The organism is Corynebacterium sp. ACRPZ (assembly GCF_022346205.1).
Taxonomy (GTDB): domain Bacteria; phylum Actinomycetota; class Actinomycetes; order Mycobacteriales; family Mycobacteriaceae; genus Corynebacterium; species Corynebacterium lehmanniae.
The window spans coordinates 57672-111291 of the sequence record NZ_JAKRMR010000011.1 but is presented as its reverse complement, the minus strand read 5'-3'; the positions used below and the strand labels follow the sequence as shown (position 1 = coordinate 111291).

The window sequence follows — 53620 nt, the reverse complement described above, 5'->3', positions numbered from 1 at the left end:
GCCGCAGGCCAGGACGGCAAAGACGGCCGCGACGGCATCGACGGTAAAGACGGTCAGCCGGGTAAGGACGGTGCCGACGGTAAGCCGGGCAAGGACGGCGAGCAGGGCCCGAAGGGCGACAAGGGCGACACCGGCGCCGCAGGCCAGGACGGCAAAGACGGCAAGGACGGCCGCGGTGTGAAGTCCTTCGAGATCAACGACGAAGGTCACCTGATCGTTACCTATTCCGACGGTGAGACCGTGGACCTGGGCAAGGTCACCGGTGACAAGGGCTCTGACGGCAAGGATGGCGTCGACGGCAAGCCTGGCAAGGACGGCGAGCGGGGTCCGAAGGGCGACACCGGCGCACCTGGCAAGGATGGCGCTGATGGTACGGACGGCCGCGACGGCGTCGACGGCAAGCCTGGCAAGGACGGCGAGCGGGGTCCGAAGGGCGACACCGGCGCACCTGGCAAGGATGGCGCTGATGGTACGGACGGCCGCGACGGCATCGACGGCAAGGACGGTCAGCCGGGTAAGAACGGCGCCGACGGCGAGCAGGGCCCGAAGGGCGACAAGGGCGATACCGGCGCCGCAGGCCAAGATGGCAAGGACGGTGCTAAGGGCAAGAAGGGCGCCGACGGAAAGGACGGCCGCGACGGCATCGACGGCAAGGACGGTCAGCCGGGTAAGAACGGCGCCGACGGCGAGCAGGGCCCGAAGGGCGACAAGGGCGATACCGGCGCCGCAGGCCAGGACGGCAAGGACGGCGAGCCGGGCACCGACGGCCGCGGCATCGCAGAGGCCACCGTCAACGAAAACGGCGAGCTCGTCCTCACCTACACCGACGGCGAGACTCAGAACCTGGGCCGCGTCGTGGGTGCTGATGGCGAGAAGGGCGAAGACGGTCGCGACGGCCAGGACGGCAAGCCGGGCAAGGACGGCGAGAAGGGCGCAGACGGCGCTGATGGCCGCGACGGCATCGACGGCAAGGATGGCCAGGACGGCGCTAATGGCACCAACGCTCCGGCTGGCGAGGGTTCCAGCGTGAGCGACCGCTGCCTGCCGTCCGTGGGCATCATGGCGCTGCCGCTGCTGGCGCTGATCCCGCTGGGTCTGGCCGCCACCGCGGATGTTCCGGCGCTGGCTCCGGTGAAGGAGCAGCTCAACAAGATTGGCGAGCAGCTGCCGGTCCCGATGGACAAGGCTGCCCCGATCGCTGGCGCGGCGCTCGCAATCGCGGCGATTGCCACGCTGGCCACGCTGTGCTCCACCGAGGGCGGTTCCTCTAAGTAGCCCCCAGGCAAGGCCGCACAGCCTTCAGCGATAGCCCCGTCCCGGAAACATTTCCGGGGCGGGGCTTACTGCATTGAAAACAGTTTCCAATAATGGTTGGATATCCCCTATGCGAAATCGTTTTCTCCCCTCTCCCCTGGCCGCGATTGCGGCAACTGCTCTTGCGGGTTCAGTGCTGGCCGGATGCTCGTCGGAAAGCAATGATGCAAGCGGCAGCGACATGATCGCCACCACCAACGTCTGGGCGGACGTGGCCTCGGCGGTCACGGGCGAGGACGTGGACGCGATCATCACCGGTGATGCGGTGGATCCGCACCACTACGAGCCGTCCGCGAAGGACCTCTCGCGAATCAAGGAAGCGGACACCGTCGTGGCCAACGGCGGCGCGTACGACGCCGCCCTCTACACCGCCGCTGAGCAGGACCGCATCATCTACGCAATCCCGCTTCTCGACGAGCACGAGGCTCACGACCACGAGCACGCGCACATGCCCGAATCCCTGGACGAGCTCGAGCACGCCTGGTTCGCGCCGGAGAAGGTACTGCAGGTCGCAGAGGACATTGCGGATCGCACCGGCGGGGACGCGTCAGACGTCAAGCAGCGCATCGGCGACATCCAATCCAAGCTCAACGCGGTGCCGCACGTGCACATCGGCATGACTGAGACGATCGCGGCCGGCCTGGTGTGGGGCACGGAGCTGCACGACATCACGCCCGAGGAATACATCAAGGCCAGCCTGAACCACCAGGAGCCTTCCGCGGCGGCGGTGGCGGCCTTCCTGGAGCAGATCGAGCGCGGCGAGCTGGACATGCTGTTTGTGAACCCGCAGAGCACCAACAGCGCCACCCAGCGGTTGGCGGATGCGGCGAAGGCGCATAATGTTCCCGTTGTTGAAATTCGGGAGACGCCCCCGGCCGGCCAGAATTTCCTGGACTACTTCGAGGAGATCGTGGGTCAGATCACCGACATCGCAGCCCACGCTGAGCCGACCGGCCACCACCACTAGGAATTGCCAATTTGATCGCTGAGCTTCGCAGCGCCGCCGTCGAACCACTCTGGCGCGACCTCACCCTCACCGTCGAGCCCGGCGAATTCATCGCGGTGCTCGGCCCAAACGGCGTGGGCAAATCCACCCTGCTGGGCACGCTGATGGGCACGCGCAAGCTCAGTTCCGGAGCTGCGAACGTCCACGGGCAGATCGGCTTCATCCCGCAGCAGCACATGTTTCCGAAGGACTTGCCGGTGCGCGGGCGCGACCTTGTTGCGTTGGCGATGGGAAGGCGGGCGAGGCCGGAGGACGTCGATAAGCAATTGGCTTCCGTGGGGGCGCAATCCTTTTCCGAGCGGCGCGTAGGTGTGCTCTCCGGCGGCCAGCAACAGCTGATCCGCCAGGCGCAGGCATTCTCGCAATCGCCGGAGCTCCTGCTTTGCGACGAGCCCCTGCTCTCCCTTGACCCCGCCCGCGCACGCGACACAGTGCAGCGCCTCGCCGAGCACCCGGCTGCCGTGGTGTGCGTGACGCACTCCATCAACCCTGTGCTGGGCGTGGTGGATAGGGTGCTGTACCTGGGCCCGGAGGGCCACGTGGTGGGAAGCGTGTCCGAGGTGATGCGCTCCGAGGTGCTCAGCGAGCTCTACGGCACCCGCGTGGATGTAGTGGAGGTTGACGGACGGATGGTGGTCCTGTGAGTGCGTTTTTAGCAGACACTTCGTACCTGCTCAGCCAAGACTTCGTGCAGACGACGCTGGTGGCGTGCGCACTGCTAGGCGTGTTGTCCGGCGTGATGGCGCCGCTGATCGTGCTGCGCCAGATGTCATTTTCGGTGCACGCGACCTCGGAGCTCGCGCTCATGGGCGCCTCCGCGGCGCTGCTGTTCGGTCTCAACGTCGGTTTCGGCGCCGTGGCGGGCGCAGTGGTCGCTGCCCTGGTGCTGGCGGCGCTGGGACTGAAGGGCCAACAGGATTCCGCGGTAGGTGTGGCCATGAGCTTCGGCATGGCCTTGTCCGTGCTGTTCATCCACCTGTATCCAGGAAACTCGAACCGGGCGCTGGCGCTGCTGACCGGCCAGATTGTTGGCGTGTCGGCGCAGAACGTGATGCTGCTGGCAGGCACGACAGTGCTGGTTGCAGGCGTCGTGCTGGTCCTGTGGCGGCCGCTGCTGTTCGCCTCCGCAGACCCCGTGATGGCCGCCGCGTGCGGCGTTCCCGTGCGCACGATGGCGCTGGTGTTCGCGGTACTCGTGGGCATCGCGTCAGCCCAGTCAGTGCAGATCGTCGGCGCGTTGCTTGTGATGTCGCTGCTGATCACCCCGGGGGCGTCCGCCGCTCAGGTGACGGCGAACCCGAAGCTTGCGGTGGTGCTGTCCATCGTGTTCGCGGAAGTCGCGGCCGTAGGCGGGATGGTGCTTTCGCTCGCCCCAGGTATGCCGGTGAGCGTGTTCGTGGCCTTTATCTCGTTCGGGATCTACCTGGTGTGCCGACTGATTGGCCGGGTACGCGGCTAGCGGTACTCCCTGTAGTCCGCCGGCGTAGCGCCCTTTTCCACCGCGGCGGCGGCTGCGGCAAGGAAGTCGCGGCGCACCTTCTTCTGCCCCAGCTCGCGACCAGAGACGGACAAGCGGATCGTGTTGCCCTTCTCCGCGCCGCGCTCGGCGGCCTTGATCACGTTGCGACGCCACCACTTCGCCGCACCGTAGCCCTCACCCACCGACAGGTTGCGCGCCTGGGAAAACTCGCCCCGCTTGATGCGGTAGATGCCCTTCGTGGAGGCAGCGACGGTAAAACCGAACTCGTCGAGCACCTTTAACGTGCCGTCCGACATGCGCCAGCGCGGCGGCGCGAACATATCCAAGTCGAAACCGAGCGCCGACATCTGACGCGTGGCGCCTTTGAGACAGAGCCTCGCCTCGTGCTCGCCCAAACTGGCAAACTCGCTGCGCCTTCCCTGCACCGGCTGGTCAAAGCCGTTGAGCATGAGCGCGCGGTTGCCGAGCTGCTCGGCGAGCCAGGCGCGGGTGCCGTCATCCTTGGCCAGGTGCCACTTCTTGTCGATGTGCGGCGCCACCAGCAGAGACACCGGCATCCCCTCGCGGTCCAGGTCGCGAACCATGCTGGTGACGTCCTCCAACGTCGCGTCGAAGATGGAGGAAATGGAGACAAGCACGCGCCCAGGCATAGGGGAAATTATCGCACACGCAGACAGTCTGCGCCGGGTGAACTTTTCTCGCGCTGTTCGCACACGTGTTCTACGTTGTCGGGGCCGTGTCGGACGGGGTTCTACTATGCGTAGCCAAGTGCAAAGAAAGGAGGTGCTCCAGATGAGTGCAGTGCTAGACCAAGCGGTCAACCAAATCGTCGCCGGGCTAAGGTCGCTTGCCGACGTCATGCGGGAACCGGACTCCCTCCACCTCGCCTCCACCCACGTGGCCATGGAGCGCCTCCACGCCTGCCTGCCGTTGCTGTCCAACGCGGACGTCGCGTTCGCCTTCCTCTGCGACCGGGACGGCGCCGGCGCCCTCGTCGGCGCGAACCACGCCGTGGAGTATCTGACACGGAGCTTGGGCTTGTCCCGTCGAGAAGCATTCGCGCTCCTGGAGCAGGGCAAGAAGCTCTACGGCGAACCCGAGGTGCCTGAGCCGGAGCCGAGCGAAAACAAAGAAGACCGCGAACGCAAGGAGCAGGAGGCGGAAGCGCGCCGCAAGAAGGCGCGCGAGGCGCAGGAGCGGGCGCGACGAGCTGCCGAGAAGGCCAACGCGGAGAAGAAGCGCATCATCACCGACGCACTGAAAGACCTCAACGAGCACGCCAACCCCGGCTACCAGGAGATCCTGGCCGAAGCGATGGAGGCGGCCGAGTCCCTCACCGCCGAAGAACTCCGGAAGTTCGTCCGCGACCAGGTCAAGCGCGCCAACAAGCGCGGACGCGACTACGACGGCGAGAAAGACCCCCTCGCCGCGTGGAAGAAGCGCGGCATCTGGCTCGGGGAACCGGACGCGGACGGCGGCTCCCCTTTCAGTGGCTACCTCGACGCCGCGTCACGGGCGAAGCTGGAGGCCTGCCTCGCCGCCGGCGACCACATGGGGTCCAACATGGAGGGCGAGGACGCGGCGAAACGGGACAGCCGACGGAAGCACCAGCGCCGCCTGGACCAGCTCTTGAACGTGCTGGACCGCTACGGCGACGTTGCCACGAAGTCCCGGGGCGGCGTGGGCACGGTGGTGATCACGCTGACCCTCGACGACCTTTTGGAGGCGGACGCCTTCACCGAGTTCCCCACCAACACCTCGGTGTCGCTGACCCCGCTCGACATTGTGCGTTTGGGGCTTGCCGGGGACAGCTTCATCCTCCAACTCGACTCCGCTACCGGCGTCCCGCTTTCCCTCGGACGCACCCGCCTAGCCTCCGTGGAACAGAGGCTCGTGCTGCTGGCCATGCAGGGCGTGTGCGCGTGGAACGGCTGCACCAAGCCGGGTGTCGAGCTCGAGGCCCACCACTTGGATTCCTACCTCAGTGGCGGGCTCACCAGCATCGAAAACCTGGTGCTGCTGTGCCGCGAGCACCACATGTGCAACAACGACAACAAAGACGGTGCCGGAAACAAAGGCCATTTCGGCCGGGACCCCGACACCGGCGACGTGCACTACCACCCCGCCAACGGGGACCCACCCAGGCACACAACCACCTACCAGTACCGCAATTCACCTGGTCAGAGGCTTGCCAAAAAGGCGAGGTCCCGGCACGGCGGCAACCACAACCGCCCGCCGGACCCTGCCCTATTCGACCCGGACGGTTAAACCGCCTCGGCCTTCACCAGCGTCCACGCGTACTCGAACGCGGTCTGCTTCCACTTGGCGTAGCGGCCGGACACGCCGCCGTGCCCTGCGGACATCTCCGTCTTCAGCAGGATCTCGCCTGCGGTGCCCACCTCGCGCAGCTTGGCCACCCACTTCGCGGGCTCGACGTAGAGCACGCGGGTGTCGTTCAAGCTCGTCACCGCGAGAATGTCCGGGTAGTCCTGCGCGGCGACGTTCTCGTACGGGGCGTAGGTCGCCATATAGTCGTACACCTCGGGGTCGTGGTACGGGTCGCCCCACTCTTCCCACTCCCCCACCGTCAGCGGAAGCTCGGGCTTGAGGATGGAGGTCAGCGGGTCCACGAACGGCACGATCGCGAGGATGCCGGCGAACTTCTCCGGCGCCATGTTCGCCACAGCGCCCATGAGCAGCCCACCGGCGGAGCCGCCCTCGGCCACCAACTGCTTGGGGGTGGTCAGGCCCAGCTCCACGACGCGGTCGGCGCACGCGATGAAGTCCGTGAACGTGTTTGCCTTGTGCAGCATCTTGCCGTTGTCGTACCACGCGCGGCCCATCTCGCCGCCGCCGCGCACGTGGGCGCACACCCACACCATGCCGCGGTCGAGCAGACTCAACCGCGCCACCGAAAACCCGGGGTCCGTCGATGCCTCATACGAGCCGTAGCCGTACAGCAGCGCGGGCGCGGGGCCTTCGACGCCCTTGCGGCGCACCACCGAAATCGGCACCTGCTCGCCGTCCGGGGCGGTTGCCCACTCGCGGTAAGCCTCGTACTCGTCCGGGTTGTAGCCGCCCTCGACCTCTTTTTCCTTCAGCAGGGTCAGCTCGCCGGTCGCCACCGTGTAGTCCAGCACCTGCGAGGGCTGGGTGTAGGAGGAGTACCCGATGCGCACCACCGGGGCGTCCCACTCCGGGTTGCCGCCGAGGCCGACGGTGTAGAGCTCCTCAGAAAATTCCAGCTCCTTGAACTCGCCGAAGCCGCCGTCGAGCGTTGCCACGGCCAGCCGCGGGATCCCGCCACGCCGGTACGCCATGAACATGAAGTCGCGGTAGGTGTCGATCGCTTCGATGCGCACGGTCTCGGAGTGCTCCACCAGCACGGGCAGCTCCCGCAGGGGCGGCAAATCACCGACAGGTGTCGCAGCAACGCAGAAGTTCGCCCCGTGCGCGTTGTGGGTGACCACCCACTGCTCTTCGCCGTCGACGACGCAGAAGTCCGGGTGGTACTCGATGCCCGCTTCGCGCTCCCACAGCACCTCAAACTCGCCGGTGGGGTCAGCCAAGTCGAGCACGCGGTACTCGGAGGTCAGCGACGACGATGCGATGATCATGAGGAAGCGTTCCGCGCGGTCCGCGCCCACACCGACGCCGAACTTCTCGTCGGTTTCCTCGTACACCAGCACGTCTTCGGCGGCGGGCGTGCCCAGCTTGTGGCGCCAGATCTGGTGGGGGCGCCAGGCGTCGTCGCAGCGGACGTAGAACAGGTAGTCCTCGCCCGCCCAGGTAGCGCCGTAGAACACGCCCTCGATTTCGTCGTCGAGCAGCTCGCCGGTGTCCAGGTTTTTGAACCGCATGGTGAAGCGCTCGTCGCCTTCGGTGTCGAAGGAGTACGCGAGCAGGCGCCCGGAGGTGGACACGGACGATGCCCCGAGCGCGAAGAACTCGTGCCCGGCGGCGAGCTCGTTGACGTCGAGAAGCACTTGCTCTCCAGGCATGTCTTCGGTGACCTCGGGCGGGGTCCACGGGTCTTCCGCGGTTGGGATGCGGCAGGAGATGCCGTAGTCCTTGCCCTCGATGGTGCGGCCGTAGTACCACCAGTCGCCCTGGCGCTGCGGCACGGACATGTCGGTCTCTTTGATGCGGGATTTGATCTCGCCGTAGACGTCGTCCACCAGCCCGGACCACGCGGACGTTTTCTCCTCCGTGTAGGCGTTCTCCGCCTCAAGGTGCGCGAGAACTTCGGGGTTGTCCTTGTCGCGCAGCCACTCGTAGTTGTCCACGAACTCGCGGCCGTGAAACTTGCGGACAATCGGGCGCTTGTCAGCTAAGGGTGGGATCATGCATGCTCCCCCGGCCACTCGGAGAAGCGGCGGCCGGAAAGCCGCTCGTACGCCTCGATGTAGCGGTCGCGGGTGGCCTCCACGACGGAGCCGGGCAGCTCCGGCGGCGTGGAGCCTTCCTCCTGGTCCCAGCCGGACTTCGGGCCGGTGAGCCAGTTGCGCACGTATTGCTTGTCAAAGCTGGGTTGGCTGCGGCCTTCTTCGTAGCTGTCAGCGGGCCAGTAGCGGGAAGAATCGGGCGTGAGCACTTCGTCGGCAAGCACGAGCTCGCCGTTTTCGTCCAGGCCGAACTCGAGCTTGGTGTCAGCGAGGATAATGCCCTTGCTCTCCGCGTAGTCGGCGGCGCGGCGGTACACCTCGAGCGTGGCGTCCCGCAGGCGCTCGGCAAGGTCCGCGCCGAGCTTTCCTGCCATGCGCTCGAAGGTGACGTTGATGTCGTGGTCGCCCTGCTCGGCTTTGGTGGCGGGGGTGAAGATCGGCTCGTCCAGCTTGGACGCCTCGGTCAGCCCCTCGGGCAGCTTCACGCCGCAAACTCGGCCGGTGGCGTCGTATTCCTTCTTGCCGGAGCCGGTGAGGTAGCCGCGGGCCACGCACTCGAACGGCACCATGTCCAGCTTCTTCACCACCATGGCGCGGCCGAGGACGTCTTCGGGGATACGTTCGTCGTCGATCGGGCCGGCCAGGTGGTTCGGCACGTCGGAAAGCAGGTCGAAGAAGAACATGGAGGTGGCGGTGAGGATCCGCCCCTTGTCCGGGATTGCCGGTTCGAGGGAGAAGTCGAAGGCGGAGATGCGGTCTGTCGCGACCATGAGCAGGGTCTGCTCATCCACCTCGTAGATCTCGCGGACCTTGCCGCCGGAGATGTGTGAGTAATCTGAAAGCTCTGGACGCATGCGCGCTAGTATATGCGCCGTGAAAAACCGCGCTACCGTTGTCCTCCTCCCGCTCATTCTCGCAGCGTGCACCGCACCTTCGGAGTTCAGCGGGCAGATGCCGGAGTTTTATCCTTCGCGCGACGGCGCCACGTTCCGCTTTGGGCAGACCGCCAAGATCGTCACCGAGGACGTGCGCTACCACGTGCCGGTGCAGTGGGAGGTCACGGTGGATGAGCCCACCACCACCCGCGCGCCCCGCAGCGCCGAGCACGCCCGCTCCCTCGTGTGCTTCCCCGTCAGCTTCACCCCGGCTGCCATCGGCGAGTTCCCCATGGATGTCACAGTCGCCTTGCCGGAGCTTTTGCCTATCGACGGTCCCCTGGCCGCCAACGTGGCCGACCCGAATTACTGCGGCGACTGGGACATCACCGGCTACACCGGCGAGCTGGAAGCCAACGAAACCTACACCGGCTTTGTTGCTTCCTGGGCGGGCAGTGCCGACCCGGGAATTGTCGGCCGCGGCGTCGAGCTGAAAAGCCGCGACACCACCCTCACTTGGGAGTAGCTACAGGATGTCGCCCGGGGTGTAGGCGGCGGCCTGCGGATGCGCGTCGACAAGCTGTTGCACCCTCGCCAGCACCCGGTCCACCTGAGACTCGGCCGCGCCGATGAAAGCGTGGCGATCCGAAAGCGCCTCCTCCAACTGCGGCTGATCCAGCGGCAGGCGCTCATCGGTGGCCAAACGCTCCACCAGGTTCTGCTCCGCGCCGCGCTCGCGCATGTCCAGCGCCATGGCCACCGCGTTTTCCTTGATCACCTCGTGCGCCGTCTCGCGGCCCACGCCGGCGCGCACCGACGCCATGAGGATGCGGGTGGTGGCCAAAAACGGCAGGTAGCGGTCCAGTTCGCGGTTGATCATGGCCGGGAATGCGCCAAACTCGTCGAGCACGGTGAGCATGGTCTCCAGCTGGCCGTCGATGGCGAAGAACGCGTCCGGCAGCGCCACGCGGCGCACCACGGAGCAGAACACGTCGCCCTCGTTCCACTGCTGGCCGGACAAATCCGCCACCATCGTGAGGTAGCCGCGCAGGATCACCTGGAAGCCGCCGACGCGCTCGCAGGAACGCGCGTTCATCTTGTGCGGCATTGCAGAAGAGCCAACCTGGCCTTCCTTGAAGCCCTCGGTGACGGTCTCGTTGCCGGCCATGAGTCTAATCGTGGTCGCCAGCGAGGACGGGCCCGCGCCCAGCTGCACCAGCGAGGACACGACGTCGAAGTCGAGGGAGCGCGGGTAGACCTGCCCCACCGAATCAAAGACGCGGTCGAAGCCGAGACCTGAAGCGATGCCCTGCTCTAGCTGCGAAAGCTTCTCCTCGTCGCCGCCCATCAGGTCGAGCATGTCTTGCGCGGTGCCCATCGGGCCCTTGATGCCGCGCAGCGGGTACCGTTCCAAAAGCTCCTCGATGCGCTCCACCGCCACAAGGATCTCGTCGGCGGCGGAGGCGAAGCGCTTGCCCAGGGTGGTCGCCTGTGCCGCCACGTTGTGGGAGCGGCCCGCCATGACCAGGGACTTGTACTCGCCGGCGCGGTTGCCCACGGCCTTCAGCAGCGCGATCGCCTTGTCGCGGGTGAGCTCGAGGGCGCGGCGCACCTGGAGCTGCTCCACGTTCTCGGTCAGGTCGCGCGAGGTCATGCCCTTGTGGATTTCCTCGTGGCCCGCCAGCGCGTTGAACTCCTCAATGCGCGCCTTCACGTCGTGGCGGGTGATCTTCTCCCGGGAGGCGATGGACTCCAGGTCCACCTTGTCGATGACCTTCTCGTAGTCCTCGATCGCGCCCGGCTCCACGGCAACGCCGAGCTCCTGCTGCGCCTTCAGCACCGCGATCCAGAGCTGGCGCTCCAGGATGATCTTGTGCTCCGGGGCCCACAGGGTGGCCATCTCCGGGGAGGCGTAGCGGTTACTCAGGACATTCGCGTTATTCGGCTTCACGGCCTTCATCATAGGGAGATCGCTCCTTCGATCGCGGGGCGGGCGATGTCCTTGCGGTAAAACGACCCGGGAAGTTCGATGCCCGAAATGACCTCGTACGCCTCAGCCACGGCTTCCTCAAGCGTCGCGCCCTGCCCGACGACGCCGAGCACGCGGCCGCCGGAGGCAACATACTCGCCGTCCTCCAACGCAGTGCCGGCGTGCAGCACCTTTGTCGGATCGTCTAGCGCCTCGCCGGTAATCACACCTCCAGTCTTGGCGGCCTGCGGGTAGCCCTCGGCGGCCAGCACCACCATGGCGGCGAACCCGTCGCGCCACTGCAATTCCCCGACCTCGTCCAGGCGGCCCTCGGCGACGGCGAGCAGCACGTCCGCCAGCGGGGTCTCCAAAAGCGACAGCACGGCCTGTGTCTCCGGGTCGCCGAAGCGGGCGTTGAACTCCACCACGGCCGGGCCGTCCGGCCCCCAAGCGGCGCCGACGTACAAAAGGCCCTGGTACGGGGTCCCGCGGCGCACCATCTCTTCCGCCACGGGGCGCGCAATCTCATCCACGATGGTCGCGACCCCGTCCTCCGGCAACCACGGCAGCGGCGCGTAGGCGCCCATGCCACCGGTGTTGGGGCCTTCGTCGTTGTCGTAGGCGCGCTTGTGGTCCTGCGCCGGCAGCAGCGGCACCACCGTCTCGCCGTCCACCAGGCAGAACAGCGAAACCTCGGGGCCTTCCAGGAAGGACTCGAACAGTACCGGGTTGCCAGCCCCGAGCACCGCCTCCGCGTGGGCCTTCGCCGCGGCGCGGTCCTCGGTGACCACCACGCCCTTGCCGCCTGCCAGGCCGTCGTCTTTGACCACGTAGCGCGGGCCGTACTCGTCGAGCGCGGTCTCGACGTCTTCAAGCTTCTCGACGCGGGTCGCCGACGCGGTGGGCACCCCCGCCGCCGCCATCACGTCCTTGGCAAAGGCCTTGGACCCCTCGAGCTGCGCTGCGGCCTTCGTCGGGCCGAACACCGGCACGCCGGCTTCGACGAGCGCGTCGGCCGCACCCGCCACCAGGGGCACCTCCGGGCCGATCACCACAAGCTCCGCGTCAATCTCGCGGGCCAGGTCCACGATGGCCTGGGGCGAGGCGACGTCGACGGCGCGTACCGTCGCTAAGCGGGTCATGCCCGCGTTGCCCGGTGCGACCGTGAGATCGTGGCCTTGCATTGCGTTGAGTAGGGCGTGTTCGCGGCCGCCCGAGCCGATGACAAGGATGCGCATGCACCCCAATTTACCGGTAGCGTCGATAAGTATGAGCACCGTATTCAGCAAGATCATCGCAGGCGACATCCCGGGCCGGATCGTGTACCAGGACGACACCGTCGCCGCCTTCCTCACCATCGAGCCGGTCGCCTACGGCCACACGCTGGTCGTGCCGGTCGAGGAGATTGACAAGTGGACCGACATGCCGGCGGACCTGTGGGCGCACATGAACGAGGTCGCCCAAAACATTGGCGCGGTCATCGTGGAGAAGTTCAACGCGGAGCGCGCCGGCTACCTCATCGCCGGCTTCGAGGTGCCGCACGCCCACATCCACGTCTTCCCCGCCAACGACATGTCGGGCTACTCGCTGTCTACCGCGATGCGTCACGACGAGACCGACGCAGCGAAGATGGACGCCGCCGCGGACACCATCCGAGAAGCCCTTAAAGCGCAGGAAGCGAAATAGTAAACGTCGAGCCCTCGCCCGGTGCGGTGGCCACCTTCACGGTGCCGCCGTGCGCCTCAATGAGGGACTTGGTGATGGCCAGGCCCAGCCCGGAGCCGCCGGTGGCGCGGTTGCGGGATGAGTCGGCGCGGTAGAAGCGCTCGAAGATGTGCTCCGCGTCCTTGGCCTCCATGCCACAGCCGTTGTCGGCGACGTCGATGACGACGCGGTCGAGGTTCTTGCGGATGGTCACGGTGACCTCCGCGTCCGGGCCCGCGTGCTTGTAGGCGTTGGTGATCAGGTTCACCAGCACCTGGTGCAGCCGGTCCGGGTCGCCGTTGACCTGCGCGATCTCCGGGGTGTCCGTGATGACCTCCACGGAGCGGTCCGGGAACGCGGCGTCGACGGTGCTCTTTGCGGAAAGCACCCACTCCAGCACGTCCATCGGCTTCTTCTCTAGGCGCGCCCCCTCGGCGCGGGTCAGCGCCAGCAGGTCTTCCACCAGCAGCTGCATGCGTGCGGACTCTTCGTCGATCTTGCCCAGCACCATGTCCGGGTCGTTCGCCATGCCCTTCCGGTACAGCTCCGTGTACCCGCGCACGCTTGTCAGCGGGGTGCGCAGCTCGTGGGACGCGTCGCCGACGAAACGGCGCATCTGTTCCTCTTGGGTGCGGGCGGTCTCCAGCGAGTCCTGCAGCTTGGACACCATGGTGTTCATGGCGTAGGACAAACTGCCCACTTCCGTCTCGCGCGGCCACGCGGGCACACGGCTGTCCGTTTCACCGTTAGCAATCGCCAGCGCCGTGTTTTCCACGATCTTCAGCGGCGCCAGGGCGCGGGCCACCATGTAGTTCGCGGCCACGCCGATGCCGAACAGCGCCAGCACGCCCACGCCGGCTTCCACCCAGGCGAGCGCGCGCAGCATCTTCGCCTCGGTCTCCAGCGATTTGGCCACGTACTGCACAGTGCCGTCGGACTGCTGGTGCGCCATCGCCCGCCACTTCACACCTTGGACTTTGTCGTCGACGGAGGGGATGGTCGTGGGGTGGTCGAGGCGCTTCACCTTCGAGTAGTCCGGCGGGTTCAACGATCCCCTGCGCGGCACCAGCTGGTCGTGGCCGGGGTACAAGGTTGCCTGGTTGAACTCGCTGGGCAGGCTCAAGATGTTGAACTGCCAGGCGGGGGTTTGCTGCGCCCACGTTGCCATGCCCTCGCGCAGCTGGTCGTCTGCGCGGTCGAACAGGAAGTGGCGCATGACAAAGTAGATCAGCACCGAACTGAGCGCGATGCCGATCGTGGCTGCCGCCATCACCACCGACACAAGCTGTCGCTTGAGCGGCTTTTTCGACGGCGCCGTCAACACCGAATACGGCATGGCACTACTGGCGCGGGGTGCGCAGCACGTAGCCGACGCCGCGGACGGTGTGGATGAGCTGCACGTCGCCGGTGTCCACCTTGCGGCGCAGATACGAGATGTAGGACTCGACCACGTTGCCGTCGCCGCCGAAGTCGTAGTGCCACACGTTGTCCAGGATCTTCGCCTTGGACACCACAACCTCGGCGTTGAGCATGAGGTAGCGCAGCAGGTTGAACTCGGTGGGCGACAGTTCCACGATCTCGCCGGCCTTGGTCACCTCGTGGGTGTCGTCGTTGAGCGTCAGGTCCGCGTAGCGCAGGGTGGTGTCTTCGTTGGAGTCTTCGCTGACGTTGCCGCGGCGCAGGATCACGCGCAGGCGGGTGATCACCTCTTCGAGGGAGAACGGCTTGGTCACGTAGTCGTCCGCGCCGATGGTCAGGCCGTGGATGCGGTCTTCCACCGCGTCCTTGGCGGTGAGGAAGAGCACCGGCGCGTCCAAGCCTTCGGCGCGCAGCTTGCTCAGCAGCTCGAAGCCGTCCATCTCCGGCATCATCACGTCGAGGATGTAGGCGTCCGGTTTCCAGGAATGCGCGAGTTCGATGGCTGCGGCACCGGAGTTTGCGGTCTCCACCTCGAACCCTTGGAACTTCAGGGAAACAGTTAACAGCTCCACGATGTTCGGTTCGTCGTCGACGACGAGCACCTTCAGGTTCTGCGAGTTGTCTGCCATGTCAATCACTTTCCGTTTCGTTGCCATTTCAGCGGCAATTTCTGCGTTGCCAACAAGATAGAGCGATTAAACCGCACAAGTCTGCACGTTTCCTGTACGTCTACTGAATGGCTCTAGCGGACTTCCCCCGAAATGTCTCCCCACAACAAGCCCCACAAAAAGAATTGGAGCTGGAGACGGGACTTGAACCCGCAACCTACGGTTTACAAGACCGTTGCGCTACCAATTGCGCCACTCCAGCAGTGCAGCAAAATCTTACACACGCCCCACACCTGCGACATAACTGCCCAACCGATAGTGTGAGCGTGTGGCAGAAGGTAACTCATTGTGGGAGAGGATTTCCGGCTCGCGGCAGCGTGTGGCAACGATTGACGAGGCCCGCACGTCCCCGCCGCCGTCCGTCCTCGCGCCCATTAACTTGGCAGATCCCGCCGAGGTCGCGGCGGTGATGAACATCGCTGCGCGCATCGGGGAGATCCTCATTGCCAACGCGACCACGTCCGCGGATGCGGCGAAGCAGATCCACACGGTGTGTTCCTCCTACGGCCTGCACTACGTGCATGTTTCGATCACGGTGAACACGATCACGCTCAACACGATCATCGGCGTGGATCAGCGCACCCCGGTGAATGTGTTCCGCGTGGTCACGATGATCAGCGAGAACTACCACAAGCTACAGGAAGTCGACCGCCTGATCCGCTCGATCCGATCCGGCGCGACCCCGCCGGAGATGGCGGAGCGGATCCTCAACGACATCGACACCTCCCCGATCCCCCACCGCAACACCCGCAACCTCGCTGGCTGGACGGTGATGGGGTTCTTCGTGGCCATGCTGTTGGGCGGGGACCTGCTGATGATGACGGTCGGTGGCCTAACGGCCTTCCTCATCATGGGCTTCAACAAGCTGCTCTCGCGCGGCGGCCTGCCCGCGTTTTTCCATAACGTCATCGGCGGTTTCCTCGCCACGGTCCCGGCCGCAATCACCTACGACTTCTCGGCGTCGATCGGACACACAATTGTGCCCAGCCAGCTCATCGCGACGGGCATCATCGTGCTACTCGCGGGTCTGACGCTTGTGCAATCGCTTCTCGACGGCGTCACCGGCTCGCCCTTAAACGCCTCCGCCCGCTTCTTCTCGGCCATGCTGAACACCGGCGGCATCGTGGCTGGCGTGGCCAGCGGCGTGGCGGTCTCGGAAATGGTGGGCATGCCGCTGCCGCCGATCGAGCTTCTACCCGGCAGCGCCGCGTACTCGAACGCCCTGCTCACCGTGGTCGGCGGCGGGATGGCCGCGGCGGCGTTTGCGGTGTGCTGTTTCGCGGAGCGTGCCGCGATCATCCTGTCGTTTGTCACCGCCGCGCTCGGCTCCGCCTGCTACTACATTCTGCTCGCACCGCTGGGCTTGGGCAGGCTGTCGGCCACTGCGGCGTGCGCGATTGTGGTGGGCCTCGTCGGCGGCCTGATTTCCCGCCGGTTCTTGATCAACCCGGTGATCACGGCCGTGGCGGGTGTGACGCCGTTCCTGCCCGGCTCGTGGATCTACCGCGGCATGTACGCATTGATGAACGAACAGATGCTGCTGGGCATGATGAACTTGTTCACCGCCATCGGCACCTGCATGGCTTTGGCCGCGGGTGTGGTGTTCGGTGAGTGGGTCGCCCGCCGCATCCGCCGGCCGCAGCTGTATGTGCCGTACCAAGCGTTCAAACGCGCTGGCCGCTTCACGTTCGAGCAGCTGCTCAGGGTGCGGCGACGCAGATAAGTTCATCGCGTAGGATGAAAACCCTTGACGCCTGATGCTAGAAGGAGACCGTAGTGCCACCCAAGATCACTGATTCGCGCCCTACCGCCGAGGCGATGCACGCTGTTGAGGAGCAGACGGCTTCGGGTGCCCGTCGGATCGTGGCAACCTACGCCGAAGATTTCCTGGACGGCGTAACGCTGATGTCCATGCTGGGAGTTGCCCCGAAGGGCTTCGTGTACAAGCGGTACGTCGAGGAGCTCGAGCAGGAGGCCGAGGAGGAGGCACCGAAGAAGGCCACCAAGAAGAAGGCAACCAAAAAGAAGGCCACCAAGAAAAAGTCGACCAAGAAGGCTTCCAAGAAAAAGGCGACGAAGAAGAAAGCCACCAAGAAGTCGACGAAGAAGACTGCCAAGAAGGCCTAAATGGGGGACAACGAGTTCGTCGTAGTGGCGAACCGCCTGCCGGTGGACAAAGTGGGAGACCACTACGAGGTCTCCCCGGGTGGCCTTGTCGCTGCCCTCGCCCCGGTGTTGCGCGCCCGCGAGGGCTGCTGGGTGGGGTGGCCCGGCAACATCGGCGAAACGCTCGAGCCGTTCGAGTTCGGCGGCATTTCCCTTCTGCCTGTCACCCTGGACCAGGATGATTTCGAGGGCTTCTATGAGGGCTTCTCCAACTCCACGCTCTGGCCGCTCTACCACGATCTGATTGTCCAGCCGGAGTACAACCAGGCCTGGTGGGACCGTTACGTCGAGGTGAACCGCAAGTTCGCGGAGGCGACCGCTAAGGCCGCCGCCGAAGATGCCACGGTGTGGGTGCAGGACTACCAGCTCCAGCTTGTCCCGGGGATGCTCAAAACGCTCCGCCCGGACGTGACCATCGGGTTTTTCCTGCACATCCCCTTCCCCGCCCCGGCGTTGTTCCAGCAGTTGCCGTGGCGCGACGAGATCCTCGAGGGGCTGAAGGGTTGCGACCTGATCGGTTTCCAGCGCCACACTGACGAGGACAACTTCCGCCTGCTCACCGACGACATCCGCACCGGCACCTTCCCTATCTCCATCGATTCGGGGGAGATAGCGACCGCCACGCAGCACCAGGTCAACGCGTTACGCGGCGCCGTCGGCAGCCCGCGGCACCTGCTGCTCGGTGTGGACCGCCTGGACTACACAAAGGGCATCCTGCAGCGCCTGCTCGCCATCGAATCGCTTCTGGAGGAGGGCAAGCTCGACGACATCGCCTTTGTCCAGATCGCGACCCCGTCGCGCGAGCGTATCGAGCACTACCGCACCACCCGCAAGGAGGTCGAGGAGGCCATCGGGCGCATCAACGGCCGCTTCGGCGAGGTGGGCCGTCCGGTCGTGCATTATGTGCACCGCAGCGTCCCGAAGGAGCAGCTGGGCACCTTTTACGCGGCCGCGGACATCATGCTGGTCACCCCGTTCAAGGACGGCATGAATCTGGTGGCGAAGGAGTATGTGGCGGCCCACCCGGACGCGGACGGCGCGTTGGTGCTCTCCGAGTTCGCGGGCGCCGCCGTGGAACTCAACCAGGCGTATTTGTGCAACCCGTTTGACCTGGAATCCATCAAGGAGGCGATCCTCGCGGCCACCGACCCGGATCCGGCGCGCATGCGCCACATGCATGACTGGGTGATGGAGCACGATGTGGCCGCGTGGGCGAAATCGTTCCTGGAGGAGCTGTGAAGCGCGCTCTAACAATCCTGCCGCTATTCGCCCTGGCTGCCTGCGCGCCGGCACCGACGTGGCAAGTGGTCTCGCTGCGCACCAGCGAGGACCAGCCCGCCACTGAGGCGTCGGTGGCGCGCGTGCGTATCGACGACCAGAGGTTCACCGGCACCACCGGCTGCGCCGACGTGTCCGGCTCCTTCGAGGGCGAAGACACCATCACGCTGGAAGACATCACGCTGAGCGACCCGGGCGATTGCTCCGGCTGGGCCCGCCACACCCACGACCAGCTCGCTCATCTCCTCACCGAAAACACGTCCTTCCAGGTCTCCCACCCCGCCGACTTCGAGATGATCCTGGTAGCAGAATCCGGCGAAACGATAAGGCTGATGCGATGAGGCTCCTTGTTTGCCTGGATTTCGACGGCACCCTCGCAGAGCTGGACCCGGACCCGTACGCGGTGCGCATGCACCCAGATGCAGAGGCCGCCATCCGCCGCCTCGCAGCCATCCGCGACACCGAGGTGGCCATCCTCTCCGGCCGCCACATTGCGGGCATCAAGCAGGTCCTTCCGGCGGACCTCCCAGTAACAATCATCGGCTCCCACGGCGCGGAGCCGGGGCCGCAACTTGGACAAGAGGACCAAAATTACCTCGACCACATCGAAAACCAGCTAAACGCCCTCGCCACCGACGGCGCCTACGTGGAGGTCAAGCCGTACCAGCGCGTCCTCCACGTGGCGAAGGTACAAAACCCAACCGCAGCCAAAGCCATCCTCGCCGCGGCGAACGCCATCGACACGCAAGGCCGGCCGAAAACCCAGGGCCACAACGTGGTGGAGTTTTCCGCGGTGGAGATCACGAAGGGCACCTGGCTCAACGCCTACAAGCAGGCATTTGACCGCACCATTTTCGCCGGCGACGACGACACGGACGAGCACGCGATGGCGGTGCTCGAGGAACACGACCTCGGCATCAAAGTTGGAACAAAGCCGTCGCGGGCGACCCGCCGAGTCCCAAATGTCGACGCCATGGCACAATTGCTCACCCAACTCGCCGACGAAAGGGAAGCATGGAGCGCCACGCGCTAGTCCACCAGGGCCACGAGCGCCGCTGGATCGAGATCGAAGGCACGACCAACACCCTCCTGCTGGTCTTGCACGGCTCGCTGCAATCCGGCAACGTGCTGCGCAACTTCACCGACCGCACCTTCGAGGGCCTCGGCCCCACCGTGGTCTACCCGGACGGCATCAAGCACCACTTCAACGACCTGCGCGCGGGCTTCAACGAGGACGCGCGCCGCATGCGCATCGACGACGTCGGCTTCCTCACAAAGGTCGTCGAGCGCTACAACGCCGACACCGTCATCGGCTGCGGGTTCTCCAACGGCGGGCAAATGATCATGCGCCTGCTTTTCGACGCCCCAGGCCTGCTCACCGGCGCCGCCACCTTCGGCGCGTCGATGCCCACCGAAGACAACACCCTGACCACCGCCGACAACTACCAGCCGACGCAACTCCTGGCCGTGCAGGGAACAAAAGACAAGCTCGTGCCTTACGACGGCGGTATGGCCGGCATCGGCGGCAACAACCGGGGAGAAACCCGCTCCGCCACAAACTCCGCCGAGTTCTTTGCGGAACTGAACGGGTGCGTCGGCCACGAGACGTCGATAAGCGAGAAGCTCCGCGTCGACGATTGGGCCGGCGAGCACCCGGTCCGCCTCGTCTCCCTCGAGGGCGCCGGGCACATGGTTCCGGTAAACAAGGACCTCGACCCGCGCCTGGGATATAACCCGAAGTCGCCGACCGGCGGGGAGCTTATCCGCGAGTTCTTCTTTGCCTAGCGAATTCGCTTAGCACCACGCCCGCCGCGACGGAGGCGTTGAGGGATTCGACCCAGTCCTCCATGGGCACGGACATGATGACGTCGCAGTTTTCGCGCACCAGGCGCGAAATCCCCTTGCCTTCGGAGCCGACGACGATGACCACGTTGTCGGTGGCCTGGTCGAAGGTGTCCAGGGTGTGCTCGCCGCCCGCGTCGAGGCCGACGACGGTGTAGCCGTTGTCCTGGAACTGCTTGACGGTGCGGGTCACGTTGGTCACGCGCGCCACGGGCAGGCGGGCCGCGGTGCCTGCGGAGGTCCTCCACGCCACGCCGGTGACCTGCGCCGAGCGGCGCTCCGGGATAATCACGCCGTTTCCCCCGAACGCCGCGGTCGAGCGGATCACGGCGCCAAGGTTGCGCGGGTCCGTGATGTTGTCCAGCACCACGAACATGCCGGGTCCGTCCACGGACTCGAGCAAATCGTCCAAGTCGGCGTACTTGTACGGCTGGATCTTCAGGCCGACACCCTGGTGCATGCCGTTGCCGGTCATCGCGTCGAGCTGCTGGCGTGGCACCTCGTGCACCGGAATGCCCTTGGAGTTGGCCATGCCGACCGCCTCGCTCAGCCGCTCGTCGTGGCCGGTACCAGCGACCACGTACAGCGCCTCCGCCGGCACCTTCGCCTTCAGGCACTCCACCACCGGGTTGCGGCCGACCACCATGTCGGCGACCTCGCGGTCGTGGCGTCCCTGCGCGCGGCGCTGGCGGTCCAGCTTGCGCTTGTGCGCGGCGTGGTAGACGCGGTCCTCCGCCTTCGGGGTCGCGCCCTTGCCGCGCAGCCCGCGGCGGCGTTGCCCGCCGGAGCCCTTCGTGGGGCCCTTCTTGTTCTTCTTTTGCTTGTCGGGCCGCTCGTACGGTTTCGCCATGATCTACTCCTTCACCTGCCACTGCGGCCCGTCGGCCGTGTCGGTCACCTCGATGCCGGCCGCGGCCAGCCTGTCGCGCACCTCGTCGGCGGTGGCCCAGTCCTTCTCCGCGCGGGCGACCGCGCGCCGCTCCAGCTCGGCGCGCACCAGCACATCGAGCGCGTTGCTATTGCTTGTCGACGACGGCCACGCCCCCGGATCCACACCCAACACCGCTGCCATCGCACGCACCTGAGCTGCGATAGGCGCGGGATCAGAAGATTTATTGCCCTCGCGCACCATGTTGTGGATCTCGGCGAGCGCCTTGGGCACCGAGAAGTCGTCGTTGAGCGCTTCGGCGAACCCGTCGGTCCAGGTCGTGGGCTCGGGCATGCCGGCGCGTTTGACGAATTCCTCGATGCGCCGGTAGCCAGCCGCCGCCTCCTGCAGCGCCTCCGGCGAGTACTCGAGCACGCTGCGGTAGTGGGCCGAACCCAGGTAGTAGCGCAGCTCAACCGGGCGTACCTGCTCGAGCATCGCGTCGATGGACAGCACGTTGCCGAGCGACTTCGACATCTTTTCGCCCGCCATGGTCACCCAGTGGTTGTGCATCCAGAAGCGCGCAAAATTGTCGCCGGCCGCATGCGACTGCGCCTGCTCGTTCTCGTGGTGCGGGAACTGCAGGTCCAGCCCGCCGCCGTGGATGTCGAACTCGGAGCCGAGGTACCACGTGGACATTGCCGAGCACTCGAGGTGCCAGCCGGGGCGGCCCGGCCCCCACGGGGTGGGCCAGCTCGGCTCGCCCGGTTTGGCGGCCTTCCACAGGGCGAAGTCCGGGTCGTCGCCAGTCATATCCTCCAGCTTGTTGCCGGAGATCGAGCCGTAGTCCCCGCCGGCTTTCACCCAGGCGTTCACGTCGAAGTAGACGGAGCCTTCGCGGGTGTAGGCGAAGCCTGCGTCGATAAGCCGCTGCATGTAGTCGACCATCTGGGTGACGTGCCCGGTCGCGCGCGGCTCCACGGAGGGCGGCAGCACTCCGAGGGTGTCGTACGCGCGGGTGAACTCGCGCTCGTACGTGGAGACCCACTCCCACCAGGGGCGGTTGTGCTCGCGCGCCTTGGTCAGGATTTTGTCGTCGATGTCCGTGACGTTGCGCGCGAACGCGACATCGTAGTCGTTGGCCAAAAACCAGCGGCGGACGATGTCGAACGCGACACCCGAGCGCAGGTGCCCGATGTGCGGTTTGGCCTGCGGGGTGGCGCCGCACAGGTAAATCGAGACGTGGCCGGGCCTAATCGGCTCGAAGTCGCGCAGTGTGCGGGTCTTGGTGTCGAAAATGCGTTGCTTCACAACACCGCAGTCTACAGAGACGACTCGTCCACCTTGAGCTCCGAGTAGCGCGCCTCCGGAACGCTGAACTCGTACGGCTTACCCACCGGCTCCCAGACCTGGTCCGCGCTGCACTTCACGTCCTGCGCGTCGCCGTCGAGCATGGTGAAGCCCCACACCAGCCGTCCCTGCTTTCCGGCATCGAGGGTGTACGGGCCGACCACCTGGTTCAGCGACCAGGTGGCCTGGTGCACGTAGTTCCAGCCGTACGCGCGGGAGACGTTCTTCACCAGGTCACCCTTCGGTGTGAAGGTGCCGGAAACCTCCAGGGTCTGCACACGCTTCTGCTTCACGGTCTGCTCCACCGGCACCGGTCCTTCGGTGTCGTTGCCCACGCTCGCGGCGTCGGTCTGCTTGAACCAGCGGCGGGTCGCGTCGACGTAGGTGTCGGTGAGACCCGGGGTGGCGCAATGGCTGCCCGGGGCGAGGTCCTCGTTCCAGCGCTGCGGGAGCTCGAAATCGTAGGACTGCGCGTTGGCGGGGGCAGCAAACAGCAGCATTGCCGCCAGCGCAGGGATCACCCGTTTCATTTACGCACCCCAGTCGATGTTGTCGCGGGTGCTCACGCGGACGTGACGCTCCTTCGGCATCGTCGCGGTGAACGTGTTGCCGGCAGCTTCCCAGGTGCCGTTTGCACCGCACACGGTCTCCTGGCCCTTGAAGTCGGAGACGATCCAGCCGGCCTGCAGCACGGCGGTCTTGCCCGGGGCGATGTTGTACGGGCCGACCTTCTCGCCGACCTCGTAGGACTGCTCGTTCGTGTAGCTGGTGGAGAAGGTGAACTGGATCAGCTTGGCCACGTCGAAGCTCAGGCCCGCGGTGACGTTCCACGTCTTGGTCTTGGTCTCGGTGATCGAGCGGGTCACGGGCAGCGGCTCGTCGTTGTAGTTGGCCACGGTCCAGGTGCCTGCGGAACCGTCGAAGTAGCTGCGGACGATCTCCACGGTCTGGCCGCGGTCGCCCGGGTTGGCGCACTTGTCGCCGATGGTGGTCGGGTTCGTCTCGTCGTAGGTGCGCTGCGGCAGGGCGTTGGCGGCCGGGGCGAGAGCGATAACAGCGGCGGTGGTGAGCAGAGCAATGGTGCGTTTCATGGTTATTCCTTAGAGGTAGGTTTGGGTGGGTACGGGGAGGTTGCGGTACTCGTCCGGGGTGACGTCGATGACCTGCTTGGTTCCGTCCTTGCTGGTCACGGTGGCTTCCGCCCAGAAACCGGACGGCGCCGCCGACTGCGGGTGCGTGACCACGCGGGAGTACTTGCCGTCGCGGCCGGCGGAGATTTCGCTGTAGTTGATGCGCGTCATCGTGGTGCCGTACTCGACGCGGACGCGATCGCCCGGCTTCAGGTCGATGGGCTTCAGCGGGGTGTTCACCGGCATGTAGGCGCGCTTGACCGCACCAACAGAGGTGAGCCAGCCTTCCGGCAGCCGACCGTCCTCGCCCATCCAGTTGAGGTACTGGTTGTTCTCCGCGCCGACGACGTAATCCGTCACCGGGCGGAAGGTGTAGTCGCCCTTGGACCAGTTGAGAAAGTCCTGCGAGTAGCCCGGCTTGCGGAAGGTCGGCGCCACCGCCTCGATGTCGTGCGGGTACCAGGACTTGTCGCCCTCGCGAGCGGGCTCGTTCAGCTTCGGCCACTCGTCGTCGCGGCGGAAGGAAGCATCAGGCTTTACGACGGCGTCCCGTTCCCCCGCCACCTTCTCCAAGCTCGGACCAGAGGTGGCGGTGTACGTGTCGCCGGCAGGCTTCGAGTTCGCGCCCTCAGCACGGGCGGGGATCTCCATGGCCAGGTTGGACACGGAGCCGTCCGCCTTGATGAAGTACGCGAACGCGTAGCGCTCTGCCGGGCCGGTGCCACGGATGACGTTCGCGCCCGGGCCGTTGCGCAGCACGCCGTTGTCGCAGGTGACGAACATGGAGATGAAGTCCTTCTCCAGCACGCCGTAATCCACCCGGAAGGACTCGCCAGGGCCGAGCTCGATCGGGCCGAAGGTCTCGCCCTCGATCCAGCCGTTGGACTCCTTCAGGCCGATGTCGGCCTTCGCGGTGGTGTCCCAGCCGCTGGGCAGGGCCGCCTTCGAGTTGGCCTCAATCTTGCGGTTCGTGCCCGTCTCCACCGTCGCCGTGTAGGGCACGGTCTGGTCGGTGCGGTTGGTGAACTGGAGGGTGCCGTCCGCGAGGTAGCGGCGGGCGGTCTCGCCGTAGCGCCACTCGGGCGTGACACCGGCGCTGCACTCCGTGTCCAGGTTCTCAATGGGGTACCCCTGCGGCATCGCCGGGACCGCCGCCGCGATGGGGGCGTGGGCCACCGCGACCGTTCCAAGCACCGCAGCGAGCGCTGTACGTATTTTTCGCATGCGGTCACGATAAGCCGAAAACTCTCTGAACGGAAGCTAAAACCTCTGGTAGGGAACTTTAGTTACGAAATAGGGAACTTTCGTTCCACCAACGCCGTCGCAATGGCCGCGCGGCCCTCCCCGCTGCCGGTGAACCCCATGTGGTCCGTAGTCGTCGCCGAGACGGACACCGGGGCGCCGAGGGCCTCCGAGAGCACCCGTTCCGCCTCCTCGCGCACCGGCGACATCTTCGGGGTCTGGCCGATCAGTTGGGCGGAGACGTTGACGACGCTGTGGCCGTGGGCGTCGAGAAGCTCTTTGAGCTCCTGCAGAAGCTGGATACCTTTCACCCCGTCGTACTCCGGGCGGCCGACACCGACGAAGGAGCCCAGGTCGCCCAGGCCGGAGGCAGACAACACGGCGTCGACGATGACGTGGCTGACCACGTCGCCGTCCGAGTGGCCCTCGCAGCCGTCCTGGCCTTCGTGGAGGATGCCGGCGATCCAGCATTCCTTGCCGGGTTGGATCTGGTGGGCGTCGAACGCCGTGCCTACTCGAAGATTTGTCATAGGTACGACGCTACTTCAGAGTCCGGCGGATAGTCGCGGATGGCGTAGTACTCGTGCATCTCCGCGCACTCCACTTCTCTCCAGTGCCATTCCAGCGCGGCGAGGATATCCAAAGGGTCCTCCGGTTGCTTTTTCGGCGGGTACTCGAATGTCATGCCGAACCGGTCCTCCAGGGCGTGGATGGTGGCCATGCATGCGTCGTAGTCGAGGTCGTTTTCGTACTTCTCCACCGCGGAGTGACACCGGTTGTAGAACTCGGCGCGGTCCTTGCGTTTCTGGCGGCGTTTCTCCAGCGTCGTCTTCCATCTCGGGTTCGTCGGCTGCAGGTAGTCGGTGATGAACCCTTCCGGCGCCGAGACCTGGAAGGTGCCGTCCGCGTGCAGCCACACAATTTCGCCGGTGACAGGGTCTGGCACGTAGTACACGCGACGATCGGTTTTGATGTTGTGGTGGTGTGCACACAGGCTGAACAGGTTGGACGCGGTGGTCTTGCCGCCCTCGTCGTACGGGATGCGGTGGTCCAGCTGGCAGTTTTCGGCCTTCACGTTGCAGCCGGGCCAGAGGCAGACCCCGTCGCGGGCCTGCACCAGCGCGCGGATGGCGGCGGTGGGCACGTATGCCCCGGTTTCGGCGTGCTCGGCTTCGTCCAGGTCCACGATGTGGGGCGGGTTGTCCTCCAGCATCTGCTCCACCGCGGCGGTGCCGTCGGCGTCCGTCCAGCCGAAGTTGGGAATGTAGTAGGAGCTGCCCGGCGTTTTCGAGGTGAACATGTAGAGCACGACCTTGGGCGTCGCGCGAATGTCACCGGTGAGGATGGCCTTGATCGCGTCGTCCCGCGAGAGCTTGTGCTCGCGCGCCACTTGTTCGGTGTAGCGCTCCATCAGGCCGACCGTGGCGGGATCGCCCTCGACGTTCAGCCCCGCGTCGCCGTCGTCCTGTCCGTAGAAGTGGCTCCGGCAGGTGCCGAACGGCATGTCTTTTTCTTTCTTCCGCTCCTTGATCTTCTTTTGGTTCGGCGCGAGGTCGGAATCGATGCGCTGGATCCGCTCGCGCAGGCGGCGACGCAGCGAGCTTGGCGACGGCAACTCCGCCCCCACCCGCTTCGGCGTGAACACCTTGACCAGGTACTCATCCATGTCCGCGAGAATGTCTGGCGTGGCCAGGTCATTTAGACGGTTCAGCGTGGACTCGATGGCCGACAACCTCCGAACATCCAACCTGCGGGTCTCCTCCTGCAGCGCACACAGCTTCGGCAGATCCGCCAGCACCGAGTACCCGAGGATCCCGCTTTCAGCCCAACTCTGGCTCTCGCCGACTGCCATCGCGATGGAATAGGCCTCTAGTTCGAAGTCCTCTACTTCCACCAACGGTTTGGCGTACCGGTGAAAGATTGCAAACTCCGCTTCCCGCATCGCCTGGCCTGCAGCTGCGACCGGACAACCGTCCTTTTCTGTGACAAATGTTCCGCTCATGTCTCACCCTCCTTCCCGAAACTAATATCGAACATAATGCCGACCAGCAACCAGAGTCAAGGGTTTTCAAAACTTTTTTCGGCAACTTTTTCGAACGCCTAAAAACGCGAGAATCCCCCACGCATACCTATAGCAAACGACCCCGACACGGGCCCTAGACTGCGCCGACCACGCTTTCCGCGAGCTTCAGGTCCAGCGGGGTGGTGATTTTGAACGCCATGGGATCCCCCTCTACGGACACCACCGGCACCCCGAACCACTCCATCAACGAGGCGTCGTCGGTGGCGACAAACGCAGGCGTTTCGGCGAGGTACTTTTCGTTCGCCTCGCGCAGCATCCGCAGGTCAAAGCCCTGCGGCGTCTGGGCGGCGCGCAACGCGGACCGGTCCAGGGTTGCTTCGATAGTCTGTCCCGATACCCGCTTCACCGTGTCCGCCACCGGCACCACCGGCACAACGGCGGGAGCGCCACCCAGCACCGCGTCGACCACGCGCGAGACCATCGCGGCGGGGGTTAACGCGCGGGCGGCGTCGTGGACGACCACGCAGGCGTCGTCAAGCGTAATTGCTTTGAGCGCAGCGAAGATGGAGTCCGCGCGCTCCGCGCCCCCGTGCACGAATTGGACCGTATAGTCCGCGAGAAGTTCGCGGGCGCGCGCTTCCATCGACGGGCTGACTACCACGACGACATGGTCGACTACCTCGGACATCGTGGCCACGGAGCGCTCGAGCAGCGTGCGGCCGCCGAGCTCCACGTACGCCTTGGGCACCTCGGCGCCCAACCGGGTTCCCTGGCCGGCGGCGGCGACGACCGCCACTGTTTCGCGGCGCAATTTACTTGTCGTCGTCCTCGTCGTCGAAGGAGAGGTCGTCCAGATCCACCTCGTCATCGTCGTCGACCTGGCCCGGATCCTCGGAAATACCGGCCTTGACCTGCGCGTCGATGATGGCCTGGATCTGCTTTTCCATCTCCTCGACCTTCTTCTCGTCCACCGGCTCCGCAAGCGCGAGCTCGCCGACGAGAATCTGGCGCGCCTTGCCTAGCATGCGCTTCTCACCTGCGGAAAGACCCTTGCCCTGGTCGCGGCGCCAGAGGTCGCGGACCACCTCGGCCACCTTATTGATGTCACCGGACGCGAGGCGCTCCTGGTTGGCCTTGTAGCGGCGGGACCAGTTGCCCGCCTCCTCCACGTCGGTCTCGCGCAGCACGGAGAACACCTTCTGCAGGCCTTCCTCGTTGACCACGTCGCGCACACCGACGAGCTCGGAGTTCTTCACCGGAACGCGCACTTCAAGGTCCGAGTGGAGAATCTGCAGCACCAGGTAATCGAGCGTCTCCCCGCGCATCTCGCGCTGCTCGATGTCGGCGATGCGGGCCGCTCCGTGGTGCGGGTACACGACCACTTCTCCGACCTTGAATTCCATTGCGGCTCCTTGCGTCGTTAGGCGAAGTTCAGACCCCAACACCCTACCACCGAGCATTTTGCTTATCGACGACCAAAGGTCGGCTCGCCCAATAGGGGGAGCAAGTGGGAAAACTTACTGTGCAGACGCTAGAGTAAGGCGGAGAAAACCCTCGAATGAGTTTGATGATGGAGGACACCCCCGTGAAGTCCCTGAAGCGCGTCGCTGCCGCCGCCGTCGCTGGCTGCGCAACCCTGGCCCTCGTCGGCTGCTCCGCCGGCCAGATCACCCAGACCTCGAACCAGGTGGCGGCCGTTGACGGCGCTAGCGCCTCCACCGAGGACGGCTCCGTCGCCGTTCACGACGTGACCGTGGTGCTCGCAGAGGACGGCCAGGCCGCCCTGAAGTTCACCGCCACCAACCAGGACACCTCCATGAAGGACCACACCCTGAAGTCCGTCGAGGTGGACGGCAAGCCGGCGACCGTTTCCAGCACCTCCGCTATCGCCTACAACTGCGCGCTGGTTGCGGATTCCAAGGATGGCCTGGAGCGCATGCCGCAGGACAAGAACGACAACTGCATCGAGTACACCGCCACTTCCCTGGTGAACCAGGGCTTCGCCTACGGCGGCAACGTCCCGGTCACCTTCAAGTTCGACACCGGCTCGGTGGACGTGGATGCGACCGTGTCCGCACCGACGCTGGCTTCCGGCCAGGTGGACCGCGAGGTTTAAGCCTCTTTTCAAAGAATTTGCCGCTGGTTTGACCAGCGGTTTTTTCGTGTTCGAACGCCGTGTCGGGGCCGTGTTATACGGTGTGGCGCATGGCAAAGAAACCCCGCGTGATCCACACCTGCACCGAGTGCGGCTACTCCTCCCCCAAGTGGCTCGGCCGCTGCCCCGAGTGCGGGTCTTGGGGCACGCTCCAAGAGGAGGCGCCGGTTGCTTCGGGCCCGGTGAAGACGTCCTCGCTGACGCCGTCCGCCCCCGCGAGCCCGATCACGAAGGTCGAGGCCGCGGCGACGAAGACGGTGAAGTCCGGCATCCTGGAGCTGGACCGCGTGCTCGGCTCCGGCGTGGTGCCCGGCTCTGTCGTGCTGATGGCTGGCGAGCCCGGCGTGGGCAAGTCCACCCTTTTGCTGGAGGTGGCGTCGCGGTGGGCGAAGCAGGGGCGCAAGGCGCTCTACGTCACGGCGGAGGAGTCTGCGGGCCAGGTCCGCGCCCGCGCCGAGCGCACGGAGGCGCTTGTGGACACGTTGTATCTTGCCGCCGAGTCCAACCTGGACGTGGTGTTCGGCCACGTTGAGCAGCTGAAGCCCTCGCTGCTGATCGTGGATTCTGTGCAGACCATGCACGCCGCCGGCGTCGAAGGTGTGGCGGGCGGCGTGGCCCAGTCCCGCGCGGTCACGGCGGCGCTGACCACGCTGGCCAAGACCACGAATATCCCGGTGCTGCTGGTGGGGCACGTGACCAAGGACGGCAACGTCGCCGGCCCGCGCGTGCTGGAGCACCTGGTGGACGTGGTGTTGAACTTTGAGGGGGACAGGCAGTCGTCGCTAAGAATGCTCCGGGGCATTAAGAACCGCTTCGGCGCCACCGACGAGGTCGGCTGCTTCGAGCAGACCTCCGGCGGCATCCGGGAGGTGCCGGACCCGTCGGGGCTGTTCCTGTCGCACCGCGGGCAAACGCCGGATGGCTCGGCGGTGACGGTGGCGATGGACGGCGTGCGCCCCATCCTCGCCGAGGTGCAGGCGCTAACCGTGGACCCGGTGAATAAGAGCCCGCGGCGCGTGGTCACCGGCCTGGATTTCAACCGTGTGCCCATGGTGCTGGCGGTGCTGCAGGCGCGCTGCGGGGAGCGCACGAACGACAAGGACGCGTACGTGGCCACCGTCGGCGGGGTGAAGATCACGGAAACAGCCACGGACCTCGCGGTCGCGCTTGCCACTTGGTCGAGCTTGCACGAGAAGCCACTGCCTGCGAAAACGGTGGTTGTGGGCGAGGTGGGGCTGGCGGGAGAGATCAGGCGCGTGCCCAACCTCGGCCGGCGCCTCCAAGAAGCGGCGCGCATGGGCTACACCGGCGCGATCGTGCCTGCCGGTGAGAAGCTGTCTATCGACGGCCTGACGGTCCGCCCCGTCTCCACCCTCGCGGAGGCGCTGTCCTTGCTACAGTAGACCCCATGAATGAGGGGGAAATTCAGCGGGCTATTCACGTGCTCCGCGAACACACGGCAGATTCAAACCATGTTGTTGCAGTAATTGAGACGGCGACGTTTCTTTTGCGGGGAGGGCTGCACGACCAGGCGTTGGGCCTGGTCTCCGGCACGGAGCCGTTCATCGAGCATCCGGTGGAGGCGATGGGCGCCCTCGGGGAATTCTTCGCGGTCGCGGCCGAGGCGGGGCTGGGGGAATATCCGCTCGTGCGGTTCACCTCCCCGCGCTGGCCGGGCACGGACCCGCAGGTGGCGTCGCTGGCGAAGGCGTTCGGGGGACGGTACAAGCGGGTGGAGGAGTCTTGCCTCAACCTGGCGGATTTCGCGGACACGGTGGTGTTTTCGTTGACGGCCCCCGTCGAGACGCACCTGCCGGAGCCGGACCAGCTGGTGGAGCAGGTGATGGTGCTGCAGGACCTGGACCTGGGCACGGAGCAGGCCCGCCAGATCTTCGACGCGGCCGGGGCGGTGGCGTTCCACCCGTCGCTGGACTACGTGGTGCTGTTCCAGCTCGCGCTGCTTGCCGACGAGGCGCGGCGTCCCCTGGACACCCTGGCGTTTCTGGACGCGCTGTCGCAGCTGCCGGAGCGGATGTGCCCCGGCATGGAAGAGATAGATCTCGCGCTGGTGAAGGCCGCGAACTACATGGACTTGGGCGCGATGCGCGACGCCGCGGCCTGCCTGCTGCTGGACACGGCCGGCAAAGAGCCTGACACCGCCCTGCGCCGGTATTCGCTGGTGATGCGCAGGCTGCTGAACGCCGACGAGTTCGACGCGGCGCTGTACCTGGTCTCCCCTACCCAGGACATCGTGGACGCTGGGCACGGTTCGCCGTGGTGGCGTCTGCAGGGGGCGTCGGCGGTGGCGCAGTGGGTCGCCTCCGCGGCGGATCCCGGGTTCGGTCAGCTCTGGCCGTCTGCACGAGATCGTCTTGAAGTTGCGTTTTCCGAGTACGCGGGAAGCGGCGCGTCGGATGGTCTGGGTTCTCAGTACGTCGGCAACGTGGTCACCGCGCTGCAGAAGACGCAGCGGGCGGAGGAAGCGGTGGACCTGTCGTCGTGGGCGCTGCCGGTCGCGGCGAAAACAAATAACCCGAAAGAGACCCTGTTTACGCTCTGCGACAATGCAGTGTCCCTGTTTTGCTGCGGGCGCTTCGAGGAATCCGCGATGGTGTTTGAGTCCGTGCACCAGCGGGCGCGCGAAGCCTGCGATGCCGAGGCGATGGGGTGGGCCGTTAACTACCTGCGCGACTTTGGGGTGTTCTCGGGATCGCCCGCGTATTCGCAGGCGCTCGAGCGGCTTAGGTGATGTTGAAGGGGCTGGCGTCGGAGGCATTGTCCCCGATCACGCCGTGCAGGAAGTAGGAGCCGGCCTTCACTTCCGGGCGATTGTCGCACTGTCCCGGCTGCGATGCAGTGGCGGACCAGCGGGCCTCCCAACGGCGCTTCTCGCCCGGCGCGAACTCGACGTTGCCTGCCGCCACCGGCGGGTAGCAGTCGGTGTCAGACCAGATGCGGTCGTTGGTGGCCATGTCGTAGACCTCGAAGCGCAGCAGGTCGTCGTCCAGGTTGATTACGCAGTCGGTGTCGGTGGGGTTTTCCACCTCCATGTAGAACACCGGCTGGACCCCAACCGCATACGAGGGCTGGTTGCTGGACGCGTGGATTTGCAGGTCAGCCAGCTCGCAGCTGCCCTTCTTCACCGGGGCGGCGGCGGTTTCCTCGGTCGGTTGGGTGGGTGCCTCCGAGGATGTCGGTGTCGTGCTCTCCTCGGAAAGCTGCACCGTCGGCTCGGTGGCCAGGGTGGTGGACGGGGCTTCCGCCACGGTTTCGGGGGTGGTTTCCGTCTCGTCCGTCTTTCCGCTGCGGGCGAACGCGGACAGGCCCCACACCAAAAGCGCCACAACCACCAGCAGGATGACGAGTGCCGCCACGCGGCGGCGCATGTAAATCTCTGGAGGCAGTGGGCGCTGGTTCGACATGCCTATAACTTAATCGCCGAAGTTTTCGTAGGTGGTCTCGACACGGCCGTCGGACAGGCGGTAACGCGCACCGACCACACCGACCGTCTTGTGCTCCAGCCCAGAAATGACGGCTGGGATGCGCGCCACCAGGTGCTCTGCGCCGTTGCGGGCGTGCGCCTGCTCCACCTGTTCGCCGCGGGTTTTCGCCTCCGCCACGGCCGGCGAAATCTTCTCCACGAACACGCGCGTCAGCCCCGGAGGGATGTCACCGGACTCGAGCGCGGACACCGCGGCGCCCACAGCGCCGCACTTCTCGTGGGCGAGGAAGAGCACGAGGTCCACCCCGAGGCCGTCCACGGCGTACTCCACGGACGCGGATACGGCGGAGTCCACGCAGCCGCCGGCGGTGCGGATGACGAAGATGTCGCCGAAGCCGGCGTCGAAAAGCAGCTCAATGGGCACGCGGGAGTCCGAGCAGCCCACCACGCACACCGCCGGGTTCTGGCCGGAGGTGAGCTGCTGGCGGGTGGCTGGGTCGCGGCGCGGGTCCGCGGTGTTGCCGGTGGCGAAACGCTCGTTGCCGGCTTTCAGCAGCTCCCACACCTCGCGGGGTGTGGCGGCGGCCTGGAGATCGGTTACGTCAGTCATGCCCACTATTGTTGCACGCATTGTGACGAAACTGCGCCCAAACAAGATCATCGACTGGTACCGAGCCAACGCCCGCGAGCTGCCGTGGCGTGTGGCGGGTACTTCTCCCTGGGGCGTGCTGCTCAGTGAGGTGATGAGCCACCAAACTCAGGTCGAGCGGGTCGCCCCCATCTGGCAGGAATGGATGGAACGATGGCCCACCCCGGCGGCGTTCGCGCAGGCTGGCACGGACGAGATCCTGCGGGCCTGGGGCAGCCTGGGCTACCCGCGCCGGGCCCTGCGCCTGAAGGAATGTGCGCAGGTCATCGTGGATGAGCATGGCGGCGAGGTGCCGGAGGACGTCGATAAGCTGCTGGCTCTCCCCGGCATCGGCGACTACACCGCGCGGGCCGTGGCGTGCTTCGCGTACGGCAAGAACGTGCCGGTTGTGGACACGAACGTGCGGCGCGTGGTGGCGCGCGTGGAGCGCGGCGACGCACTCGGGGCGCCCGGCAAAAAGGAAATCGAGCAGGTGGCGGCGCTGTTGCCGGAGCAGCGTGGCCCCGAGTTTTCGGTGGGCCTGATGGAGCTCGGCGCGCTCGTGTGCACCGCGCGGGCGCCGAAATGCGAAAAGTGCCCGGTGAGTTCTGAGTGCGCGTGGCTCGCAGCCGGCAAGCCTGAGGCCGAGGTGAAGAAGCGAACTCAGAAGTTTGTTGGCACCGACCGCCAAGTGCGCGGCAAGATCATGCGGCTGTTGCGCGAGTCTGAAAGCCCCGTTGAGCAAAAGCTTATCGACGCCCTCTGGCACGACCCCGCACAGCTTTCCCGCGCGCTATTTTCCCTTCTCGAAGACGGTTTAGCTGAGCAGGACGAGAAGGGCTACTTCCACCTGCCGCGGTAGTGCAGCCCACCGGGTAGCTTCACGTACACGCCGCCGCGGGAGTTGAAGGTGACCGGCCCGATCTTCCGTGATGCGGACACGCCGGACTTGGAGTAGTTGAGCCAGCTGCCGTCGCTGATCTTTTGTCGCTTGCGGTACTGAATTCCCATGGAGGGGAGCTTACACTGCTTCCCATGCGTAAACGGTGGTGTCTTTTTGCTGTCCCGCTCCTGATCTGCCCCTCTGCTCACGCTGAGGATTTGAGCGCGGAATCGTTGTCGTCCCTGTCGTCGGTTGGCTCGTCGACGTTCGAGGTCATCGGCAACGCGTCGTCGCTGTCGTCCATCCCGGAGCTGTCCTCGCATGCGCTGGGCGGCGCGGCGGGCGACGCTGCCGGCGAGCTCAACGCGAAGAAGCGGGTGCCGGGCACCAACGGCAAGCGCATCCGCTACACCTCCGTCAACGAACGCGGCGAGAAAGTGCCGGTCACCGGCGCATTGTACGACCGTCCGTTTGCGAAGGGCCTGGTTGTTCTCGCTCCGGGCACGCGCGGCCTGGGCGACCAGTGCGCGCCGTCGGCGGCGTCCTCCATGCTGTCTTCGCTCGGCCTCGACGGCACGGTGAACATCAACTACGAGGCACCTATGGTGCAGATGCTTCTCGACGACGGTTACCGCGTGGTCGTCACCGACTACATGGGGCTGGGCACCGACGGCCTGCACACCTACCTCAACCGCGTCGACCAGGGCCGCGCGGTCATCGATGCCGCCCGCGCCGTGTCCAAACGCGGCGAGAAGGTGGCGTTCTGGGGCTACTCGCAGGGCGGCGGCGCCGCTGCGGCGGCCGCGGAGCTCGTCGGCGACTACGCGCCGGAGCTCAACGTGGTGGGGACGTTTGCCGGCGCTCCCCCGGCCGACCCGCTGGCCGTGCTGCAGCAGGCGTCCGCGTCGATGCTCACCGCCGTGGCGGGCTTCGCCGCCGCCAGCTACTCGGAGACCTACCCCGAGTTCCGCGACGCCATCCAGGAGTACCTCACCGACGACGGCAAGAAACTGTTGGAGGATCTGAAAACGTCGTGCGTGGTGGACGCGTCGATGCGCGCCCCGAAGATCACGGGCGACATCTTCGTCGACGGCAAGACCTTCGCGGAGATTGCGGAGGAAGACGAGCGCATCGGCAAGTACCTCGAGCGCAACAAGTTGGGCAAGGTGAAGCCGAACGCCCCGATTATGGTGTTGACCAACCCGGACGACGACCTCGTCCCGGAGCCGCAGGCCACCCAGTTGGCCGAGGACTACTGCGCGATCGGCGCCGATGTGGAGTACCGGCGCGTGGTGGTGCCGGGCTCGCCGACGCAGCCCTTGTCGTCCGGCCGCCGCGAGCTCACCCCGCGCGCGCCGGGTTCCGGTCACGCGCTGCCGCTGGTGCTGCAGACGGGCAACGTCTCGGACTGGCTATCCGACCGCTTCAAGGGCAAGCCCATGAAACAGGTGTGCCCCTCCGACCACCCCGAGTATGAGGTGGTCGAGGGGCTCAACGCCGTGGAGATCACTGCGATCGTTGTCGCAGTCCTCGGCACCCTGGGCTTGTGGGCTTACACCGGCTCGGGGCCGTTGCCCTCGTTGCCGTCACCGCCTTCCTTACCTTCACTGCCCTTCTGATCGTCGCGCTCATCCGGGAACTCTGAGGACTCGGACTCCGGCTGGGTGCGCTCCGGCTCGATGTCGCGGACTTCGTCCTCCGGCTCCACGTCGAAGGCCTCTGCCGGCAGCGGGCGCGGGCGCGGCGTGAAGGTGAACTTCGCGTCCGGCGCGGCCTTTCCGCGCTCCTTGCGCGCGGACTCGACGTCGCCGTCCCAGCCCTCGACGTCCACGGTGATGATCTCGCCGGCGCCGATCTCGCCGAACAGGATCTTCTCCGACAGGATGTCCTCGATCTCGCGCTGAATCGTGCGGCGCAGCGGACGGGCGCCCAGCACCGGATCGAAGCCGCGGACCGCGAGCAGGTTCTTCGCGTTCTCGGTCAGCTCGATGCCCATGTCCTGCGCGGCCAGGTTCTTGTCCACGCGGCCGATGAGCAGGTCCACCATCTTGACAATCTCGTCCTGGCTGAGCTGCTTGAACACAACGATCTCGTCGATGCGGTTCAAGAACTCGGGGCGGAAGTGCTTCTTCAGCTCGTCGTGGACCTTGCCCTTCATCCGCTCGTACTGCGCATCGGAATCCGCGGCGGTGTCGCCGGTGAAGCCCAGGCCGACCGGCTTGGAAATGTCGGACGTGCCCAGGTTCGAGGTGAAGATCAGCACCGTGTTCTTGAAGTCCACGTTGCGGCCCTGGCCGTCGGTGACGTGGCCTTCTTCGAGTACCTGGAGCAGCGTGTTGTAAATCTCCTTGTGCGCCTTCTCGATCTCGTCGAAAAGCACCACGCTAAACGGCTTGCGGCGCACCTTCTCGGTGAGCTGGCCGCCCTCTTCGTAGCCGACGTATCCCGGAGGGGCGCCGAAGAGTCGCGAGGCGGTGAAGCGGTCGTGGAACTCGCCCATGTCCACCTGGATCAGGGAGTCGTCGTCGCCGAAGAGGAACTCGGCGAGCGCCTTGGACAGCTCCGTCTTACCCACACCGGACGGGCCGGCGAAGATGAAGGAGCCGGACGGACGGTTCGGGTCCTTCAGGCCGGCGCGGGTGCGGCGGATGGAGCGGGAGACTGCCTTGACTGCCTCGTCCTGGCCGATGATGCGCTTGTGCAGCTCGTCTTCCATGTGGAGGAGACGGCTGGACTCGCTTTCGGTGAGCTTGAACACCGGGATGCCGGTCCAGTTGGCCAGCACGTCCGCGATCTGGTCCTCGCCGACCTCGGCGATTTCCTCCAAATCGTCGGAGCGCCACTTCTTCTCCTTGGCTGAGCGCTCCTCCCCCAGCTTGCGCTCGGTGTCGCGCAGGCCGGCGGCCTTTTCAAAGTCCTGGGCGTCGATCGCCGCTTCCTTCTCCTTGCGCACCTCGGAGATGCGGTCGTCCACCTCACGCAGGTCCTCCGGTGCGGTCATGCGCTTGATGCGCATGCGGGCGCCGGCCTCGTCGAGCAGGTCGACGGCCTTGTCCGGCAGGAAGCGGTCGTTGATGTAGCGGTCCGACAGCGTCGCAGCCGCCTTGAGCGCGTCGTCGGTGTAGGACACGCGGTGGTGCGCCTCGTAGCGGTCGCGCAGGCCCTTGAGGATCTGCACGGTGTCCTCCACGGACGGCTCGTCCACCTGCACCGGCTGGAAGCGGCGCTCGAGGGCCGCGTCCTTCTCGATGTGCTTGCGGTACTCGTCCAGCGTGGTCGCACCGATGGTCTGGAGCTCGCCGCGCGCCAGCTTCGGCTTCAACAGCGACGCCGCGTCGATGGCGCCCTCGGCTGCACCTGCGCCGACGAGGGTGTGGATCTCGTCGATGAACAGGATGATGTCGCCGCGCTGGTTAATCTCCTTGAGCACCTTCTTCAGGCGCTCCTCGAAGTCGCCGCGGTAGCGGGAACCCGCGACCAGGGAGCCGAGGTCCAGGGAGTAGACCTGCTTGTCCTTCAGCGTCTCCGGGACCTTGCCGTTGGCGATGTCCAGGGCGAGGCCCTCCACCACGGCGGTCTTACCCACACCGGGCTCGCCGATGAGCACCGGGTTGTTCTTGGTGCGGCGCGACAGCACCTGCATAACGCGCTCGATCTCCTTGTCGCGGCCGACAACCGGGTCGAGCTTGCCTTCCTTCGCGGCCGCGGTGAGGTTGCGGCCGAACTGGTCCAGCACCAGCGAATTGGAGCGCTCGCCGCCCTGCGGGCCGCCGCCAGCGCGCGGACCCGCGCCGGCACCCGCGAAGCCCGGCTGGCCCTGCTGCGGGGACTCCGGGTTCTGGCCCTCGCCTCCCTCGTAGCCGGACAGCAGCTGGATAACCTGCTGGCGCACGCGCGGCAGATCCGCGCCAAGCTTGATCAGCACCTGTGCCGCCACGCCGTCGCCCTCACGGATGAGGCCGAGTAGCAGGAACTCGGTGCCGATGTACTTGTGGCCCATCTGCAGGCCCTCGCGCAGGGAAAGCTCCAGCACCTTCTTCGCGCGCGGGGTGAACGGGATGTGGCCGGTCACCGGCTGGGTGCCGTGGCCGATAATGTCGATGACCTCGCGGCGCACGTCGTCGAGGTTGATGCCCATGGACTCGAGCGCCTTCGCTGCGACGCCCTCGCCCTCCTTGATCAGGCCGAGCAGGATGTGCTCGGTGCCCATGTAATTGTGGTTGAGCTCGCGCGCTTCCTCCTGTGCAAGGACGATGACGCGACGGGCCCGGTCGGTAAACCGCTCGAACATGTGGCTGACCCCTTCTTTCCTAAATCAGTTGTCCACCACCATAACGCCGGGGCCCGACATCACTTCCCTGCTTTGTGCGCGCATACCCGCATGGTCGTCGATAAGCGCAGGTGAGAGGCGATGTTCACCCTTAGCGAACAGGCCAAAAATACACATCCTCGTGCGCCTTGCAGCCAGGGTTGAAAGGGTGCCCGCAGGAGGGGCAGGACGCGCCGTATTCGGCGTACGTCATCATGCGCCCGCACGCGCCGCACATCACGGAGGGCAGTTGCCTATCGACGGGCACGAACCCGTGATCGGCCAACTCATCGTGGCACAGCGAACAGGCCCAGAATTTTTCGCATTCGCCGCACGTGTTGGCAACGACGTCGCGCTCGGAGTGCCAGTGAGCGCAACGCCCTTGCCCGTCGACGTCGACTCCGTGGATCAGAGCAGATCCTTCAGCACCGGATCCGCGAGGTTCAGCACGGCCTCGCGGGCACCCGTGGCGGTGCGGGCGTCGACGGCGAAGTTGGCCATCTGGCGGCAGGTGTCGAGGTCGTGCAGGCGCAGCGCCGCGCGCACGGCGTTGACTTTGCCCGGGGCCATCGACAGGGACTTCACGCCGAGGCCCACCAGCACGAGAGCCATGAGCGGGTTGCCGCCTGCCTCGCCGCACACGCCGACCGGCTTGCCGGTGGCTTCGCCGCCGCGGCAGGTCTCGCGGATCATGGACAGCACCGCGGGCTGCCACGGCGAGAGCAGCTCAGCGAGTTCGCCCTGCATGCGGTCCGCGGCCATCGTGTACTGCGACAGGTCGTTGGTGCCGATGGAAGCGAAGTCCACCTCTTCCAGCACCTGGCCGGCGCGGATGGCGGCCGCCGGGGTTTCCACCATCACGCCGACCTTTTTCAGCCCGGCGCCGCGAGCGCGCTCGGCGAACCACTTGGCTTCCTCGACGGTGGCGACCATCGGCGCCATGACCCACAGCTCGGAGTTGGGGACGTTGTTCTGGGCAGCCGCAAGCGCCTCCAGCTGCGTGGCAAGGAGGTCTTCGCGCGCCTGCGACAGGCGCAGGCCGCGGCGGCCCAGGGCGGGGTTTTCTTCTTCGCCGAGGTCCGCGAACGACAGCGGCTTGTCCGCGCCGGCGTCCAGGGTGCGCACCACAACGCGGCGGTTGCCGAAGGCCTCGAGCACCTTGGTGTAGGTCTCGGTCTGTTCCTCCAGGCTGGGCGCTGCGTCGCGGTCGAGGAAGAGGAACTCGGAGCGGAACAGGCCGGAGCCTTCGAGGTCGTAGTCGGCCGCCTTCTCCGCGTCATCTGCGGTGCCGATGTTGGCCAGCAGCTTCACCTTGTAGCCGTCGCGGGTTGCGCCCTCGCCGGAGGAACCGGCCAGGGCAGCCGCGCGGCGGCGGGAGCGTTCCTCGAGCTCGTCCACGTCGGATGCGTTCGGCGCGACGATCACTTCGCCGACGCCGCCGTCGAGGGCGACCAGCGGTGCGTCGACAGTCGCCTCCGCAATGCCTTTGACCTGCACGGCACACGGGATGCCCAGCTGCGCCGCCAGGATGGCGGTGTGGGACGTCGCACCGCCCGCCTCGGTGACGATGCCGAGCACCAGGTTCTTGTCCAGCGTCGCCGTCTCCGCCGGCGCGAGGTCGTGCGCGATCAGGATGGACGGCTCGGTCAGGTCCGGGATCCCCGGCTCCGGCAGGCCCCGCAGGCGCGCGGTGGCGCGGTCGCGGATGTCGTAGAGGTCGGTGACGCGCTCTGCCATGTAGCCGCCGATTTTGCGCAGCTTGTTGGCGTAGAGCTCCACCGCGTCGTGGATCGCCTTCGTCGGGCCGGTGCCCTTCTTCAGCTCCTTGTCGATGCCGCGGATTAAGCCCTTGTCGGTTGCCAAGGAAGCCGTCGCATCCAGCACGGCTTTCGCTGAGTCCGAGTTGGCGTGCTCGGCGCGTGCGGAAAGCGACGCCGCGACGTCGTGAAGCACAGCGCGAATGCGCTCGCTGTCGGCCTCCGGATCGGTGGAGGCGGGCTCGTGCTCGTCGATGCCCACTGCGGGCGTGACCACGGCGATAGGTCCGGACGCGGTGCCGGCCGAAACGCCGATGCCGTGCAGGACGGTGCGGTTAGACATTCGTGTTCACCTCAGTTGTGACCTCGAGAATAGGATCGCCGGCGACGACCGTGCCGTCCGCAACGTCATTGACGCCGCCAAGCTTCTTCGAGTTCACCACTGTAGTGATTACCGTCGTGTCCACGCCGTGGCCGGCGATTGCGGCGAAGTCAACCTCCGCCAGCGGGTCGCCCGCGTTGACCATCTGCTTCTTCTCCGCCAGCGGGGTGAAACCCTCGCCGCCGAGCTTGACGGTGTCCACGCCGATGTGGACGAGCAGCTCCACACCATTATCGGTCTTGATGCCGTAGGCGTGACCCGTCTTGGCCACGGAGATGACCTTGCCGGCCACCGGGGCGACGACGGTGAGCTTGGCGTTTTCGGGGGTGACGCCGACGGCCTGGCCGAGGGCACCGGAGGCAAACGCGGCGTCCGAAAGCGCTTCCATCGCAACAACCTCGCCCGCAACGGGCGCGAGCACAGTGGCATCCGCATCGCTTGCCGACGTCAGCTTCGCCGGGTCATCCGTGGCCGTGACCTCGTCCTCGACCAGCTCAGCCTCCTCGGCCTCGTCGGCATTGCGAGCGGCAGCGGCGCGGGCGAGCGCCTCCGCCTTCTCCTCCGGGGTGCGGTAGTCCGTGATCAGGATGATGAAGAACGCGGTGAAGAAGGCCACCGCGATGGCGAGCATGTAGACCCACTTCGGGTCGAACACGAACATGGTCGGCAGCGAAGTGAACACGAACGCGTTCGTCTTCACGCCACCGAACGGGGTACCCAGGATCGCGATGGTCAGGCCGCCGGCGAAGCAGCCCACGAGCATGCGCGGGTAGATCTTCTTGTAACGCAGGTGGATGCCGTAGAGCGACGGCTCGGAGATTCCGCCGAGCAGGCCGGCCGCGAGCGCGGAACCGGACGTCTGGCGCATGAGCGGGTCGTGGTCGCGGATGGACAGCGCGAGCACCGCGGCGGTGGCGCCGAAGCAGGCGAAGTTCCACGCACCCATCGGACCCTGGATGAAGTCGTAGCCGAGCGTGTCAATGTTGACCAGCATCAGCGCGTTGAGCGGCCAGTGCAGCCCCAGCGGCACGAGGAACGGGTACAGCATCGGAATCAGCAGGGCGAATACGAACGGCGCGTTGCCGTTCATCCAGGCCAGACCGGTGCCGATCCAGGCGCCGAGCAGGTAGCCGAACGGACCGATGAGGAACGCGGTGACCGGGATCATCACCAGCAGCGTCAAAAACGGCACGAAGACCATGTGCACCGCGGAGGGGATGATTTTCTGCAGCCCCTTATAAAGCAACGCAGCGACCGCGGCCATGATCAGCGGCACGAAGACGTTGCCGTCGTAGCCGTTATGGATCATGGGCATGCCGAAAACGTCGACAACATCGGTCGGCTCGCCGAAGAGCTCCACCACGCGCGCTTCGGGGTGGTCGGCCAGTTCCATGAAGTTCGGGGTGAACAGCGCCAGCATGATCGCGGCCGGCACCCACGGGTCGATGTCCAGCTTCTTGCCCGCGTTGTAGGCCACCGCCACCGGCAGGAAGAAGAACACGGAGTTCCACATGGCATCCACGAACTGCCAGCCCGGGCTCTTCACTTCCGCGTGGAAGTTCACTAGTTCGAACGCGTCCAGCACCGCGGCGAACGCGATGATCAGCGACGCACCGAGCAGCACACCCAGAATAGGGCGGAAGGAGTCGGAGAGGTACTCGAAGAACGCGTCCAGCCAGGGGACCTTGCCCTTGGCCTTGTCGCGCTGCTGGGCCTTCAAGTCCTCGTTGGACACGTCGCGCCCGGCCAGCTCCGGCAGCTTGTTCATCGCGTTGTAAACGCTGGCCACGTCGCCGCCGACGATCACCTGGTAGTGGTTGCCGCCCTGCGGGACAGCACCCATGACCTTGGGGTTTGCTTCTAGTCGGTCCTTGTCGGCCAGGGAAGCGTCGTAAAGCTCGAAGCGCAAACGTGTCGCGCAGTGCGTCATGGACGCGATGTTTTCCGCCCCGCCGATGCCGGCGAGGATGTCGGCGGCCTGATCCTGCAGGCTCGCCTTGGTGGTTGCCATGCTGATGCTCCTTTCAACCACAAAGATTGATCGCATCAAACGTTAGTTGGTTATAACCACCACGCACAACTGCGGATAATTGTTACTTCAGCGGGATACCCCGGCTGTCTCTGTCATAGCCCTCCACGCCGACAAGCACGAAAATAAATTCCACTAGCACCCACGTGCTTGAGACAAACAAAATGAGTTGCCCGACAAACATCCACGCCAGCGGCAAAGCAAGCAGAAGCAGGAACACCTTGCACGCGCCGCGCGCGTACTGGTTGAGGTAGAAATTGCCCGCCCCAAAGATTCCGAGGAAGAAAAACAGCAGCGCCGCGGTGGTCTTGCTCTTGTGCGGCTCGATGAGCGGTTTCCCACCCTGGTCTCCCGGGTAGTTGGGGTACGGGGTCACACTCACGGGGCGCCCCTTTACGCTTCCGGCTTCACCATCGGGAAGAGGACCGTCTCGCGGATACCCAGGCCGGTCAGGGCCATCAGCAGGCGGTCCACGCCCATGCCGCAGCCGGCTGTCGGCGGCATGCCCTGCTCCATCGCGGCGAGGAAGTCCTCGTCAAGCTGCATCGCTTCGTCGTCGCCGGCGCTGGCCAGGCGCGCCTGGTCCTCGAAGCGCTCGCGCTGGATCACCGGGTCCACCAGCTCAGAGTAGCCGGTGGCCAGCTCGAAGCCGCGCACGTACAGGTCGAACTTCTCGGTCACGCCCTTTTGGCTTCGGTGGTCGCGAGTCAGCGGCGAGGTCTCCACCGGGAAGTTGACCACGAAGGTCGGCTCGTAGAGCTGGTCGGAGCACAGCTCCTCCCAGATCTCCTCCACCAGCTTGCCGTGCAGCCAGCCGGCGTTCTCCGGCACCTTCAGGCCGATTGTTTCCGCAATGCCCTTGAGGGTGTCCACGTCGGTGTCGATGGTCACTTCCGGCTGGCCCGGGAACTTGCGCTGCAGCGCCTCGTTCAGGCTCGGGTACATCTCCAGAACCTTCCACTCGCCGCCGAAGTCGTACTCCGTGCCGTCCGCGAGCGTGACCTTCTGGGAGCCGAAGACTTCCTCGGCGCAGAACTGCACGAGGCCCTTCATGGTGGCCGCGCCGTCCTTGTAGGTGCCCCACGCCTGGTAGGTCTCCAGCATGGTGAACTCCGGGGAGTGGGAGGAATCCACGCCCTCGTTGCGGAAGTTCCTGTTGATCTCGAAGACGCGCTCGATGCCGCCGACCACGGCCCTCTTCAGGTAGAGCTCGGGCGCGATGCGCAGGTACAGGTCGATGTCCAGCGCGTTGGAGCGGGTGACAAACGGACGTGCCGCGGCGCCGCCGTGCAGCGTCTGCAGCATCGGCGTCTCAATCTCCACGAAGTCCAAGCCCGTGAGGTACTTGCGCACCGCGGCGATGACCTTGATGCGGGTCATGGCGTTGGTGCGCGCGTCCTCGCGCATGATCAGGTCGGTGTAGCGGCGGCGCACCCGCTGCTCCTCGTTCATGTCCGCGAACGCCACCGGCAGCGGGTTGAGCGCCTTGGACGCCATGTGCCAGGACTTCGCCATCACGGACAGCTCGCCGCGCTTGGAGGCGATGACGCGGCCGCGCACGGAGACGATGTCGCCCAAGTCGGTGTCGGCCTTCCACTGCGCCAGCGCTTCTTCGCCGACCTCAGCCAGGGAGAGCATGACCTGCAGCTGGGTGCCGTCGCCTTCCTGCAGGGTGGCAAAGCACAGCTTGCCGGTGTTGCGCTGGAACATGATGCGGCCAGCGACGGCAACCTCGTCCTGGGTTTCCTCGCCGGGCTCCAGCGTGCCGTCGTACTTCGCGCGCAGGTCTTTCAGAGACGTCGTGCGATCGACTTCGACGGGGTAGGCGTCCCGCCCTTCGTCGATAAGCCTCTGCCTCTTCTCCCGGCGGATTTGCTGCTGCTCTGAAAAGTCCTGCGTAGTCACGGCGAATAATCGTAGCTTATTCGCACACGGGGAGGTCCAGTCGCTGGTTCTCCGCGTCGAAACCGTTGACGATGAACAGGTACTCCGGCTTGTCCTGCGGCGTCATCACGTACGCCGGCGGGTTCGCGTCCGGCAGCTCGTAGGAGTAAATCGTGCACTCGCCGGAGCCCAGGACCACGGCTTCGCTCGGGTCCGGCACCGCATCATCGCGGTCGGACTCGGAGGCGTACTGGGCGACGGAAACGCCGAGCTCATCGTTTGCGCAGCGGATCTTGCCCACCTGGTCGATGTCCAGCGAACCCGGCTCGCAGACCAGCTCCTTCCAGCCCTTCTGGCCCGAACGCTCGGAGACGACCTTCGGGTATTCCTGCGCGATCTGCGCCTCCGCGCCGGCCCAGTCCTCGCCGCGGTGGGTGCTCCAGTACCACAGCGCCGCCAGCGCGATGAGCAGCAGCGCGAGGATGGCGATGATCCACGGCCACGGCGCAGTCTTCTTCTGCTTCGTCGGGACCGTGCGCACGTAGTTGCCGTCGGTGCCGTAGGCGTAGGGCTCCGGCGGCTTGCGGTAGCCGTCCTGCGGGCGCGGCGCGACGGACTGGTCGGGGGATTCAATAGCCACATGCTCGGCAGGGGCGGTCTCCAGCACGCCAGCGCAGGTGCGCGCCCCGGAGCGCGGTTCGTCGCCAGTCATCAACGCAACCACGTTGGCGAACTTTTCCACGTTGCCCTTCGCGGCCGCCTCGTCGCTTTGCGCCGGGTCGGTGCTCGGCCCTACCAGGGTGAGCTTGACCGGGGTGGTGGACCACTGCGGCTGCACCAACAGGCGCTCCGGGGTGATGGAGCGCGAGACGAACCCGGCCAGGCCCTTCAGGTCGTAGTCGTCGACCGCCTCGGCCACCGGGGCGAGCAGGTCGCGCACCTCCTGCGGGGTGAACGTCGCGCCCTTCTCCGCGATCAGGTCCGACAGCGGGGTGCCGGTGGGCGCCTCACGCAGGACGAACAGCTTGCCGTCTTCGGTGGTGCCAACGCTGCGCGGCTGGAAGGCGCCCGGGTGCGCCGCCAGCGCGAGGCGGGAGTTCAGGGTGTTGACTTCGTCGCCGATCGCGGAATCCACGGCGGTGTCGAAGACTTCCACTTCCACACCGTGGCCCGTGTCGTCGGTGGCGGTGTAGAGCGTGGACGTCTCGGTGCTCCCGGTCTGTTCAACCTGCTCCGGGGTGAAGGTGAACCCGAAGCGTTCTGCGAGCATTCCGGCGATGGTGGCGTTGGACATGCGCGTGAGTCTACCGGGTGTCATGCTTCGACGTGTTTGAAGCCGACCCCCAGCGGCAGCCCCACGTTGTCCGTCAGGTGCACCCCGCCCAAATCCACCGCTCCGAGCAGGCGCGCGTCGCCTTCTGCTGGCGCCTCGCGCATGGCTAGGTCGCGCAGCTCAAGGTACGTCGGGGCCACACCGGCGGCCTCGAGGACACCGCGCGCGGTCTCCAGGACTTTGGCCTTTCCATGCTCCGCGGCGTGCGCCCCAGCCGTCAGCGCGGCCGAGAGCGCGAGAGCAGCATCCCGCTTATCGACGGCGACAAGCGCGTTCCTGTTCGACAGCGCCAAACCGTCCGGTGTTCGCACCGTGGGCACGCTGTGGAGCTTGCACTCCATGCGCAGGCCGGACACCGCGTACTGGGTGGCCACCAGCACCTCGAAGTCCTTCTCTCCAAGCACCACGTCCGTGGCGTGGGTGGCGTTGATCGCGGCGAGGATCCGCGCGACCTCCTTTTGCGTGAGCTCCGGGTTTTCCAGCGGTTCCACGCCGGAATCCACGCGCACCGACGTTGCCAGCGCCCCGTGGAAGACCACGTCCACCTTCTCCCGGGCGAAGACCTCAGGCACTTCCTCGCCCGCAAACGTGACCACCACGTAGGAGCCGAGCAGCGACTTCGCCGCGCGGACGAGCTCCACGTGCCCGCCGTGGATGCCCGTGCCCAGCGGCACCACAACCACAGACTTGCCGATTTTGCGGAACGCGCGACCGTAGGTGGCCAAGAGCTTCTCGTCGGTGACCACCACTGCCTGGCCTGGTTCGAAAGCCATTTATCCTCCCTCGTATTTCTGAATCACCCACAACTCGGTGTCGGTGTCCTGGTCCACCTCGCCGCGCCTGCGCACCAGATCTACAAACAGGCGGCGAACGCCAGGATCCGGCAACGCGGCGAGGAGCCGGTCCAGCTGCTGCATGTCGTGGGCGTGCCGTGGCGCCGGCGGGGCGAGAAGGAACTGCTGCGCCACGGCGTCGAACCCCGGCACCGCATCGGCGAGGATCGCCTGCGCGTCGTCGCGGATGACGGCCTCCATCGCCCGCAGCTCCTGGGCGGCGGCGATCGCGGGGCGTGCGTCGTCGTTAATGCGCAAGCTCACCCCGCCGATCTCCGCGATGAGCAGACCCACCACCGTCTCGCCGAGTTCGTCGGCGGCCGAGGTCACCCACACGTTGTCGAAGATGTTGTGGGCGCACATGGTGATCGCCTGGGCGACCTCCACGTCGTCGAGCAGCTGCTGGCCTTCGTCCAGCGCGGTGTGCAGAAACATCTGCCGCGGGCGGGCGTGGTCGGCCAGTATTTCGCAGGCGGTGCGGATGTCGGGCGGCGGGCCGTCGAGAAGCACAAGATCCACGTGCGCGACCGCACCGGGATCTTGCTCGATGTCCAGCGCGCGCACCGTGTGGCCGGCGCGCTCGAAGCGCTCCGCGAGCGGCGAGACACCGAACACCGCCCCCACCAGCAGGCGAGGCGGCATCTACTTCCCCTGGCGGGCGAGCAGCTCAGCCACGGAAACCGCGCCGTCTCCACGCTCATCGGCGCGGCGGCGGCCAGAACGGCGCTCAGGCTGCGGCTCTGGGGTTGGTTCCGGGGTTGGCTCCGGCTTCGGCTCTGGGGTTTGCTCCGCCTTCGCCTTTTCCGCCTCCCGCTCGCTGATCAGGTCGGACAGCGGGTTGCGCGCCGGGCGGGCCGACGGCTGGGTGCCGATGCGGCCCGCGATCGCGTCCGAGCTCGGCGCACCCGTCGGGCGGGAGGGGCGCACGCGGCTGATCACGACGGTGTCGTCCGTGGACGGGCTCTGCGCCGGCTGCGGCTTCGGCTCCGGGGCGGGTTCCGGAGTTGGTTCTGGTTCTGGCTCCTTCTTCGACTCCAACTCGCTGATGCGGCGGGCGCGAGCCTGCACGGCGGCGGGCTCGTACTCGAAGACTCGGCCGTTGAGCTCCTCCAGCTGAGCACGCAGCGCCTGGATCTGCTCCTGCAGCTCGCGCAGCGTCTTCACGTCCACGGACGGCGCGGTCTTGGCCTCCAGCTCTTCGCGGTGACGCTGCTCCTGCTCCTTGATGCGCTGCTCGGCGGCCGCAGCCTCGGTCGTGGCCGCGTCGCGGTCCCGGCGCACCTTGGAGTTGATCAGGATCCCGGCTGCACCCGCCCACAGCGCGAAGATCAGCGCGATCTTCAGCGCGTTAGCGGAGTTGGTGAACAGCATGACCACGGTGCCGATGACAGCGACCACAAAAGGCACGATGACCCACAGGCTCGCGCGGTCTGGGGACGCATTCTGGGCACTCATGCCCAACACTCTAGCTAACGCCTTGGCCCTCGTTGGGCGGCGACACCTCGCAGTTTTTCTCCAGCCAGATTCCGGCCGCGCACAGGGCTAGTCCGCCCAGGGTGCCGGCGACCAGCGGTGGGACGTCGCCAGGTGCTGCCTCGAGCACGCCGAGTTTGGTCACCACGTAGCTCAGCGTGCCGCCGTACATGCCGCCGAACACCGCGCCGGCCCAGGCGCTCGCCTTGCCAAAGACCATGAAGTTCGCCGCCTGCATGGGGTTGAGCTGGCTGCGGTCCAGCCCAACTTTGCCCTCCTTGCGCCGCTTTCGCACCACGAGCGCGAGCCACGCGGCGATCACGGCCATCACCCACAGCGACAGCGGCACCACCATGCTCAAGGATTCCAGCAGGTTGTAGAACCTTCGCACCAAAATCACCGCTGCGGCGGCGAAGAACCCGGCGACCGCGATCAACCCCTCGTACGGCGTGCGCTTCATAGCTTGCGCACCCCCTGGTCCTCGAAGTTTTCGAGCAGCTCGCTTATCGACGCTCCGTTGAGCACCGCACCCGGATCCACCTCGAACCAGGGCTCGAGCACGAACTGGCGTAGGTGAGCCCGCGGGTGCGGCACGGTCAGCTCCGGGTCGTCCGATGTGTAGCCCTCAATCCAGATGATGTCCACGTCCAGCGTGCGCGGGCCCCACCGCTCCTCGCGGACGCGGTGCGCGCGCTGCTCCAGCTCCTGGCAGCGGGCCAAAAGTTCGTGCGGGGTGTCGTCCACGTCCACCAGCAGGGACTGGTTGAGAAAGTCCGGCTGGTTGGTGTTTCCCCACGGCGCGGTGGCGTAGATGGAGCTCGCGGCGAGGGTTTCGCGGGCGAACTCCTCGGCCACCGTTTGCAGGTGGGCGCGCGCGTCACCCATGTTGGACCCGGAGGACAGCACGGCACGCATTGGCTACATCCGCTTCCGGGAGCGGCGGGCGACCACCGAGACGTCGTCCAACACGGCCGGAATCGGCGCGTGCGGCTTGTGCAGGGTGACCTCCACGGCGTGCAGCGCGTCGTAGCTGCGCATGGCGGTTTCGGCGATCTCCACCACCACCGTCTCAATCAGCTGGCGCGGGGTGCCGGTGGCGATCTTTAAAGCCGCGTCCGCCAGCTCGGCGTAGTTGACGGTTTGCGTGAGGTCGTCGTCGCGCGCCGCGCCGGCGAAATCCAGCCAGCAAGTGATGTCCAGCGAAAACGCCTGCCCGAACTCGGTTTCGTGCTCGAGCACGCCATGGTTGGCGTGGAACTTGAGGCCTTTCAGTTCGATCCGGTCAGCCATTTTTCCACCTTTCCGCCACGTCAACGGCGTCGCGCGAGACCGCCACCTCGTGCACCCGCACGCACCAGGCCCCGGCCTGGGCTGCAAGTGCGGTGACTGCTGCGGTGGCGGGGTCGGCGTCGATAGGCGAATGCTCCAGGCCGCGCTGTTGGCGGATTTCCATGAGGAAGCGCTTGCGCGACGCGCCGACGAGGATGGGGAATCCGCTGGCGATGAACTCCGGCAGCGAGTTCAGCAGCGCCCAGTTGTCGGCGGCCGTCTTGGCAAAGCCCAGGCCCGGGTCCAGGGTGATCTGGCTTTCGTCCACGCCGGCGGCGGTCGCCTTATCGACGAGCTCCGCCAACACCTCGTGCACATCCCCCACTACATCGCCGCCGTGGTCCGCCGCGCCGGAGGCGTTGACGAAGGCGTCCGCGCGCCAATGCATCAGGCACACCGGGAGTTTCGTCTCCGCCATCACGCGGTACATGTTTTCGTCCGCGAGGCCGCCGGAGACGTCGTTGATCAGATCCACGCCCTCCTCGGCCGCGGCCAGCGCGGTCGCGGCGCGCATGGTGTCGACGGAGGTGCGGATCCCGTCCGCGTGCAGCGCGCGGATCACGGGCCGGACGCGCTCCGCTTCCACCTCGGCGGGGACGCGGGTGGCGCCGGGGCGGGTGGATTCCGCGCCGACGTCGATGATGTCCGCGCCCAGGCGCACCAGCTCGTGGGCGTGCGCGATGGCGTCGTCGACGGCGAGCCACTTGCCGCCGTCCGAAAACGAATCCTCCGTGACGTTGACAATGCCCATCACGCTCGTGCGCCCCGGCACGGTCAGATCGGCAACGGTAGTCATCTTCTATCCCCTAATCAGGCTCAGCACTTCCGCGCGCGAAGCCGCATTGTTCTGGAAACCGCCGCGCACCGCCGAGGTGGTGGTGGTCGCGCCCGGCTTGCGGATCCCGCGCATGGCCATGCACAGGTGCTCGCACTCGATGACCACGATAACCGCAGAAGCATTGAGCTTCTCGACGATCGCGTCCGCAATCTGCGCCGTCAACCGCTCCTGCACCTGTGGACGCTTCGCGTACATGTCCGCCACCCGCGCCAGCTTGGACAGGCCGGTGACCTTGCCCTCCGGGCCGGGGATGTAGCCGATGTGCGCCACGCCGTAGAACGGCACCAGGTGGTGCTCGCAGGTGGAGTAGATCGGGATGTCGCGCACCAGCACCAGCTCGCGGTGGTTCTCGGAGAACGACTTCTCCAGGTGCACCTTCGGGTCCTCGTGCAGGCCCGCGAAGACCTCCTCGTAGGCGCGCGCGACGCGGGCCGGGGTTTCCACCAGGCCCTCACGGTCCGGGTCCTCCCCGACCGCGATGAGCAGCTCGCGCACCGCGGCCTCAGCGCGCTCGCGGTCGAACTTCGGGTTAGTCATCGTCCCTCCTGTGCTTCGGCGCGCGTTCCTCGCGCGGCAGCTGGGTGGTCTCCGCATCCGGCGTCGTCTCCGGCTCCGGGCCGCGCGAGGCGTGGTCCGGGCGCTCGTTCTCCGGCAGGCGGAAGCCGATCTGCTCTGTGTTTTCCGCCGGGTAGTTGCGGGTGCCCGGGTGCTGCTGCTTCGGCGCTCCCTTGTACGTCCAGCCCTCCGGCGGCTTCGGGCCGCCGTACTGCGGCTCGTTGGGTTTCGGCTGCTGCCAGCGGGTGGAGCCCTTCTTCGGCACCGGATTCTGCTCCGCCTCGCGTTCCTTGCGGCGGCGCTCGCGGGTGGCCTTGGACGCCTCCAGGATGGAGAAGCGCTTCGGCGGCTCCTCGCCGCGCTCCTTGGCAATCTCCACCGGAGTCTTCACCGGCTCGCGGTCAGCCTGGCGCCCGAAGCGCGCGTCGTGCGCCGGCAGCGGCGGCCGGACCGGCTCGACGGTGTCGAAGATGGCCTCCAGATCGCCGCGGCGCAGCGTTTCCTTCTCCAGGAGCTTCGAGGCCAGTGTGTCCAGCTCGTCGCGGTAGCGCTCGAGGGTGGCGTAGGCGACCTTGTGCGCTTCGTCGAGAAGCATCTGCATCTCCTCGTCGATCTTCGCGGCCACCGCCGGCGAGTACTCCAGCGAGCCGCCGGAGCCGCGGCCGGAGAAGGGATCGCCCTGCTCCTGGCCGTACTTCACCGCGCCGAGCGCGGAGGTCATGCCGTACTCGGTGACCATCGCACGCGCGATCTTGGTCGCCTGCTCGATGTCGTTCGACGCGCCAGTGGTCGGCGCGCCGAAGACCAGCTCCTCGGCGGAGCGGCCGCCCATGGCAAAGACCATGCGGGCGAACAGCTCGTCGCGGGTGTACATGCCCTTGTCGTCCTCGTCGGCAGTCATGGCGAAGCCGCCGGTGCGGCCGCGGGCGAGGATAGTCACCTTGTACACGCGCTCAATGTCTTTCAGCGCCCAGGCGGCCAGGGTGTGTCCGCCCTCGTGGTAGGCGGTGACCTTCTTCTCGTGCTCGGAAATGACCTTGCTGGAGCGGCGCGGGCCGCCGATGACGCGGTCCGTCGCCTCCTCCAGCGCGTCCGCGGTAATGACGTTGCCGCCGATGCGGGCGGTCAGCAGCGCGGCTTCGTTGAGCACGTTGGCCAGATCGGCGCCGGACATGCCGGCGGTGCGCTTGGCCAGGGCATCGAGCGAGACGTCGTCTGCAAGCGGCTTGTTCTTGGCGTGCACCTTGAGAATCTGCGCGCGGCCGGCCAGGTCCGGGTTGGTCACCGGGATCTGGCGGTCGAAGCGGCCGGGGCGCAGCAGCGCCGGGTCCAGGATGTCCGGGCGGTTCGTCGCCGCGATGAGGATGACGCCCTCGCGGCCGGAGAAGCCGTCCATCTCCACCAGCAGCTGGTTCAGGGTCTGCTCGCGCTCGTCGTGGCCGCCGCCCATGCCGGAGCCACGTTGGCGGCCCACCGCGTCGATCTCGTCGACGAAGATGATGCACGGGCTGTTCTCGCGCGCCTGCTTGAACAGGTCGCGCACGCGGGAGGCGCCCACGCCGACGAACATTTCCACGAAGTCGGAGCCGGAGATGGTGTAAAACGGCACGCCAGCCTCGCCGGCGACGGCACGGGCGAGCAGCGTTTTACCGGTGCCGGGCGGGCCGTAGAGCAGCACGCCGCGCGGGATCTTCGCGCCGAGTTCCTCGTACACGGTCGGGTCGGTGAGGAAGTCCACCACCTCGTGCAGCTCGTCCACCGCCTCGTCGGCGCCGGCGACGTCCGCGAACGTGTTGGTCGGGTTGTCCTTGGTCAGCTGCTTCGCCTTCGAGCCGCCGATGCCGAACGGCCCGCCGCCGCCCGCCTGCATGCGGTACATGAAGTAGAAGATCAGGCCGAACACCAGGACCATCGGCAGCATGAAGCCGAGCATGGACATCAGGAAGGATTCCTGCGTCACGTTCGTCTCGTACTTGTCCGCGCCGGATTCGCGCACCGCGCCGAAGATCTCCGGGGTGGTGCGAGCCGGGTACTGCGCGGAGATTGCCTCGACGCCCTCGCGTTCGTCCACGGTGATCGGCTCGCGCAGGTCGATGCGCACGCGCTGCTCGCGGTCGTCGATCTGCACTTCTTCAGCGTTGTGGTTCTGCAGCTGCTCGATGGCAACAGACGTGTCCACGCGCTGGTAGGCGCGGGAATCGTCCCCGATCAGCGTGAGCAGGTAGAGGACGATCAACGCGATGGCGCCGATGATGCCCCACCGCAAAACCTTGTTATTTTTGCTCATAAACCTTTGTTCTAGTCAGCGTCTGAGTACACGCGCGGGTGCAGCGTGCCCACATACGGCAGGTCCCTGTAACGCTCGGCGTAATCCAGGCCGTAGCCGATGACAAACTCGTTGGGAATGTCGAAACCGATGTCCAGCAGATCAATCTTCGCCGTCTGCACATCGGGCTTGCGCAGAAGAGTAACGACTTCGAGGCTCTTCGGGTTCCGGTTACGCAGATTGCGCAGCAGCCAGGACAGGGTCAGCCCGGAGTCAATGATGTCTTCCACCACGAGCACGTCGCGGCCGGCGATCTCCTTGTCCAGGTCTTTCAGGATGCGCACCACGCCGGAGCTGGTGGTGGAGTTGCCATACGAGGACACGGCCATGAACTCCATCTCCGCCGGGATGGACAGCTTGCGCGCGAAGTCGGTGAGGAAGAACACCGCCCCTTTGAGCACGCAGACCAAGATCAGGTCTTCTTCCGAGTCGCGGTACTTTTCCGAGACCATGTCCGCCAGCTCCTGGATGCGCTCCTGGAGCACGTCTTCCGGGATCAGGATCGCCTCGACATCATCGCCGTAGCGGTTCGCTGGGACATTGAAGTCCTTCTTGTCGTGCAACTCGGTCATGGGCTGGCCCTTCCCTCTCGCGGTTCTAGCGCTTCAGTTTGCGTTTACGTGCGCGTAACTTCCACATCTTGCCACCTGCCAGGCGGTAGGTACAACCATCTGCGGGGTTCGGGTCAGCTAAAACGTTCCGATCAGTTCAGCTCGGTCTCGTCGCGGCTTAGCACCGCGTCATC

Annotated in this window: 54 protein-coding genes, 1 tRNA gene and 1 pseudogene (1 of these 56 running past the window's edge); 18 read left to right on the top strand and 38 right to left on the bottom strand. The window is 66.2% G+C overall.

The features are described 5' to 3' along the window. The 4 genes and pseudogenes from MHX64_RS08825 to MHX64_RS08810 form a co-directional block, all read left to right on the top strand. Positions 1-1275 (top strand): annotated as a pseudogene (locus MHX64_RS08825) (hypothetical protein); the annotation flags it as partial. Positions 1276-1495: 220 nt separating this feature from the next. After that, entirely contained in the window at positions 1496-2281 is a 786-nt protein-coding gene (locus MHX64_RS08820; RefSeq protein ID WP_239357171.1) for a metal ABC transporter solute-binding protein, Zn/Mn family, read from the top strand. Positions 2282-2292: 11 nt separating this feature from the next. Next, a complete protein-coding gene (locus MHX64_RS08815; protein ID WP_239357170.1) occupies positions 2293-2964 on the top strand; it encodes a metal ABC transporter ATP-binding protein in 672 nt (223 codons plus the stop codon). Continuing rightward, positions 2961-3779, top strand: coding sequence for a metal ABC transporter permease (locus MHX64_RS08810; RefSeq protein ID WP_239357169.1), 819 nt, complete (start codon positions 2961-2963; stop codon positions 3777-3779). Before MHX64_RS08815 ends, MHX64_RS08810 begins: the two co-directional genes overlap by 4 nt. On the opposite strand, the gene MHX64_RS08805 is transcribed toward MHX64_RS08810, so the two are convergent. Further along, entirely contained in the window at positions 3776-4450 is a 675-nt protein-coding gene (locus tag MHX64_RS08805) for a DUF2334 domain-containing protein (RefSeq protein WP_239357168.1), read from the bottom strand. The genes MHX64_RS08810 and MHX64_RS08805 overlap by 4 nt on opposite strands. 142 nt (positions 4451-4592) lie before the next feature. Here MHX64_RS08805 and MHX64_RS08800 point away from each other — a divergent pair, with 142 nt between their 5' ends. Beyond that, positions 4593-6068, top strand: a complete 1476-nt coding sequence (locus MHX64_RS08800; RefSeq protein WP_181889043.1) for a DUF222 domain-containing protein — start codon at positions 4593-4595, stop codon at positions 6066-6068. Here the strand turns inward: MHX64_RS08800 and MHX64_RS08795 are convergent. Further along, positions 6065-8146: a S9 family peptidase gene (locus MHX64_RS08795; RefSeq protein WP_239357167.1), complete on the bottom strand. Its 2082-nt coding sequence runs from the start codon at positions 8144-8146 to the stop codon at positions 6065-6067. The genes MHX64_RS08800 and MHX64_RS08795 overlap by 4 nt on opposite strands. Next, complete coding sequence (locus tag MHX64_RS08790; protein ID WP_239357165.1) at positions 8143-9039, bottom strand: phosphoribosylaminoimidazolesuccinocarboxamide synthase; 897 nt, start codon at positions 9037-9039, stop codon at positions 8143-8145. The genes MHX64_RS08795 and MHX64_RS08790 overlap by 4 nt, the downstream gene beginning before the upstream one ends. A gap of 19 nt (positions 9040-9058) precedes the next feature. Between MHX64_RS08790 and MHX64_RS08785 the strand changes: the two genes are divergently transcribed. Beyond that, the gene (locus MHX64_RS08785; protein WP_181889046.1) at positions 9059-9586 is read left to right on the top strand and encodes a hypothetical protein; all 528 of its coding nucleotides are present in this window, start codon (positions 9059-9061) and stop codon (positions 9584-9586) included. On the opposite strand, the gene purB is transcribed toward MHX64_RS08785, so the two are convergent. Next, positions 9587-11023: an adenylosuccinate lyase gene (gene purB / locus MHX64_RS08780; protein WP_370642123.1), complete on the bottom strand. Its 1437-nt coding sequence runs from the start codon at positions 11021-11023 to the stop codon at positions 9587-9589. Then, positions 11020-12267: a phosphoribosylamine--glycine ligase gene (gene purD, locus MHX64_RS08775; protein WP_239357163.1), complete on the bottom strand. Its 1248-nt coding sequence runs from the start codon at positions 12265-12267 to the stop codon at positions 11020-11022. Before purD ends, purB begins: the two co-directional genes overlap by 4 nt. 31 nt (positions 12268-12298) lie before the next feature. On the opposite strand from purD, the gene MHX64_RS08770 reads away from it, so the two are divergent. Further along, positions 12299-12715 (top strand): HIT family protein, encoded by a 417-nt coding sequence (locus tag MHX64_RS08770; protein WP_239307632.1) that lies wholly within the window; start codon positions 12299-12301, stop codon positions 12713-12715. Here MHX64_RS08770 and MHX64_RS08765 read toward each other — a convergent pair. From MHX64_RS08765 to MHX64_RS08755, 3 genes are all read right to left on the bottom strand, one after another. After that, positions 12693-14069, bottom strand: a complete 1377-nt coding sequence (locus tag MHX64_RS08765; protein WP_239357161.1) for a cell wall metabolism sensor histidine kinase WalK — start codon at positions 14067-14069, stop codon at positions 12693-12695. The two genes, MHX64_RS08770 and MHX64_RS08765, sit on opposite strands and share 23 nt — an antisense overlap. A 4-nt stretch (positions 14070-14073) precedes the next feature. Next, a complete protein-coding gene (locus tag MHX64_RS08760; protein WP_239307630.1) occupies positions 14074-14781 on the bottom strand; it encodes a response regulator transcription factor in 708 nt (235 codons plus the stop codon). Between the two features lie 165 nt (positions 14782-14946). Further along, positions 14947-15022: transfer RNA gene (locus MHX64_RS08755), tRNA-Thr, on the bottom strand. Between the two features lie 207 nt (positions 15023-15229). Between MHX64_RS08755 and MHX64_RS08750 the strand changes: the two genes are divergently transcribed. The 6 genes from MHX64_RS08750 to MHX64_RS08725 are packed head-to-tail and all read left to right on the top strand — an operon-like array spanning position 15230 to position 20049. Beyond that, positions 15230-16543, top strand: a complete 1314-nt coding sequence (locus MHX64_RS08750; protein WP_239357174.1) for a threonine/serine exporter ThrE family protein — start codon at positions 15230-15232, stop codon at positions 16541-16543. A 53-nt stretch (positions 16544-16596) separates the two neighbouring features. Continuing rightward, on the top strand, positions 16597-16947 hold the full coding sequence (locus tag MHX64_RS08745; protein ID WP_181889051.1) for a hypothetical protein: 351 nt from the start codon (positions 16597-16599) through the stop codon (positions 16945-16947). Further along, on the top strand, positions 16948-18225 hold the full coding sequence (locus tag MHX64_RS08740) for a trehalose-6-phosphate synthase (RefSeq protein ID WP_239357160.1): 1278 nt from the start codon (positions 16948-16950) through the stop codon (positions 18223-18225). After that, positions 18222-18605, top strand: coding sequence for an META domain-containing protein (locus MHX64_RS08735; RefSeq protein ID WP_239307627.1), 384 nt, complete (start codon positions 18222-18224; stop codon positions 18603-18605). Before MHX64_RS08740 ends, MHX64_RS08735 begins: the two co-directional genes overlap by 4 nt. Further along, complete coding sequence (locus tag MHX64_RS08730; RefSeq protein WP_239357159.1) at positions 18602-19297, top strand: trehalose-phosphatase; 696 nt, start codon at positions 18602-18604, stop codon at positions 19295-19297. Before MHX64_RS08735 ends, MHX64_RS08730 begins: the two co-directional genes overlap by 4 nt. Continuing rightward, a complete protein-coding gene (locus MHX64_RS08725; RefSeq protein ID WP_239357158.1) occupies positions 19279-20049 on the top strand; it encodes a PHB depolymerase family esterase in 771 nt (256 codons plus the stop codon). Before MHX64_RS08730 ends, MHX64_RS08725 begins: the two co-directional genes overlap by 19 nt. On the opposite strand, the gene rlmB is transcribed toward MHX64_RS08725, so the two are convergent. The 9 genes from rlmB to MHX64_RS08680 form a co-directional block, all read right to left on the bottom strand. Further along, the gene (gene rlmB, locus MHX64_RS08720) at positions 20024-20956 is read right to left on the bottom strand and encodes a 23S rRNA (guanosine(2251)-2'-O)-methyltransferase RlmB (protein ID WP_239357156.1); all 933 of its coding nucleotides are present in this window, start codon (positions 20954-20956) and stop codon (positions 20024-20026) included. The genes MHX64_RS08725 and rlmB overlap by 26 nt on opposite strands. A 3-nt stretch (positions 20957-20959) precedes the next feature. After that, complete coding sequence (gene cysS, locus MHX64_RS08715) at positions 20960-22285, bottom strand: cysteine--tRNA ligase (RefSeq protein ID WP_239357154.1); 1326 nt, start codon at positions 22283-22285, stop codon at positions 20960-20962. Positions 22286-22296: 11 nt separating this feature from the next. Then, positions 22297-22854, bottom strand: coding sequence for a hypothetical protein (locus MHX64_RS08710; RefSeq protein WP_239306377.1), 558 nt, complete (start codon positions 22852-22854; stop codon positions 22297-22299). After that, complete coding sequence (locus MHX64_RS08705) at positions 22855-23415, bottom strand: hypothetical protein (RefSeq protein ID WP_181889059.1); 561 nt, start codon at positions 23413-23415, stop codon at positions 22855-22857. Between the two features lie 9 nt (positions 23416-23424). After that, positions 23425-24678: a hypothetical protein gene (locus tag MHX64_RS08700; RefSeq protein ID WP_239357152.1), complete on the bottom strand. Its 1254-nt coding sequence runs from the start codon at positions 24676-24678 to the stop codon at positions 23425-23427. 62 nt (positions 24679-24740) lie between these two features. After that, complete coding sequence (ispF, locus tag MHX64_RS08695; protein ID WP_181889061.1) at positions 24741-25226, bottom strand: 2-C-methyl-D-erythritol 2,4-cyclodiphosphate synthase; 486 nt, start codon at positions 25224-25226, stop codon at positions 24741-24743. After that, on the bottom strand, positions 25223-26698 hold the full coding sequence (locus MHX64_RS08690; RefSeq protein ID WP_239357150.1) for an HNH endonuclease signature motif containing protein: 1476 nt from the start codon (positions 26696-26698) through the stop codon (positions 25223-25225). Before MHX64_RS08690 ends, ispF begins: the two co-directional genes overlap by 4 nt. Before the next feature lie 154 nt (positions 26699-26852). Beyond that, positions 26853-27530, bottom strand: coding sequence for a 2-C-methyl-D-erythritol 4-phosphate cytidylyltransferase (gene ispD, locus MHX64_RS08685; protein WP_239357148.1), 678 nt, complete (start codon positions 27528-27530; stop codon positions 26853-26855). Between the two features lies 1 nt (position 27531). Further along, complete coding sequence (locus tag MHX64_RS08680; protein ID WP_181889064.1) at positions 27532-28122, bottom strand: CarD family transcriptional regulator; 591 nt, start codon at positions 28120-28122, stop codon at positions 27532-27534. Between the two features lie 167 nt (positions 28123-28289). On the opposite strand from MHX64_RS08680, the gene MHX64_RS08675 reads away from it, so the two are divergent. The 3 genes from MHX64_RS08675 to MHX64_RS08665 all read left to right on the top strand — a co-directional run bounded on the left by MHX64_RS08675 (position 28290) and on the right by MHX64_RS08665 (position 31623). After that, the gene (locus tag MHX64_RS08675) at positions 28290-28835 is read left to right on the top strand and encodes a hypothetical protein (RefSeq protein WP_239357172.1); all 546 of its coding nucleotides are present in this window, start codon (positions 28290-28292) and stop codon (positions 28833-28835) included. 89 nt (positions 28836-28924) lie between these two features. Then, positions 28925-30277 (top strand): DNA repair protein RadA, encoded by a 1353-nt coding sequence (radA, locus tag MHX64_RS08670; protein ID WP_239357145.1) that lies wholly within the window; start codon positions 28925-28927, stop codon positions 30275-30277. A 5-nt stretch (positions 30278-30282) separates the two neighbouring features. After that, positions 30283-31623 (top strand): hypothetical protein, encoded by a 1341-nt coding sequence (locus tag MHX64_RS08665; protein ID WP_239357142.1) that lies wholly within the window; start codon positions 30283-30285, stop codon positions 31621-31623. Here the strand turns inward: MHX64_RS08665 and MHX64_RS08660 are convergent. Together MHX64_RS08660 and MHX64_RS08655 are read right to left on the bottom strand one after the other, a co-directional pair. Then, the gene (locus MHX64_RS08660) at positions 31616-32296 is read right to left on the bottom strand and encodes a hypothetical protein (RefSeq protein ID WP_239357139.1); all 681 of its coding nucleotides are present in this window, start codon (positions 32294-32296) and stop codon (positions 31616-31618) included. The two genes, MHX64_RS08665 and MHX64_RS08660, sit on opposite strands and share 8 nt — an antisense overlap. 9 nt (positions 32297-32305) lie before the next feature. Continuing rightward, the gene (locus MHX64_RS08655; protein ID WP_239357136.1) at positions 32306-32926 is read right to left on the bottom strand and encodes a carbonic anhydrase; all 621 of its coding nucleotides are present in this window, start codon (positions 32924-32926) and stop codon (positions 32306-32308) included. On the opposite strand from MHX64_RS08655, the gene MHX64_RS08650 reads away from it, so the two are divergent. After that, positions 32925-33806, top strand: coding sequence for an A/G-specific adenine glycosylase (locus tag MHX64_RS08650; protein WP_239357134.1), 882 nt, complete (start codon positions 32925-32927; stop codon positions 33804-33806). The genes MHX64_RS08655 and MHX64_RS08650 overlap by 2 nt on opposite strands. Here the strand turns inward: MHX64_RS08650 and MHX64_RS08645 are convergent. Continuing rightward, complete coding sequence (locus tag MHX64_RS08645; RefSeq protein WP_141764919.1) at positions 33785-33955, bottom strand: DUF4236 domain-containing protein; 171 nt, start codon at positions 33953-33955, stop codon at positions 33785-33787. The genes MHX64_RS08650 and MHX64_RS08645 overlap by 22 nt on opposite strands. 90 nt (positions 33956-34045) lie before the next feature. On the opposite strand from MHX64_RS08645, the gene MHX64_RS08640 reads away from it, so the two are divergent. Then, positions 34046-35446, top strand: coding sequence for an alpha/beta fold hydrolase (locus tag MHX64_RS08640; protein ID WP_239357132.1), 1401 nt, complete (start codon positions 34046-34048; stop codon positions 35444-35446). Here the strand turns inward: MHX64_RS08640 and MHX64_RS08635 are convergent. The 18 genes from MHX64_RS08635 to MHX64_RS08550 all read right to left on the bottom strand — a co-directional run. After that, positions 35380-38118 (bottom strand): ATP-dependent Clp protease ATP-binding subunit, encoded by a 2739-nt coding sequence (locus MHX64_RS08635; RefSeq protein WP_239357131.1) that lies wholly within the window; start codon positions 38116-38118, stop codon positions 35380-35382. The genes MHX64_RS08640 and MHX64_RS08635 overlap by 67 nt on opposite strands. Positions 38119-38248: 130 nt before the next feature. Then, a complete protein-coding gene (locus MHX64_RS08630; RefSeq protein WP_239306379.1) occupies positions 38249-38545 on the bottom strand; it encodes a CHY zinc finger protein in 297 nt (98 codons plus the stop codon). Continuing rightward, positions 38545-40236 carry a phosphoenolpyruvate--protein phosphotransferase gene (gene ptsP / locus MHX64_RS08625; protein WP_239357130.1) on the bottom strand — a complete coding sequence of 564 codons (1692 nt, stop codon included), beginning with the start codon at positions 40234-40236 and terminating at the stop codon, positions 38545-38547. Before ptsP ends, MHX64_RS08630 begins: the two co-directional genes overlap by 1 nt. Continuing rightward, positions 40229-42286 (bottom strand): glucose PTS transporter subunit IIA, encoded by a 2058-nt coding sequence (locus MHX64_RS08620; RefSeq protein WP_239357129.1) that lies wholly within the window; start codon positions 42284-42286, stop codon positions 40229-40231. Before MHX64_RS08620 ends, ptsP begins: the two co-directional genes overlap by 8 nt. 82 nt (positions 42287-42368) lie before the next feature. Next, a complete protein-coding gene (locus tag MHX64_RS08615) occupies positions 42369-42686 on the bottom strand; it encodes a TM2 domain-containing protein (RefSeq protein WP_239357128.1) in 318 nt (105 codons plus the stop codon). 11 nt (positions 42687-42697) lie between these two features. Further along, positions 42698-44209 carry a lysine--tRNA ligase gene (gene lysS / locus MHX64_RS08610; protein WP_239306362.1) on the bottom strand — a complete coding sequence of 504 codons (1512 nt, stop codon included), beginning with the start codon at positions 44207-44209 and terminating at the stop codon, positions 42698-42700. 16 nt (positions 44210-44225) lie between these two features. After that, complete coding sequence (locus tag MHX64_RS08605; protein WP_239357127.1) at positions 44226-45482, bottom strand: hypothetical protein; 1257 nt, start codon at positions 45480-45482, stop codon at positions 44226-44228. Between the two features lie 20 nt (positions 45483-45502). Continuing rightward, positions 45503-46294: a pantoate--beta-alanine ligase gene (locus MHX64_RS08600; protein WP_239357126.1), complete on the bottom strand. Its 792-nt coding sequence runs from the start codon at positions 46292-46294 to the stop codon at positions 45503-45505. Next, positions 46295-46996, bottom strand: a complete 702-nt coding sequence (locus MHX64_RS08595) for a hypothetical protein (protein WP_239306359.1) — start codon at positions 46994-46996, stop codon at positions 46295-46297. Beyond that, positions 46997-47809: a DUF6779 domain-containing protein gene (locus MHX64_RS08590; RefSeq protein ID WP_239357125.1), complete on the bottom strand. Its 813-nt coding sequence runs from the start codon at positions 47807-47809 to the stop codon at positions 46997-46999. 10 nt (positions 47810-47819) lie between these two features. After that, complete coding sequence (locus MHX64_RS08585) at positions 47820-48287, bottom strand: DUF3180 domain-containing protein (protein WP_181889081.1); 468 nt, start codon at positions 48285-48287, stop codon at positions 47820-47822. After that, a complete protein-coding gene (gene folK / locus MHX64_RS08580; RefSeq protein ID WP_239357123.1) occupies positions 48284-48742 on the bottom strand; it encodes a 2-amino-4-hydroxy-6-hydroxymethyldihydropteridine diphosphokinase in 459 nt (152 codons plus the stop codon). The genes MHX64_RS08585 and folK overlap by 4 nt, the downstream gene beginning before the upstream one ends. 3 nt (positions 48743-48745) lie before the next feature. Next, a complete protein-coding gene (folB, locus tag MHX64_RS08575) occupies positions 48746-49117 on the bottom strand; it encodes a dihydroneopterin aldolase (protein WP_239306357.1) in 372 nt (123 codons plus the stop codon). After that, the gene (gene folP / locus MHX64_RS08570; RefSeq protein ID WP_239357121.1) at positions 49110-49952 is read right to left on the bottom strand and encodes a dihydropteroate synthase; all 843 of its coding nucleotides are present in this window, start codon (positions 49950-49952) and stop codon (positions 49110-49112) included. The genes folB and folP overlap by 8 nt, the downstream gene beginning before the upstream one ends. Before the next feature lie 3 nt (positions 49953-49955). After that, the gene (folE, locus tag MHX64_RS08565; protein WP_239306355.1) at positions 49956-50531 is read right to left on the bottom strand and encodes a GTP cyclohydrolase I FolE; all 576 of its coding nucleotides are present in this window, start codon (positions 50529-50531) and stop codon (positions 49956-49958) included. Next, entirely contained in the window at positions 50524-52836 is a 2313-nt protein-coding gene (gene ftsH, locus MHX64_RS08560) for an ATP-dependent zinc metalloprotease FtsH (RefSeq protein ID WP_239306354.1), read from the bottom strand. Before ftsH ends, folE begins: the two co-directional genes overlap by 8 nt. Positions 52837-52847: 11 nt before the next feature. Beyond that, the gene (hpt, locus tag MHX64_RS08555; protein WP_239306353.1) at positions 52848-53447 is read right to left on the bottom strand and encodes a hypoxanthine phosphoribosyltransferase; all 600 of its coding nucleotides are present in this window, start codon (positions 53445-53447) and stop codon (positions 52848-52850) included. 131 nt (positions 53448-53578) lie between these two features. Further along, positions 53579-53620, bottom strand: the 3' portion of a protein-coding gene (locus MHX64_RS08550) for a hypothetical protein (RefSeq protein WP_239306352.1). 123 nt of this gene lie beyond the right edge of the window; 42 of the gene's 165 nt are visible here — the last part of the coding sequence; its start codon lies off the right edge, out of view; its stop codon occupies positions 53579-53581.

Excerpts from the sequence above, each read along its gene's own strand:
- MHX64_RS08820 (WP_239357171.1), top strand. The coding sequence starts at position 1,496 with ATGATCGCCACCACCAACGTCTGGGCGGACGTGGCCTCGGCGGTCACG.
- MHX64_RS08805 (WP_239357168.1), bottom strand. The coding sequence starts at position 4,450 with ATGCCTGGGCGCGTGCTTGTCTCCATTTCCTCCATCTTCGACGCGACG.
- MHX64_RS08800 (WP_181889043.1), top strand. The coding sequence starts at position 4,593 with ATGAGTGCAGTGCTAGACCAAGCGGTCAACCAAATCGTCGCCGGGCTA.
- MHX64_RS08795 (WP_239357167.1), bottom strand. The coding sequence starts at position 8,146 with ATGATCCCACCCTTAGCTGACAAGCGCCCGATTGTCCGCAAGTTTCAC.
- MHX64_RS08790 (WP_239357165.1), bottom strand. The coding sequence starts at position 9,039 with ATGCGTCCAGAGCTTTCAGATTACTCACACATCTCCGGCGGCAAGGTC.
- purB (WP_370642123.1), bottom strand. The coding sequence starts at position 11,023 with ATGATGAAGGCCGTGAAGCCGAATAACGCGAATGTCCTGAGTAACCGC.
- purD (WP_239357163.1), bottom strand. The coding sequence starts at position 12,267 with ATGCGCATCCTTGTCATCGGCTCGGGCGGCCGCGAACACGCCCTACTC.
- MHX64_RS08770 (WP_239307632.1), top strand. The coding sequence starts at position 12,299 with ATGAGCACCGTATTCAGCAAGATCATCGCAGGCGACATCCCGGGCCGG.
- MHX64_RS08765 (WP_239357161.1), bottom strand. The coding sequence starts at position 14,069 with ATGCCGTATTCGGTGTTGACGGCGCCGTCGAAAAAGCCGCTCAAGCGA.
- MHX64_RS08760 (WP_239307630.1), bottom strand. The coding sequence starts at position 14,781 with ATGGCAGACAACTCGCAGAACCTGAAGGTGCTCGTCGTCGACGACGAA.
- MHX64_RS08750 (WP_239357174.1), top strand. The coding sequence starts at position 15,230 with ATGAACATCGCTGCGCGCATCGGGGAGATCCTCATTGCCAACGCGACC.
- MHX64_RS08740 (WP_239357160.1), top strand. The coding sequence starts at position 16,948 with ATGGGGGACAACGAGTTCGTCGTAGTGGCGAACCGCCTGCCGGTGGAC.
- MHX64_RS08730 (WP_239357159.1), top strand. The coding sequence starts at position 18,602 with ATGAGGCTCCTTGTTTGCCTGGATTTCGACGGCACCCTCGCAGAGCTG.
- MHX64_RS08725 (WP_239357158.1), top strand. The coding sequence starts at position 19,279 with ATGGAGCGCCACGCGCTAGTCCACCAGGGCCACGAGCGCCGCTGGATC.
- rlmB (WP_239357156.1), bottom strand. The coding sequence starts at position 20,956 with ATGGCGAAACCGTACGAGCGGCCCGACAAGCAAAAGAAGAACAAGAAG.
- MHX64_RS08710 (WP_239306377.1), bottom strand. The coding sequence starts at position 22,854 with ATGAAACGGGTGATCCCTGCGCTGGCGGCAATGCTGCTGTTTGCTGCC.
- MHX64_RS08705 (WP_181889059.1), bottom strand. The coding sequence starts at position 23,415 with ATGAAACGCACCATTGCTCTGCTCACCACCGCCGCTGTTATCGCTCTC.
- MHX64_RS08700 (WP_239357152.1), bottom strand. The coding sequence starts at position 24,678 with ATGCGAAAAATACGTACAGCGCTCGCTGCGGTGCTTGGAACGGTCGCG.
- ispF (WP_181889061.1), bottom strand. The coding sequence starts at position 25,226 with ATGACAAATCTTCGAGTAGGCACGGCGTTCGACGCCCACCAGATCCAA.
- MHX64_RS08690 (WP_239357150.1), bottom strand. The coding sequence starts at position 26,698 with ATGAGCGGAACATTTGTCACAGAAAAGGACGGTTGTCCGGTCGCAGCT.
- MHX64_RS08680 (WP_181889064.1), bottom strand. The coding sequence starts at position 28,122 with ATGGAATTCAAGGTCGGAGAAGTGGTCGTGTACCCGCACCACGGAGCG.
- MHX64_RS08675 (WP_239357172.1), top strand. The coding sequence starts at position 28,290 with ATGGAGGACACCCCCGTGAAGTCCCTGAAGCGCGTCGCTGCCGCCGCC.
- radA (WP_239357145.1), top strand. The coding sequence starts at position 28,925 with ATGGCAAAGAAACCCCGCGTGATCCACACCTGCACCGAGTGCGGCTAC.
- MHX64_RS08665 (WP_239357142.1), top strand. The coding sequence starts at position 30,283 with ATGAATGAGGGGGAAATTCAGCGGGCTATTCACGTGCTCCGCGAACAC.
- MHX64_RS08660 (WP_239357139.1), bottom strand. The coding sequence starts at position 32,296 with ATGTCGAACCAGCGCCCACTGCCTCCAGAGATTTACATGCGCCGCCGC.
- MHX64_RS08650 (WP_239357134.1), top strand. The coding sequence starts at position 32,925 with ATGCCCACTATTGTTGCACGCATTGTGACGAAACTGCGCCCAAACAAG.
- MHX64_RS08655 (WP_239357136.1), bottom strand. The coding sequence starts at position 32,926 with ATGACTGACGTAACCGATCTCCAGGCCGCCGCCACACCCCGCGAGGTG.
- MHX64_RS08645 (WP_141764919.1), bottom strand. The coding sequence starts at position 33,955 with ATGGGAATTCAGTACCGCAAGCGACAAAAGATCAGCGACGGCAGCTGG.
- MHX64_RS08635 (WP_239357131.1), bottom strand. The coding sequence starts at position 38,118 with ATGTTCGAGCGGTTTACCGACCGGGCCCGTCGCGTCATCGTCCTTGCA.
- ptsP (WP_239357130.1), bottom strand. The coding sequence starts at position 40,236 with ATGTCTAACCGCACCGTCCTGCACGGCATCGGCGTTTCGGCCGGCACC.
- MHX64_RS08620 (WP_239357129.1), bottom strand. The coding sequence starts at position 42,286 with ATGGCAACCACCAAGGCGAGCCTGCAGGATCAGGCCGCCGACATCCTC.
- MHX64_RS08605 (WP_239357127.1), bottom strand. The coding sequence starts at position 45,482 with ATGTCCAACGCCACCATCGCCGGAATGCTCGCAGAACGCTTCGGGTTC.
- MHX64_RS08600 (WP_239357126.1), bottom strand. The coding sequence starts at position 46,294 with ATGGCTTTCGAACCAGGCCAGGCAGTGGTGGTCACCGACGAGAAGCTC.
- MHX64_RS08595 (WP_239306359.1), bottom strand. The coding sequence starts at position 46,996 with ATGCCGCCTCGCCTGCTGGTGGGGGCGGTGTTCGGTGTCTCGCCGCTC.
- MHX64_RS08590 (WP_239357125.1), bottom strand. The coding sequence starts at position 47,809 with ATGAGTGCCCAGAATGCGTCCCCAGACCGCGCGAGCCTGTGGGTCATC.
- MHX64_RS08585 (WP_181889081.1), bottom strand. The coding sequence starts at position 48,287 with ATGAAGCGCACGCCGTACGAGGGGTTGATCGCGGTCGCCGGGTTCTTC.
- folK (WP_239357123.1), bottom strand. The coding sequence starts at position 48,742 with ATGCGTGCCGTGCTGTCCTCCGGGTCCAACATGGGTGACGCGCGCGCC.
- folB (WP_239306357.1), bottom strand. The coding sequence starts at position 49,117 with ATGGCTGACCGGATCGAACTGAAAGGCCTCAAGTTCCACGCCAACCAT.
- folP (WP_239357121.1), bottom strand. The coding sequence starts at position 49,952 with ATGACTACCGTTGCCGATCTGACCGTGCCGGGGCGCACGAGCGTGATG.
- folE (WP_239306355.1), bottom strand. The coding sequence starts at position 50,531 with ATGACTAACCCGAAGTTCGACCGCGAGCGCGCTGAGGCCGCGGTGCGC.
- ftsH (WP_239306354.1), bottom strand. The coding sequence starts at position 52,836 with ATGAGCAAAAATAACAAGGTTTTGCGGTGGGGCATCATCGGCGCCATC.
- hpt (WP_239306353.1), bottom strand. The coding sequence starts at position 53,447 with ATGACCGAGTTGCACGACAAGAAGGACTTCAATGTCCCAGCGAACCGC.